This is a genomic window from Pseudomonas sp. Irchel s3a18 (genome assembly GCF_900187535.1).
In the GTDB taxonomy this organism is placed as follows: domain Bacteria; phylum Pseudomonadota; class Gammaproteobacteria; order Pseudomonadales; family Pseudomonadaceae; genus Aquipseudomonas.
Genome location: NZ_FYDV01000026.1, coordinates 1 through 57671 on the forward strand (window position 1 = coordinate 1; position 57671 = coordinate 57671).

Sequence of the window (57671 nt, forward strand, 5' to 3'; positions counted from 1 at the left end):
CTCAGCAATCGTTGGTTACATCTTTGATTTCTCGCGGAGTAACTTGTGATGCTGATAATCTTGTTGACTATCAGTCTGACTGCACAAGCACCCACACGAATTGCTTGATTCAGTTGTTAAAGAGCGGTTGGTTAAGAGCTTCGTCTCAACGGAGGCACAGATTCTACGGCAGCCTCAATTAGCACCCTTAAAAGCTCATGATTTCATCAATAAAATCAATCACTTAAGCCAAGACCAACATCAAGTTGCTCGTCAGCGGGAGGCGAATAATACAGCATTATAATACGTGGTCAACCCCCACCTAGAAATTTTTTTTCCTTATCAAAGAACCAAGGTTGCCACTATGAAAACTACCAACGTTAGTACAAAGCATCTGGGCAGCAAAGAACCCTGGCCACATCATCCCTGAATGCGCTTATGTCAAGGATGGTGACTGACCACTTTTGGCTGCTCTCTGCCAGACTCGACAGGCAGGACTCGGCCACGTTCCGGGCTTACGACAGCATGCTGAGCGCCCACCGCTACCGGCCTCGCCCTGGGCGATGCTGTAGACCAGCCCGTGAATGCCGGTGCCATTTTGCGCGAGCTGTAGAAAAGCCAGTTTGTGCAGCAGGCTTTCGAGGTCGAGGAAGGAGCTTTCGCTGACCAGCTCCAGCTCAAATTCGAACGGCGTGCTCAGGGCTTCGCGGCCCTTGAAGGCCAGGACCTGAAAGTCCGCGCCTTCGAGGGTCAACGTGAAATGGGGCTGGTTGGCCAGTGAGAACATCCCTTGTTCCTCGTGCAGTGCAACGACATCCATCGATGCCCGAGCGGGCTATCAACGAACGCAAGAATTCTTGAGTGACGCAAACAACATCGACGAGCAGAGCTGGCCGATGTTTTGAAACGGTCGGCCAGACTTAGCCAGCGACCGGGGAACGCCAGTCATCGGAACCCGATGTACCGGATACTTCGTGGGTCCAGGTAATTTTGCGGTAGGTGAACTCGACGTCTTCCAGGTGAGTGAAGTGCGAGTTCGCCGGGTCTTGGCAGTTGTGCATGTAGTCTTTGATGTCGACGATGATCGCGTCTTCAAGCTTGGTGGTGAAGTAGTGTTCCTGGGTGCCGGCAGCCGAGGTGCGGTACCACTGGATGGTGATTTCGGTCAGGCGCTCGCCGGAAGTCAGGGCCGCCAGCAGCAGTGGCGAGGACTTGTCGAACACCTTGGTGATTTTCACTGGCTTGTGAACGCGCTGGCCGGTTGGTTGGCCGGACTGCGGGTCACGCGGGATGATCACTTCGTGGCTGAATCCCTGAACCATGACCTGGTCTTCGTGACCTTCCTGGTAGGTGTTGCCAACCGAATCAGCGGTGAAAGCACCGGCAGTGATCAGGCCTTGCTTGGTGCCGGTGATGGACATATACGCTGGGGTAGCCATGGATGCTCTCCTTGCTAAAAAATAGGGACCAGCAGGCAAAATCGCCTTTCAGGTGCCGACGGAGATATCAAAAGTCGCGCCAGAAATCATATGACCATTATTTATCAAGGATTTGGGCTGACTTTCCCGTGCTTTTTTCGATAGGAAACAGCGTCAAAGTGCGCAAAAAGTTGCGCACACCCACGATTCTCTTCACTCAAGATTTAATCTGTTCTCAAGAGACTGAAATCATCACAGACGTCGCTCAATAGCTACCAAGGATGGCTGTGCAGGCTAAAGCCGGGACGAGTGGATACGTGTTGCGGGCTTGATGCTGGCCAGCCTCCTGTAACGGCCTGCGGTGAAGGTCCAATCCTCACTGGCCGCTCCGATGGTCGCCTTTCGGCGAAGCCGGTATACGGAAGTCTTCCTAGGGCTAAACTGCACCTGTAATGTTATGGAGGTCTGCAATGGTGCCCCGAAATCAGCAACACTCGAAGATCAAAGGGATATCCCTCCCCTCCAGCCCTGAAATCTCTGCGCCCAAAAATTCCCGACTAAATTCGCGTAGAACAAAGCTCAACCTTTCGTCTCTCCTAGCCGAAACGCCTGAGCACATCATCGACCACGGCTGGGAAACAATGCCGCCTGTTGGCCGTGAATTTCGATGAGCCACTAATTTACGTAGCATCCCATCACTGGCACATGCAAGTCATATATGCTAGCCGCCTCATCGGACTCGGTAAGAAGCTTCCCGAATTCGCTGGCCCATCAGTGTTCAACCACCCGAGATCCAATCTCTACCTAGTAATCTTCGGCTGTCGGCCCGGGCCGTCTTCTTGCGAAGGAATAGGAAAAACGCATGCCCCTCCCCCCCCACAAACCGCAACCCTTGGCTGCATTCCGGCAGAGCCGGCTGTGGCAAGTATCGGGTAGAAGCACAGCACTCTGGTACTGCCCCCCTCTTACCTCTTACCACCAGTCGCAATTCGAAATCAGTACATCAGTGGAGATTTCGTCGCTTCATCAGTCAGTTCACTTGCGTTCAACTACCTGAGCCTTACGTGACAGTAGTTTCTCTGCCTTTTCCCGAGTCGCTCACCACCAACATGCTGAACATGTTCGCAGCATCGGGTCGTTTGATCAGTGCGCCTGCACGCCCTGACCGGAGGTCCTACCTCCATCCATCTTGGAACATGGAGTGTCATGCCGCCGTTTTCATGTTGCCGTCATGACGCCTCCTTCGTGACACACATAGCCAGTTTTTCTCTAGGAAATTCTCATGTATCTCTTGGCTTTTTGCTTGATACACTTTTCCGGCGGCTAGCCCCAGCACGATTTCAGTAGCAGCATTACCCATGCCGTTTTCTATAAGGTCTTGTTTTAATCTTGCGAATACGGCTTTTCTATAATTTTCGCAGGTGAAAATCTTATACCGGCCTTCAGGTTTTTCATGCGATCCAGTTAGTTCTTAAATTTTTACCCCAGATGAATCGAGAAATGATTTTACTTCTATAGCGAGGATTTTATTTTGATTTGGCTTATATGCAAGGAGATCGATTTCCGGCCGTGGAATAGTGTGTTTGCCAACGTTCCGTTTTTCTTCTTTTGTTAGATTAACTTTAAAGGACTGTCTGACCCAGTAGCTTTCGCTTTCCAGTAGGGTCTTGATAATACTTTCAAAGTAATCCACGTTTTATCCTTGATACATAACGCTGGAGTTAAGCGGCGCGGTTTACCGCGTCCGCTTGAACGACTTGTTATACGTGTTCCCCGACTCAGATTAAATCTGTACGCGCTTGTTTTTGATAAGTATTCTAAAATATGGACACTTGCCATTGATCGACAAGTCCTTTCCATCATTTCCTTTTCTGAATTTAATTAGTTCAAACTGATCTGGGTTAAATTTGTGCAGAAATGTTATTGGTACACCCATAACCCCCTTATAGTCTAAAGGGATGTCTCCTGTCTTGTTAACATTAATTCCATCATAATTATCATATTTTGGATATTCATGTTCGCTTCCAAAATATTTCTTTGTAAGCAATATGTCTTCGTGTCGTTTAAATGTATCAAGGTTCGTTAGCCATAAGCAGTTGTTCGGGGAAACTATTCTATTGCCAAATTCATCAATCCGAGCCTCTGTCCCATAAAGCTCATAATGTTGAGGGACGATAAAACCAGAAACACCTCTGCCAAGGTTTATTCCAAGCCATGCCCTGTTTTCCTTAATTAGCTTGAAAATCTCTTTGTAGGTAATTGCATTAACATTTCCAATTATTAAAAACTTTTTATCGTATTTGACTAATTGTTCAACATGCTCCCTGAACAATGAGAAAGGCGGATTGGTAACAACAACATCCGATTGTTTTAGTAACTCTATGCTCTCTGGGCTGCGAAAATCCCCATCCCCTTCAAATGGCAGAGTTTCAGGTGAATTTAGTTTGTTATTCTTTTCATCTGTATTGGTGTATTCAAAGAAAAAACCACTTTCTTGATTTTTTTCACCAAATAGATCTCCAGTCTGTTCTCTGTAGCAAGATGTTAATATTTTTTTAATTCCTAGCTCTTCGAAGTTGCTAGCAAAATATTTAAAGAAATTGCTTATTCTAGGGTCGTCACAATTACAAAACACAACTTTGTCTTTGAAGTGTGTTTTGTAAAACTGCAATTCGCTTTGAATATCGCAAAGCTGAGTATAAAATTCATCGCTTTTTGATTTTTTTGCTTTTTGCAGTAATTTATTCGTTGCTTTTCTTGCCATTGGCGACCTATCTTAATTTATTCCATTGCTGGCATTTGGCTACTTATTGGATGTAAGCTGGGTAAATAAATCACTCCCCAGCGCCTTAAGGGATGTTCTAGAAACCTCCAGCATTATTTCATACATTTTTTTGGTGTCCCACCTTTCGCCATGCCCCTGCGAGTATATAGAAGCTGCCTGAAGCATAATAGTTTTGTTTTTATGCTTTATGAATTTATTTATACATAAATTTGTATCTATTGGCATTCCATAATTTGCGGCAGTCAATCTATCTAGTCTGTTTAATATTCCTGAATTGTATTCGAGATCTACAACCCTTCCATCAGGCCTCTTAATTGAGGTGGTTTTTGTTAGAAAGTTTGAACCTTCAAGAAATAAAACATAAGGAAAATGAGACTCAGACAGCATAAAATTAGCAATCTCAGATATGTTTTTATGGGACCTTTCTATTGCATTTCCAGCAGCCATCAAGTCCTGATCGTTCTTTGTGCCAACTAGTATGCCGTTTTTTATATTTTCTATGTCTTTCCCCTGATGCTTGGCCTCCGCTACCAACACAACTCTCCAGTCGTCGTTATCGTCTCTAACTTCTATTATTCCGCCATCAGGTTTGATACTGGAGTTTGAAACAAAAAGAGTCCGCCCTAATTCAGGGTCTACTTTTTTTAGTGCTTCATTTATTTCTTCTTTCTTTATACTCGCTCTGTATCGGAAAGTTAATTTAGGATATTCTTCTTCAATCCAGCTGATAACTATTTTTGAAATTTCACCAACCGTAAGGTCGTGTGATTTTGCATTATCTCCAAAAATGCCAACTACACCTTGAGACTGCTTATGCTGATTTGTTAATCTATTTGATTGATGTTTCTTAGACATATTTTGTATTTCCAATTATCAAAATTCTATTGCCTCTGAGGGTATTACACGCACAACTATTACTAGACGACATTTATGTCGGATAACATCCTGCAGGATATTGGATAACGTTCTATGTTCATGTGTAACTCCTTGATTGGCCTGAGAGTCGAGCGAGATAACGCGACACTGCCGAGAAGGAAAGCGACATGACTTTCGGGCACATTACGGAATCATGGGCATGGTGTCCACCGTCGGCTTTTGGCCGATTCTGTTGAAAAAGTAGCTCCCCTGTCTGGCCTGCGGCAAAATCTCTGCATTGGCCAGCAGGGAAGCACGCAGCATGATGGGACAGTTATCGAGTGGGCAGGAGCGGCTGTTTTACTCGTTCAACCTTGAAGATCACATTCCAGCCAATCACCTTCTGCGCAGCATTGATCGGTGTCTCGATCTGAGCGACCTGCGCCATTACCTCGCCGATTTCTATAGCCCGATTGGGCGTCCGTCGATTGATCCCGAACTGATGATTCGCATGCTGATCGTGGGCTATTGCTATGGCATCCGCTCCGAACGGCGGTTGTGCGAAGAGGCCCATTTGAACCTGGCGTATCGCTGGTTCTGCCGGTTGAGCCTTGAAGATGAAGTACCCAATCACTCGACGTTTTCCAAAAATCGACACGGCCGTTTTCGGGACAGTGATCTGTTTCGCTGGTTGTTCAATGAAGTGCTGCATCGCTGCATGGACGCAGGTCTGGTCAAGGGCGAAGGCTTTGCCGTGGACGCCAGCATTATCAAAGCGGATGCGAGTCGGCAGCGCGGCGTACCGGGAGATGAACCGGTCAACTGGAGCGATCCGTCCCTGAGTACCCGCGCCGTGCGTGAGTACCTTGAAGCCCTCGATGAAGAGGCTCTGGCCGAAACTCTACCGAAGCGCCTGTCGCTGACTGATCCTCAGGCCCGCTGGACCGCTGCTCCAGGAGGCCCAGCGTTCTTCGCCTATTCCACGAACTATCTGATCGATACCGAACACCGCGTCATCGTGGATGTGGAACCCACACCGGCTCATCGAACGGCCGAGGTTGAGAGCACCAAGACCATGATCGAGCGTGTCGAAGCGCAGTTCGACATCAAGCCGGAGCGCCTCATTGGCGATACCGCTTACGGTACAGCGCCGATGCTGGCCTGGATGGTGGAGGAAAAAGACATCGAGCCGCATGTGCCGGTGTGGGACAAAACCGAGCGCAAGAACGACAGTTTCTCGAGTACCGATTTCCACTGGAATGAAGAGGCTGATGAATACCGCTGCCCAGCCGGCAACGTATTACGCAGCGAATGGCGAGCCTTCAAGAACGAGCGTTCGCACGTCACCAAAGCCAACACCATCATCTTCCGATCCAGACAGACCGACTGCGCGACATGTCCGATGAAAGCCAAGTGCTGCCCGAACACTTCGATTCGTAAGATCGTCCGCAGCGTCCATGAAGCCGCTCGTGATGTGGCTCGACGCATCGCGGCGACGCCGGAGTACGTGCGCTCTCGCCACGAACGTAAGAAGGTCGAAATGTTGTTTGCCCACCTCAAGCGCATCCTGAAACTGGATCGCTTGCGACTACGTGGCATGAGTGGCGCGTCCGATGAGTTCACGCTGGCGGCCGCGGAACAGAACCTGCGACGTCTGGCCAAACTTGCATCTCAAGGGCCACCTTCTACGGGATAGGTGCGCCTGCACGAAGCAAAAAACCTCAAACTAACCCATTAACAGAGCAGCAAAGGTCAACGAAGGGCCGAGAAACCACTCAGTGTGGTGATTAGGTTCTCCGGTGGTGGTCGTGCCTGAGCTCAGGCGAGCTGAAAATCCAACTTTTTCAACAGAATCGGCCGCTTACTGCCCTTCACTACTGGCTACTCTGGGTGAGTCCAGTCGATCGGAACGCCACAAATTTGCCACACTCGCCCCGCTAACCGGGGCGAAAACCCGCTAACCCCAGCAGCCACAACCCTTTGAATTCCCAGCTAATCCGAGCTAACGTATTGATTCTAAACGTCGACTTTTAGGACTCCGAAGGCAGGGGTCGTGGGTTCGAATCCCGCCTGGGCACCATATACAAAACGAAAAAGCCTCAGGTCTCATGGCCTGGGGCTTTTTTGTTTCGTTTCTGGTGGTTTATACGACCGCTAGAACACACTGAACGGGACGTTGGCCACGAAGCGAAACTCGTCATAGCTGCCGTCGATCTGCCCTCCGCTGGCGCGGTGGTTGTAGACGATACCGCGCAGCACGGTGCTTTTCAGGGCTCCGGATTGCACGACATAGGCAAGCGTCAAACCGTTTTCGTAGTGCTTGGCGCCCTCCAGTCCGCGCACGTTGTAACCGGTGTTTCGGCCATCGCGATCGCCGCGGTAATGCGTGCCGTCGATACCCCAGCCCTTGGCGTGCCAAAGACTGGCGGTCAGACCCGGTACGTCGTACGGGGCAAGATCCAGGTCGTAGCGCAGTTGCCAGGATTTTTCGTTGGGACCGTTATAGTCCGAGTACAGCGAGTTGGCCATGTAGTTGCCGGTGGACTCCCAAACGTAATCGAAATATTCATTGCCGAACACTTGCTGCCAAGCCAGCGTCAGGCCATGGGCACCATGGGAAGCGGTAACCGCCAGACTGCCGGCATCATTATCGATAAACCCCAGGCGCTGCTCGCCCTGATCGCGGGTTCGGTAATAGTTGAGGCTGGTCTTGAGGGCCAGGTTCGCCCGATCGCCCACTACCTGGGTGACCCCCAGATAATATTGTTGCCACATGTCTTCGAAACGCGAGCCGTAGACGCTCAAGCCCACCCCGTGAGGTGCCTTGGCAGTCCCCCCCAGATAGCTGATGCGCGAGCCCGTGTAGGCACGATTGCCGAAGGTGGTGGTCAACAGTTCACTGCCCGTTCCGGTGCGCGGAATGGCACGCTCGAAACTGCCCGCTTGCAGTGCCAGCCAATCGAGCTCGTTGCTGTTCAGGGCCATGCCCTGGAATGACGAAGGCAAGGCACGGTTGTCCTTGTACCGCAGGATCGGATTTTCCGTGAGCATCCGGCCCGCCTTGAACTCCGTGCTGGAAACCCGCAATCGCACGTCACCCACGCCCAATCGGCTCCAGGTCGGTATGGCGTCGCCATCGCTGTCCACCAGCACTCGATCACCACCATTGGCCACCGCCCCGTGCCCACGTTCAAGATCAACCGCACTGAACAGCGCGGCATCCAACCCGACCCCCATCCATCCCTGTGTATAACCGGAGCTGTAGTTGAGCATGGCGGCCTGCACCCAAGTGATGCGCTCACGGGTCGGTTGCGCCACGCCCTGTTTTTTAATCGTCAGGTACGTACTGCGCCGGGTGTGCTGATTGGAATAGTAGTGGCGCGCATTCAACTGCAGATGGCTGCCATCGAGCCAACCCGTCGCCTGATCCTGGGGGGTTACGGGATCGGCAGCCGAACAGTGCTCAACGACGATCAGCATCACGACCGATGCTCGAAAAAAATAAACGTGCATAAAACAGTGCCTATAAAAAGGTGACTCACCACTCGAACGCCCGGCGCTTGAGCAGCACACAACCGGTATCGGTATCAATGGGCAGGCGCGGACGGCCAGTGTTCGATGGGACCGCGCCAGTTTTCGTAGGCTTTGGCGCACTGCAGCAACCATTGATCGGCGAAACGCGGGGCGATCATCTGCAGGCCGATGGGCATGCCCTCGGTGGTAAAACCGCAGTTGATCGAGAGCGCCGGCTGCTCGCCCATGTTCCACGGCAACGTGAAAACAATGTGCTCGAATGGCTGGCGCGGGTCATTGCTCGGTGAAGGCCAGTCGGCCGGGAAGCTGCTGACTTGATTGGTCGGTGACAACACCAGGTCGACATCGCGAAACAGACGGGCGCACCGACGGCGGATTTCGAAGGTCTGGTTGAATCCCTCCACCGCCTGCACCGCGCTCATCTGCGCAGCAGGTGCCGCCCAGTCGTAAAGGTAAGGCAGCACATCGCCCACCTGAGCCTTGCTCAATGCCAGTAGCTGCGACCACTGACGGGCGCGCCAGAAATCATCGAGCCCATCCAGAATCTCACGATTGATCACCGGTGCGATCAACCGCACCTGTGCGCCCCGAGCCTCGAACAGCCGGGCAGCATCGCGCACGGCCTCGCATACCTCGGCAGATGGCTGAAAACCGCAGCCGGGGTCGAGCATCAAACCAATTCTCAGTCCCTGCATTGACGGTGATTCGAGACTCCAGCATCTGCGCTGCGCCGGCAGGCTCGTGGCATCCCGGGCGTCCGGTTGCGCCAGGTAGCGCATCATTAGCGCGCAGTCATCGACGGTACGGGTCATCGGCCCGGCACAACGACCGGTGTAATAAGGGTCGATAGGGATGAGTCCGAGCGTCGGCTTGAACCCCACCAACCCGCACCACGCCGCCGGCAGCCGGACAGAACCGCCAATGTCGGTGCCCACATGCAACGGACCGTAACCCGCCGCCGCCGCGGCTGCCGCGCCGGCACTTGAACCACCAGGGTTGCAGTCGGTGTTCCACGGGTTGCGAGTGATCCCATGAAAACTCGACAGTCCTGAAGACAGCATGCCGAAATCCGGGACCGTGGTCTTGCCCAGGATAATCGCCCCCGCTTCACGCAATCGTGCCGCCGGTGGCGCGTCCTGGGTGGCCGGTACCAATGTTGTGGCGGCACAACCTTGAGGGATGCAATCGCCTCGTGTGGCGATCAGTTCCTTGAGCGTTACCGGTATGCCATCGAGCATCCCTTGGGGCATCCCTTTGCTCCAGCGCTCGCTGGATGCTCGTGCCTGATCGCGAACCCGTTGCGGGTCGAATGCGTAAAGCGCACCGATGCTCGGCTCCCAGCGCTCGATATGAGCCAGCATGTGATCGTAATACTCCAGGGGCGAAAGCTCGCGACTGGCAAACAATGCCAACAGCTGCGTCACTGGCAAATCATGTAAATCCGTCATCGAAAACCGTCCGTGGTGAGTCCACTTCGCGTACTGGCGAGGTTCTTAGTGCTCAGTGATCAGCGCCTGGCGTGTGCCGCTTGACTCGCGCCCACCAAAAAAGGCAGCACAGCCGACGCCCACCAGCCCCATGATCAGGCTGTACCCGACACACACCCAGGGACTCCACGGCATCAACCCGATCAACAGCAATGGCGTGGTGCTCGCCCAAAGGGCATAGGCAATGTTGTACGTGAAGGAAATGCCGGAAACGCGGATCTGCGCCGGAAACAGACTGACCATCACCGACGGCACTGCACCCACCACCCCGCAACTCAAACCGGCCAAGGCATAGGCCAGCCCGATCCAGGCTCCACCACTGATCAGGCAGGCATACAACAGCGCGATGCCCGCTGGCAGCAGAGCGCTATACAGCATGACCGCTCGCCAGGCACCAATACGGTCGACGACCAGTCCGGCCAACACACAACCAATGTTCAGGAAGACAATGCCCAGACTGCTCAAGGCAAACGTATGGCTGGGGCTCATGCCAAAGCTTTTCTGCATGACCGTCGGCGTGATGACCACCAACACCACCACCGCCGAGGTCAGCACACACGTCAGGATCATCGCCGGAAGCAAACGGTGCCGATGCTCACGCAAGACCGTGCGCAACGGCAGTTCTGTGTCAGCTTCGCGTCGTGCCTGCAAGGCCAGGAATACCGGTGTCTCGCTCAGCAAGCGGCGTAGCCAGACGCCGATCACACCAAACACACCACCGAGCAGGAAAGGCAGACGCCAGGCGTAATCAAGCATTTCCGCCGGGGTGAACACTTGCGCCAGCAGCGTCGCCGTCAGCGCACCCAACAGGTAACCGAACGTCAGTCCGGCCTGCAGAAACCCTAATGCATAACCACGATGACCGGCGGGCGCATGCTCGGCAACGAACACCCAGGCGCTCGGTACTTCCCCCCCTACCGCCGCCCCTTGCAGCACCCGCAACACCAACAGCAGCAACGGCGCGAAGTACCCGATCTGTTCGTAGGTGGGCATGACGCCGATCACCAGACACGGCAATGCCATCATCAAGATGCTCAGGCTGAAGACCCGCTTGCGACCACCCTGGTCGGCAAAGTGAGCCATGAGAATGCCGCCCAGTGGCCTCGCCAGGTAACCGGTGACGAAGATGCCGAAGCTTTGCAGCAACCGCAGCCACTCCGGCATTTCGGGAGGAAAGAACAGCTGGCTGAGGGTCAGCGCAAAAAACACGAAGATGATGAAATCGTAGATTTCCAGCGCCCCACCCAAGGCAGCGAGGCCAAGGGTCTTGTAATCGGAGGTGGAAAACCGATGCGCTCGCGGATTAGTAGGGACCGTCATTGGCAGACTCGGATCAGGTAATTAAAAGAACGCTGCGCGTGAACTAACGAAACGGTACAAACCTGTCAGTTAGTATGACGCCAACTCAATTTCGGCAGCGCGCAATGGTCTACGCAATTAACCGACGGAACAATATGACAATGGCTCTGTGTTGCTTTTTAGCCAAAATCTGTACATTGAGTTTTCTTTCGTTTAAACAATAATCAGGGGCTTTTCAACTCCCTGGACATTTGGCCAAAAATGGAAGAAATAGCACGTAACTTCGCCTATTTTGCTCACCCGGATACAGAGGCCATTGCTATTATTCGCGGCCGAGTCCTACAAGCATTGCAGCACTATCTGCTTGAGCGTAACTTCAAGCAGCTGATGCCAATTCTGATGTCGCCGATTACCGACCCACTCAACCACGCGGTATATCCGGCCGAAATACACTATGAAGAGCGGCGCCTGAAACTTACCGCCAGCATGATCTTTCACAAGCAGTTGGCATTGACAGCCAAAGGCCACGAAAAGATCTTTATCGTGGCGCCGAACATCCGTCTGGAAAAAGCCGAAATCAAGGACTCGGAGAACCACCTGCTGGAGTTTTCGCAGTTCGACTTCGAGATCCGCGACGGCGACATGCATCAGGTCATGGTCCTCATCGAAGGCCTGATCAAGCACGTGTTCAGCGAAGTGAACCAGCACTGCGCCGCCGAGTTGGCGCAACTGAACCGGCAACTGCCGCACTTCGCCACGGCGTTCCCGATCTACAGCTCCGACGAACTTCGCGCCGAACACGGTGATGACTTCGAGAAGATCATGTCGGCCCGTGCCCATACACCGTTCTTCGTCACCAACTACCGCCGTGAGTTTTACGACCGCGAAACGCCGGGCAAGCGCGGTACCTACAACAACTACGACCTGATCTATCCGGACGGCTACGGTGAAGCCCTGTCAGGGGCCGAGCGCGAGTTCGAATACGAGCAGATCGTCTATCGCATGAATGAGCTGTCGATGGACTTGCTGCCGTTCGCCAACTACCTGGAAGTGGCCCGTCGTGGCTTGCTGCACCCGAGCGCCGGGGGAGGCCTGGGGATTGAGCGCCTGCTCAAGTTCATTTGCGGCAAACGGCGCATCCGCGACGTTTCCCTATTCGACCGCACGGTCGCTACCAGCTTCCTGTTCTGAATTCCTGATCTGTCTTGCAACGTCTGCACCGCTGCCCGCGGCGGCAGGCGTCGCCATGGAGAAACACAATGCCTGCACTGCGTATTCACTGGTGTTCACCGCTCGACAGCGGTCAGCAAAAGGCGTCTGAAAAATACGACACCGGCGCGCTCGACTTCGCCGGTATCGTCGACTTCGCCCAAGAGGCGGACGAACTGGGCATCGACTCGCTGTTGATGGGGATCAGCTACCACATGCCTGATCCACTGCCGATGATTGGCGCTCTGGTGCGCGAGACCAAACGGGTCAAGTTCATTCTGGCCTACCGTCCCGGCCTAGTCCCCCCCACCCTGTTTACCCAGATCGTCAACACCGTGTCGTGGATGTCCGACAAACGTATCTCGCTGAACCTGGTCGCCGGTATTTCCCCGGACGAACAAGCCTTTTACGGCGACTTTGTCGCACACGACGGGCGCTACGAGCGCACCAGCGAATTCCTCGACATCCTCCATCGCTTCTGGCGTGGAGAGTCACCGCTGAGCTACCACGGCGAGCATTACCGTATTGAAAAAGCCCAACTCGGGCTGCCTTTCAAGGACGCCGAACGTCCACGCATCTACCTCAGCGGTGCCTCGCAGATCGCTCAGGAGATCGCGATGAAACACAGCGATTGCTGGCTGCGTTACGGCGACACGCCACAAGGTATCGCCGAGGCCAGCCGTACTGTGCTCGAGTCCGGGTGCTCAGTGGGTATCCGCATGCACGTACTGGCTCGCGAAACGCGCGCCGAGGCACTGGCTGCAGTCGAAGAGATGATGGAGAACCCCGACGAACAACATCGTGAGTGGGTACGGCAATTCGTCGGTCGCTGTGACTCCGAAGCCGTGAAGACCTCCTTCCGCCTGGCTGACAAGGCCGAACACGACTGGCTGTCGCCGATGCTCTGGTCCGGTGCCGTGGCGTATCGCGGCGGCCCGGCATTGTGTGTGGTGGGCAGTTATCAGGAAGTCGCCGAATACCTGTTCGAATACAAAAAAGTCGGTGTCAGCGAATTCATTTTCTCCGGCTGGCCAACCCGCGATGAAATGCGCCGCTTCTGCACCTACGTACTGCCTTATCTGCGCGAGCTCGAAACCGTCTGGGATCGCGAACATGCGTGATACGGCCATCGACACGCAACAGCGTTCGATCCGTCGATTCGGCGCAGGCTTGCTGTGCGCCTTGCTGGCGGAACAGACCGTACTGTTTGCCGTCCCCCTGATGATCTTCCAGCTCACCGGTAATGTGCGTTACTCCGGCGTCGCGTTTGCCCTTGAGTGGCTTCCGGCGCTCATCGCCTACCCGTTCGCCGGGCTGCTGGCCGACCGCTTTGGCGGGCGCCTGCTGTTTCGCAGCGCCAACACGGCCCGAGCCCTAAGCTTGGCCGTGACGATGTGGATCTGCTGGTACCAGCCTCAATGGATGATCTGGGCACTGATCGGCAACGGCATCCTGTTGTCGGTATTGATGGCACCGGTGCGCATGGCGGTTGAAAAAAGCGTGCCGCTGATTGCCGCTCCCGAACGATTGGCACACTGCCAGTCGCTGGTACAGAACATGGAGTTGCTGGCCATGGCCATGGGTCCGGCGCTGGCTGCCGTGCTGGCGATGTACGCCGACAAACGCTGGCTGTTGGGCCTCGCGGCTGCCGCTCTGTTTGGTGCATCGCTGTTCTGGAAGACATTGCCGACGGCGCCCTCTGCTGCTCGTCCGACCCGCATTCTGAAGGACCTGGCACAGGGCTGGAGCCTACTGCTCAACAACCCGCCCGTGGTGTCGCTTGCCCTTCTCAACTTCACCATCAACCTGGCTTTCGCCGTTGTGCTGAGCGCTAACGCGTTTGTCATCAGCGGTGTATTCAATGCGGCCGACGGGGTGTTTGGCCTGATGAACGCCGGTGCCGGTGCGCTTGGCCTGCTCAACTTCATTCTGGTACCGCGACTGTTGGCGCGCATGTCGATCTATCGTCTCGGTGCACTGGGCTTCGCACTGCTGTGCCTGGGCCTGCTCTGCATGGGCATGGTCAGTGGAGTGCTGCTTTACGCCTTGAGCTTTCTGCTGGCGATGGCCGGTTGCACGCTGTTCAACGTCTTCAACCGCACCCAGCGCATCAAGGCGATTGCCGCCGAACACCTGGGCAAAGTGATGGGACCGTTTTACCTGGTCAACCTGCTCTCCTACCCGCTGGGTGGTTTGCTGACCGCCAGTATAGGTCACACCTACGGCATACAGCCGCTGATCCTGACCCTGGCCGTGTTGCTGACGGTACCCGGCACCCTGCTTTTTGTCCTCACCACGCAGCGCTTCCGCCTTGCTCTGGATCGTCAGCCGTTCGCCATGGAGGCGTCTTAATGAAGAGCTTGCCGCATTGCCTGATTGCCACCGTCGAATCCGATTCGCACATGTGGAACCTGGTGTACCTGCAGCTGTGGCTGGCCGAACACGGCATGAGCGTCAAGAACCTGGGCAGTTGCACCCCCGTTGCAGTGGTGCTCAACGCACTGGAGCAGCACCGCACACAGCTGCTGGTGGTGAGCAGCGTCAATGGCCATGGTTATTCCCAGGGCCTGGAGCTGATCCGCCAGGTACGCCGACTGCACCCTCACTTGCCCTGTGTGATCGGCGGCAAGCTGACCACCTGCGAGGATGAAACCCTCGCCACGCGCCAACCCTTGATCGATGCCGGTTACACCCAAGTGTTCGTCGGCCCTGATGCCATCGATGCCTTCAGTCGCTACCTGGGCACGTTCGACACTCGACCCGAGACTGACACCGCACTCATCAACAACGCGACGTCCTGGGGCTGACCCGACCACGCACGTCTTCGCTCATTCAAAGGATTGCCACGATGCATATCGTTATTGTCAACCGCTGGCCGCGCTTTCGCGACGGGCGCCGCTGGGACAACGAACTGACCCGCTACGAGGACTTCTTCGACCATCAGCAACACCGTATCAGCTACGTGGTGGACGGCCCGGGCGCTGAAGGGGTACTCGCTCCCCAGGCCCACATCGCACATCAAGTGCAGGTGACCGACGTCAATCAATACGAGCAACTGCTCGGCGCGGTGAAGGAAGTCATCGAGCACGTCGGCCCGGTGGACCAACTGATCGCACTGTCGGAGTTCACCCTGGAAATCGCCGCCCGGGTACGCCAGGCCCTGGACATCCCCGGTGATGGTCCTGACGAAGTAGCCGTGTACCGGGACAAGGCGCGCATGAAAGAGATCCTCCAGGCCAAGGGCCTGCCGGTCCCGCCGTTTGCTCGCTGCCAATCGATCGAGCATGCCCTGCACTTTGCCCGCGAAATCGGCTTCCCGGTGATCGTCAAACCGGTGGATGGGGCAGCCAGCATCGGCGTGGAAAAGATCGAAGACGAACAAGCGCTAAGCCGATTCCTGGGTGACATCGACCTGTCACGTTATGAAATCGAAGGGTTCATTCACGGCCAGACTTATCACATCGACGGTTTCATCGACGTCGATGGCAGCGTGCCGTTTCAGGTGGTCTCGCGCTACATCAACAATTGCCTGGATTTCGCCAAGGCCCAGCCACTGGGCTCGGTGATTGTCCAGGCGTCTACGTTACGCAGCCGGATCGAAGCGTTCAGCCGACAATGCCTGAGCGCGTTGGCGCTGCGCTGCACCGCGTTCCATCTGGAGATTTTCGTCGAAAACGATGGCTCCCTGGTCTTCCTGGAAGTCGGCGCCCGCGTCGGTGGCAGCGAAGTCCCACACCTGATCAACAAGGTGTTCGGCGTCAATCTGTACGAGCACTGGTTGCGCCGCCTGACCGGAGAACAGCCGTCCTTGCCGGATGTGAGTCACGACCCGAGCGGCGGCTGGCTGGTGATTTCGAAACCGGCACGCCTGCCCTGCCGGGTCGTGCATGCCCGATCACTGCACGGCGAGATTGCGAGCCTGTGGCGCGAACTGCTGCCCTTGCCGGGCCAGCACCTCGAAGCCGGAGGCAGCTACGACGCGCTACACAGCGGACGCTTCATTTTCATCGGCGCTGACGAATCAGCCATTGAAGCGGATATCCGCCGCGCCATTCAGACGTTCCAATTCCAGGCCGAACCGCTATGACTCTTGCCACGCGCAAAGCCCCGGGCGACGCAATGTTGCTGGGACAACTCAACCACTATTTCAACGCCGGCGAACGCCGCGCCGTAGCCACCCTCGGCGAGCGGCTGACTGATGCCGCAGGCGGCCTCGACGGGTTGAGCCAATACAAATTGATGGTCGCCTACGGCGGTGGCAAGGACAGCTCCTATACCGTGGCCATGCTACGCGCCGCGCAGTTGCACCTGTCAGTCCTGCATGGCCGCACGTTTGAGCTGCGCATCGCCAACATGCGTCACGCCGGTGTCCCCGATGCGGTCATGGCAAACATCGATCGGGTCTACCGGGCCCTGCATCTGTTCAACGATCCCCGGGTAGAAATGCTGGTGGTCGACCACCAACTGATCCGGCCTTTCGAGCGTCATTTGCCGTTTCCGAACGATGTACTGGCGATGAACCGCTTTGACGTGTTGATGAATGGTCATCGCACGGCCGGTGATGGCCGACCGACCTTTTGCAACAGCTGCAACCTGGCGGTGGCGGACTTCTACGGGCGTGCCGCCTGGTGGCAAGGTGGGGTCAACGCGATCGTCACCGGCGACTCGCGCAAGGAGCAGAAACACTATTTCACCTGGATCATGCGCCTGGCCCAGCGTCTTGGCCTGAATGTCGACGAGTGCCGACGTCAAGGCTTTCGCGGCCTGCTGCAAGCGCTGGACGGCGTCGCCCAGGTCTATTTCGTCGAGCTGTTTGGCGAAGGCTTCGACCAGCAACGCAGCGAACGCAACGTCAGTTGCGGTGATGACAACGCTGATCCGGCGTTCATCAGCATCTACGACCTGGTCAGCTACAAGGTCGAGGATCACTGGGCGCTGATCACTGAGTTCCTGGACTTCCGTTTCGAAGAATTGGCGTTCAGCTTCACTGAATCGGACTGTGCCAACCCGATGCTGATGGCGCATTTTCGCGGCCTCAAAGCCGAGTACGTGCAAGGCCGAACCTACAACCAGGGCATCGCCGAATACCTGGAGCTGGCGCAGGGCCTGATGCGCAAGAAAGAAATGCCTCAGCGCCTGATCGACCTGGCCATGTCGGCCTATGCCGATGAGCAGGGTATGCTGGCTCGACGCACACTGGCTACGCGCTTCGCCGAAGAGTCTTTCGGGCTCAATGAAATGCAGTTGGTCTGCATGCAATTCGCCCCCTTCGTTGACCGTGGGCGTGAGCTCTCAAGCTTCATCAGCCTCTGCAGTCCGGCGCGCCTGGCCGATCTCGACGGACTGCACCAGGTGCTCGCCGGCCAGCATAACGATCCATCGACTGCCCAATGGCTGAGCCAGGTCAGCGGCCTGCCGCTCCCGGCCCTGCGCAGCCTGTACAGCCATGGGCGGATCGACTTCGACAGCGATGCCACGTTAATTGCCCGGGTACGCGCAGGCGACCCACACAAGGGCCGCATCAGCCGCTATGACCCGACCACCGGTCAAACCGTGGTCGAACTGGTCTCGGGACGCTGAACCATGACCTTTCCGAGCGGCGGATATTTTCAACGTTTTATCGAGTGCGCCCGGGTTCGCGGCGAACTGGTGGTGCAACCCCGCATGGGCTTTGGCGCTCTGGCACAGATGCGCGCCGGGCTGCAGAGCGTAGCCGCCCTGCCCTGCGCGACCATCGGCACCATCACGCTGGACAGCTACACCCGGGTCGGGGACTACCAGAGCGCCCTGCGCTGCCTCAACAGCGCAAGCCCAATGAACGGATTCCCGATCATCAGCCACCCGATCGAAGCTGTACGCGAGATGCTCGACGGCGTTTACGGGGTCGAGTTTCCGATTCAGATCCGCCACGGTACGGCCGAGCCACAAAATGTATTCCAGCGTCTTGCCGCGCTGGGGCTGGACGCAACGGAAGGCGGCCCGGTTTCATATTGCATGCCCTACAGCCGCTTGCCCCTGGCCACCGCCGTCAGCGCCTGGGTGCAGAGCTGCCAGCTGTTGGCCGACGCCACCTTGCATCCGCATATCGAAAGCTTTGGCGGCTGCCTGTTGGGGCAGTTGTGCCCGCCGTCGATGCTGATTGCCATGACCCTGCTCGAGGCGCTTTTTTTCCGCCAGCATGGGGTGCGCGGGGTGTCTCTGAGTTATGCCCAGGGCACCTCGATGGCGCAGGACCTGGGCGCACTGAAGGCCCTACGGGAGCTGGCGGCACATTATCTGGATGGCGATCACTGGCACGTCGTGGTGTATGCCTACATGGGCGTATTCCCGACCACGAGCCACGGCGCCCGCCGCCTGATCTGCGACAGCGCACGCCTGGCACACGCCGCTGGTTGCGAGCGACTGATCGTCAAGACCATCGCCGAATCGCGGCAGATACCTTCAGTCCAGGACAACCTCGAGGCCTTGCGCATGGCGGCCGAAGTAGGTGCTGCTGGCCTGCCAGCCCCCTGCCCTGCCAGCACTGCGTACTACCAGGAGATTTTCTTCGAAGCCCAACAGTTGATGACGACCGTTCTGGACCTGCATGCCGATATCGGCGTGGCACTGATCCAGGCCTTTGCCCGAGGCTTGCTGGACATTCCCTACTGCCTGCACCCCGATAACGCCGGCCGCGCCACCACACGCATCGACGATCAGGGCGCGCTGCGCTGGGGCAATGTCGGCGGCTTGCCCCTACCTCGTTCAAGTGGTTGGTCGCTGGATGGACCCGGTATCAGCTCATCCGAACTGTTTCAAATGTTGCATTACACGGTGAGCCGTTATGACCAACCCTTGCATTGACTCCTGCGACGCACCGTTGATTCTGGTCGACGCTTATTCCACCGGCGCCCTGCTGGCCCAGTCGCTCGCCGGCAAACGTCGCTTGCTGCATGTGCACTCGCGCGCGGACATGCCCCCCGCCTTCGCCGCCAGTTGCCCCAGGCAGCTGTTTGCCGAGGACTACAGCCTGGCGGACGAAGGTCTTGAACCGCTGCTGCTCAAACTGGCCGCGCAGCAGCCGGCAGCGGTCTTGACCGGTAGCGAATTCGGTGTGGAACTCGCCGATTTGCTGGCCGCCCGATTGGGTTTGCCGGGTAACGACCCAGGCACTTCGGCGGCTCGCCGCGACAAGTCTCTGATGGCCGAACGTGTAGCAGCGGCCGGTTTGCCGGTGGCGGCACAGCTACGCACCCGTTCGATGGCCAAGGCCCTGTGCTGGTTCACAGCCCGTGGCAGCAGGAGTGTCGTCGCCAAACCGCTGGACAGTGCCGGTTCCGATAATGTGTTCATCTGCCACGATGCACTCCAGTTGCAGAGCGCCATTGAGACAATCCTGGGTGCGACAAACCTGATGATGCTCAACAACGAAGCCGTACTGCTGCAGGAATACCTGACAGGCCCCGAGTACGTCATCAATAGCGTCAGCCACGCGGGCGAGCACTGGATTACCGACATCTGGAAGTGCTCCAAGACCCTCACAACCGATGGTAGAAAAATTTACGATCGCGAAGATCTGCTGCCAGCCGACGCCCGAGAACTGCCGCAGCTGATCGAGTACGTTGAAGGGGTGCTCGATGCGCTGGGCATCGTCCATGGTCCGGGGCACACCGAGTTGATCCTGACAGCCAACGGCCCTCGTCTGCTGGAGACCGGTGCCCGCCTGTCCGGGCTCGCGTGCCCGCCGGCACTGCAGGCGGCCACCGGCAATGATCAGGTCGCCTTGACCTGCCTGAGCTATCTGGAGCCTTCACGCCTGGCCCAATGGCCCAGGCGGTATCGCCTGCTGCAACACGCCCGCGGCCTGAACCTCATTGCACACCAGCACGGTCTGTTCGCCCAGCACCATGTCCGCCATCGCCTGGAGGCGCTGCCAAGTTTTCATAACGCCCGGTTTCGCCTCGGCGAAGGTGCGCGCGTGGTCCCCACTGTCGACTTGAACAGCTCACCGGGCGCGGTGTTCCTGCTGCACCCTCTGAAGGAGCGTATAGATGCCGATTACCGTATCTGGCGCGCCTGGGAAACAGATTGGTTGTAACCACCGACACCCCCGGCAAAGGGGCTTGAAAAGGAAGAGAACGATGAGTCTGCACACCCGCACTAAACGATTGACCGTTCCACAACTGGTCGCGATGAAGGGACAACAGAAGATCGTTTCCCTGACGGCGTACACCAGCTCGATTGCCAGGCTGATGGATCCCTTTGTCGACTTCATCCTGGTGGGTGATTCGACCGCCATGGTGGGCTACGGCCGCTCATCCACCCTGGACATGAGCCTGGAAGAAACCATCGCCCATACCCGGGCCGTGGTCAACAGCACCCGGCTGGCCTGCGTGATCGCCGATATGCCGTTCGGCAGTTATCAGGAAACGCCACAACAGGCCTACCGCAATTGCGCACAGGTCCTGGCGCGTACCGGCTGCGACGCGATCAAGCTGGAGGGTACGAAAGTCCTGGCCGACACCGTCGAATTCCTCGTGCAACGAGGTATCCCGGTGATGGCACATATTGGCCTGATGCCGCAGTACGTCCACGCCATGGGCGGATTCAAGGCCCAGGGCATGAACGAAACCACTGCGCTGGCCATCGAAGCCGATGCCCGCGCACACCTTCAGGCCGGCGCCTTCAGCCTGCTTCTCGAGGGGGTCGCCGAAGGTGTGGCGCGGCGCATTACCGAGCTTTCGCCGATGCCCACCATCGGCATCGGCGCCTCACCCGCCTGCGACGGTCAAGTGCTGGTGACGGAAGACATGCTGGGCCTTGGCGGCGAACACGTGCCGCGCTTCGTCAAGCAATATGCCGATGTCGGTGCACTGATCAGCGAGGCGTGCGAACAGTTCGCCGCGCAAGTGCGCGACGGCACTTTCCCTGAGGCCAGACACTGCTATGGCGTCAACTGAAGACGCGACTCTCAACATTCATCACTTATAGCCTGGGCGAGCAACTTCAGGGCATGGTCGATGTCCTTGCTCCAATCGATGGTGTAGCTCAGGCGCAAGTGATGCTGCCAGGCACCTTGCTGGCTGAAAATTTCACCGGGAGCAATCACGATGCGCTTGGCCAACAGGCGCTCGAACACCCGGCGCATATCCACCGGGCGCATGGCCTTCATCCAGATCGCAGCACCACCTTGGGGGACGATCATTTGCAACTGGCCTTCGGTATGTTCGTGCAGCAAGCCCTTCATGCGCTGCATACGATCGAGCAACATGCTGCGCAGCACCTGTGTGTGCTGGTCGATGCGACGCGTGGCAAACAACTTGGCAATTGCCTTTTGCCGGATAGGTGAAAGGCGAAAGGCACGCTCTAGAAACAAGCGGTGAAACTCCGCGCCCTGCAGACGACACAGGATGTAGCCATAAGGCGCCTCCGAACCGATGATCTTGTCGAACGTGGAAAACACCAACAACCGTTCCGGATCGGCGAAGTCACGGTAGCGCGAGGCGCCGGGTACAAAGCTGAATTCACCATAGCTGTCGTTCTCGAAAAGCCAGATCCGACGCTCCGCCAGCCAGCGGCACACCTGTTGTTTGTCTTCGGTGGGCATCAAGCTGCCATGGGGAATGTTCACGGTCGACGACAATACCGCCAGGCGTATCGGTTCGCGCTGTATCAACTGCTGGACCTTTTGCAGATCAAAACGGCCGTCATCACCCAAGGGCATTTCGATCACGCGGATTCTGGCAACCTGCAACTGCCGCAAAATTGCCCAGGAACAGGGAGACTCTACCAGTGCCACCGTCCCATGCAGATTCAGCGCCTCCAGGGACAACTCCAGCACGCTGCGCAAGTCCGAACCGATGTACACATGTTCGGCGCGCCAGTAGCACGTGGTCGAATGGGTGTAGCGATCGGCCAGAACGCTACGCAGCTCTGTCTCGCCGAAAGGCTGGTAAAGCGGTGCATGGGAGCGCGGGTACTGACGCGTCAGCTCACGCTCCATCATCAATAGCGGGTTCTCCAACGATAACAACATGGCCGGTGCATCACTGCTGAGCGCCAGCATCCCCGGTTGTCGGGCATTGGCGAACACGTTGTCGAGCAGGTTCGGCGACCCCTCGTTGATCAGCGCGGTGGGCATTGCCCGGGTGTAGTAGCCAAGCTTGGGCCTGGCGTAAATGCGTCCCTCATCTTCCAGCAGGGAATAGGCGTATTTGGTCGTGGAAACCGACACATTCAAGCGCTGCGCCAATTGGCGCAGCGACGGCAACTTCTGCTCGCCCTCGGGGTTGTTGGCTTCGATCAACTCGACGAGGTAGCGGTAGACAGCCTGATAGGCAAAGGTCGAATCTTTACTTGGGTTCATGCTCAATCGCTTTAAATCCTGGTGCGTTAGGTACTGCGCTTGCCCATGCGAGGTCATGCTCGCGGGGTCAATGCTTGCACTCGGCCATCCATGCCGACACTCAGGCTTGTACTGCGGCCAGTCGGTAAAAAGCACACATCAGTGGCGAAGCGCTTCGATTGCAGCACGGGTGCCAGGCAAGGTCGGCGCCCCCCCACTTGTGCCACCCGGAGGTGACCTTGCCGTCAAGCAGGGAACCCATCTTCAGCAGTCCTGCCGGCAATTTCCAGCGGTTTCAAGATGACCGAACAAGGTGACAGACATGTGCACCGATCATAGACCAAGCTTACGCGCAAGCGCGCTACCGCTCGCTACGTCATCGCTCGCCTGGAGCGCAGTGCAAAGAGCCCCGATAGTGCTCGTTTTCATGGATCGATGCCAACCGCAAGCACGCAGAGTGCAGATTGTGCGAGCAAGGAGCGCCAACGCAAGCCGGGCGGCAATCCTTCCCAGTGGTGAAAACGCGCACTACATGGCTGCTGATATGCCGCAGGGGGTAAAAGATAAGCGGCTGGGCGGTTATGATTGAGAGCTACCAACGACTCCGGACCTGTCGGCTCGATCACGGCATTGAATGGCGTAATACTGACCGGGTGGTCAGCGAGTGATTGCGCGCCACACCCGGGAACCATTCGGACTTCGTGCGTAAAGGGCGACACGCAGGTGTATCCAGCCCCCTTTTTAACCTACAAGGATTGGCCTGTCGCCAATTGAGTGATTTTTGCACCGACGGTTTTTAGCCCTACTCACCACACTGGCCCTGCTGGCCGGGTGCTCGACGACGCCGCCACGTGAGCAAAGCAATATTTGCAGCATCTACCGCCAATACCCGGACTGGTACGAAGATTCGCTGGAAATGGAAAAGGCCTGGGGCCTCCCGCCCCACGTGGCGATGGCGATCATCAAGCAAGAAAGCAGTTTCGTCGAAGACGCCCTGCCCCCTCGCGACTATTTGCTGTGGGTGATTCCCTGGGGCCGGGTCAGCTCGGCGTATGGCTATGCCCAGGCGCAGGACCCGGTGTGGGGCGAGTACAAAGACGGCACCGGCAACGGTGGTTCGCGGGACAACTTCGACGATGCGATCATGTTTGTCGGCTGGTACGCCACCGGCACCCAGCGCCAGCTGGGGATTTCCAAGTGGGACACCTACAACCAATACCTGGCCTACCACGAAGGGCGCGGCGGGTTCAGTCGCCAGAGTTATCGGCAGAAGCCCTGGCTGATGCAGGTCGCGCGCAAGGTCGAGCAACAGGCAAAGGATTACAACTGGCAGCTCAAGCAATGCCGGGCTGAACTGGAGAGCAACCGCAGCTGGTGGTAGGGTCAGGCGTGCGGCGTACCGCTCTCTTCACCGCCCGGTTCACCTTCTTCGTCCTCGTCGTCATCCTCTTGCTCGTCGTCGAGGAGAAAGTCCTTGCGGGCCTCGGTAATCGCCCGGCGCATCTCCTCGCCCTTGATCGGGCAGTTGAGCAATTGGGCAATACGGTCGATACGTTGTGTCACAGCTGGCCTCCAACTCGCCAGGAATTGGTTCGATAGTGCTCGCTTTCCACGATCGATGCCAATGCCCTGAACGCTCAGGCCGCCATTGCCCGGTAAAACAGGGCCGCTAAGCCTCGTGACGGGTCTGCGTAAGCGTCGCCTTCGGTTTCTCCAGCGATACCGGTGGGGGCAGGTGCTTTCGGGTCTGCGGATCGATGGGCAAGCAGCCGGTCACCACATGGCTGACATCCCCCGCTTCATCGTTGTGGATCACCATGGTTCCCGGGTAACGCAGTTGCGTCAGGTGCTCGGCGGACAACTTGAAACTGGCTTTGAGCCCTTTGTCGTCGACCACCGGTGCCGGCAAGCGGCGCCGGGAGAAGCTTTTGCTTTTGCGTTGCTGGTAGCGAGCCCAGGAAATCAGGATCACCGCATTGAGCAGCGCCACCCACAGGTAAATCTGCAGGGTGCCGAGGGCATCGAACACCGAGACATCGATACGCGGTCCACCCCGGGTGTCGAGCAGCGGCCAAAGGCCACGTACCAGCAAGTAGAGCAAGCCAATCCAGGCCAGCACCGTGAAAAACACGTCGACCACTACCAGGAAAGGTCGTTGGCGGGTTCTGATGATTTTCATTTCTCCAGCACCTCTTCATCGTCATCGTTCAGCGGCTTGATGCCACGGTCGGGGCTAACCCAACGCGCTCGTTTCTGATGTCGGCCGAACAGCACCTTGGGAAAGCTGACCAAGGTGGTGAGCAGGCTGATAAACCAGAACACCAGCGGGTACCAGACCACCCAGAACATGACTTTCCACAGGCCGCGCTCGTAGCGGCGGTCGATCAGAATGCTGACCGCGAACTGCAGCAGGCAGACCATCGCCAGCAGCAGCCCGGTGAAGGCCGGTGGCAGCAGGTGATGCACGGCAATGGCCTCTGGCATGTCAACGAACTTGCCCACGCCCCAGAACACCACCGACAGCAAAAAGGTGAAGGCCCAGCCAGTGGACAGGCAGTATTCGAACAGCAACGGCCAGAGGTAACGATGGCGGTACTGCCAGATGCCGCGAATGTTCTTGAACAGCACTTCGGCGCCCCCTTGGGCCCAGCGCAAGCGCTGCTTCCACAAGCCACCGAGGGTTTCCGGCATGAGGATCCAGCACAGTGCGCGCGGCTCGTAGAAGATGCTCCAGTGGTCCAGTTGCAGCTTCCAGCTGATGTCGATGTCTTCGGTGATCATGTCCGGGCTCCAGTAGCCCACCCGGTGCAGTGCCGAACGACGGAACGCAACGATCACCCCGGACACGGTAAAGATCCGGCCGAACACCCGCTGCGTGCGCTTGATCAAACCGATGATCGAGGAGAATTCACCGACCTGAACCCGTCCAACCAGTGTGGAACGGGTGCGAATGCGTGGGTTGCCGGTCACCGCGCCCAGACGGGCGTTGTCCAGCATCGGTGCCACCAGGTAGGCCGCGGTGTTCGGTGCGAGCAAGGCATCACCGTCGATGCACACCAGGTACTCGCTGCGCGCGGCAACTGCGCCCATGCGCAAGGCCACGGCCTTGCCCTGGTTTTCCGCCAGGTGCAGCACCCGCAGGCGCGGATCCTCGGCCGCCAAGGCATCCAGAACCTGGGCCGTGTTGTCCTTGGAGCCGTCGTTGATCGCAATCACTTCGATGTTCGGGTAGTGCTGGCCGAGCGCCGCGTGAATGGTGTCGGCGGCGTTGTCACCCTCGTTGTAGCAAGGGATCAAGATCGAGATCAGCGGTTCACCGGCCAGTGGCGGCGGCAACGTGTCAGCTTTCCACGGCCAGTGACGCTCCCAGTGCAACCAGAAATACAGGCCGCCGGCGATCCACAGCCCGGACATGAACAGGGGATAGAAAAACACGAAGTCCATCAGGAATTGCCCGGTAACCAGAAAGATCACGCCCAGGGGAATCCCCAGCACGATCGCCAGTACCAACAGGGCTAGCAGTCTGTCCAGCATGTCAGGGATTCCATTTGTTGGAGAGCGCGGGACGCACGGTTTTCAGGTCCGGCTGGTTCTCGAGGAAGTTGTCCGGGTAATAGCCGAAACTGGTGGCACCCTGGCGCTTGAGGCGCCCCATCCAATCCGCCAGTTGCTTACCGTCCAGCGCTGCCGCTGCGTCCTGGCGGGTCCAGTCACGGGCCTGCAACTCGAACACCGTGCGGTCCAGCGCGCCGGGACGGGACTTGACAGTGGCCACCAGCGTTTCCAGCCAGGCCCCGGACTGCTCACGGGTCTTGCCTTCCATCAGGGGCATGGCCATGGGCGCGGTCCAGTCGTAGGCACCCAGGAAGTCATCGAGGTTTTGCGCAAACCAGGCTTCGCTTGATGGATTGAGCATCGGCTCGGCAAACAGGTTGCGCGCGGTCTGCACCTGGGGCCCGCGAATGGCGCGGACCCTGGCGGTGAGTTCATGGGTGAAGTCGATCAGGTAACGGCTCTTGAAGCGGCTCCAGCGTTGCATCGTCGCCGGGTCGCCACGCAGTGCCGCCATCGAGCCAGGCAAGCCATTGGCGGCGTAGACCTGCAGTGCCTGGGGGCTGGCGTCTTCGAAGTCCGAGAGCAAGGCGTCGTCGTGGTAGAGAATGCCGTCGACCGAGGTCAGGCGCGCGACGTCTTCGTAGATCTCGCCAATGATCCGCCGCACGTTCGGGTCGAATGGCGACAAGCGCCGGTACTGGTCGGGATCTACCGAGGCCTTACCAGTGGCCGGGTCCCAGCGGGTCACCCGGGGCAAGGCCGGATCAAGGTCAAAGCTGAGCACGGGCATCCAGGCGAAGACTTTGACGTTGGCGCGCGTGCGCAGTTGCCAGGCGACGCGGTCGAAAATGTCGGCGCGCACCGGCAAATGACGGTTGGGGAAGTACAGCGAATGCACCAGCCCGTCACCCTTGGGGTCAGCGAAGGCTTGCAGGAACACCGTGTTGGCGCCCATGTCGGCCATGCGCTGGATCAGCTTGCCGAGGTTGATGTCCTGCTGCGCCGGATCCGGGTCATAGACATTGTCCAGATCGACATGCACCACGCGCATCGGCGAGTCGGATTGCACTGCCACGATGCTGTTGGCGAAGTGTTCGCCGTCCGGGTCCGAGGCCACCAGGAAGCGCGGGCTGCTCATCAGGTTATCGAGGCTGTCCAGGCCATCATCCAGGGTCAGCGCCATCTGGTAGCCCTGCTCGCCCACGACGCGCAACGCCGTACCGTCGGCGGCGCCGTAAGGCCAGACCCAGACCCGGGGGGCGTAACCGGTGGCGGCGCGAATCTTCGCCGAGATGGCGGCCACGTCACTGCGCAAGCGGCGCTCAAACTCAGCCTCGGTTTCATAACGCTTGGCGATGGCATCGTAGCGACGGGTGGCCGCCGCCGGTTGCAGGTTGCCCTGTGGGTTGGCCAGCACGCCCTTGTGGTTGGCGTCGGTGTGAGCGGCAATTTCCACCAGCCCGGAACGGGAAATCTCGCGAACCTGCGCCCAGGTCAGAAAGTCCGAACGCTGGCGCGGGGTGCCAGCAAAGTCCACCGGTTGCTTGAGCGGTGTGTCGACCCAACTGCCGACCGGTGCCAGCAACGCCGGCCAGTGGTAGGCCCGCAACACCGGCATGACACGGGTGTAGAAGCTCGAATATCCGTCGTCGAAACTCAGCAGGATCGCCTTGGGTGGCAGCTCGGGACCGCCGTTGCGCGCCGCCATGATCTGGTCGACGGTAACCGCCTGGTAGTGGTTCTCCCGCAGCCAGGCCAACTGCTCGATCAAGCGCTCGGTGCGCACGGCCACGACAGCCTGGTCCGGGTCGCGGTCTTCGACATCGTGATAGGCAATGCCCAGCACGTGGTTCTTCGGCCACGGCTTTTCATTGGCGGCCAGCGGTCGTTCCGACGGCGGCGCGAAGGCCGGGGCCTGCTGGGCGCAAGCGGTGAGCAGCAATACCCCCAGCAGCAGGATGCAGCGTGTCATTGCAGGCATGATCTAACTCTTCTAGAAGCGATAAGTGAGGTCGATGACCAGGCGCAGATCGCTTTCGCGATCACCGTCATAGGGTCGGTTGAGCCAGCTCACGGCGGCACCGGCCTCGAACACGTCGTTCCAGCTGACGCGTTGGCCGTAACTGAGCAGGCCGATGGCCCCCGTGCTGTAGTCGCGCTGGCTGTACGTCCCGGCGCCTGCCTGGAACTGCTGGCTCCACGAGGTTTCGTAGCGGTGATAAAGCACGTGGTTGGCGCTCACCGTCGGCAACACGCTGAAGTCGGACTTGGGGTTGAAATACGGTACGTCGGCATTCTTCGAGTTGTGGCTGCTGCCGACCTCCAGGCCCAGGTCGACCTGCAGGCCTGGCGCGCTGTACACACCTTCGCGGCCAGTCAGCAACGCTTCGAAGCGGTTGTTGCCATCGCTGAAATGCGACGGGCTCAGCGCCAGCTTCCACTCACGACTTTCGTTGGCGCGCCAGCGCACGAAACCGCTGCCGCCATTGGCGCTGATGTCACTGTTCAAGGCCCGTAGCGGAGTGTCAGCCGACAGGTAGTCGAGGCTGGCGCCGTACTGCCAGTGATCGCTGATGTCCCGGGCCAGTGCCACGCGCGCACCGGTTTTGTTGCCGTAGCCGTAGGCGTGATTGGAGACTTCCGCCTCCAGGGTCATGTCGCGGGTTCGCCGCTCAACACCCAGACGCTGCCAACGGTGGTGACCGGTGCCCTCCTGGAAGTCACCAGTGGCGTAGCCGGCACCGCCGAACAGACGCCAATCCTCGTCGATCGGAGGGCTGTAAAGCAGGGTCTCGATCCCGAAGTCCCGGGTGCCGCTGACGGCCCCCGCGCCGTTATCACCGCCGCCGTAGCTCTTGCCGCCATAGGTCGACACCCGCAACTCGGCCATGTCATGGACTTCACGCAAACGCTGCAGACGCTGTACCTGGCGGTTGTCCGGGAAGCGTGCCCCCACGTCATCGGTCAGGGCATCGAGTTGGCGCCACTCCTGCAAGTCCAGCGCAGTGTGCCCCTGCCCGACTTCCAGCCCGACATCCCGTGGCACCATGCTTTCGGTTTCCTTGAGCAGGCTTTCCGAACGGCGCGGCCAGTCGCGGGCGCGGTACAGATCCGCCTGGGCCAGACGCAGACCGGTGTTGCCTGGCGCCTGCTCGACCAACGTCGCCAGGCGCTGCTCGCCCGTGGGCAAATCGGCGCCATAGGTACCGGCCTGGGCGGCCAGTTGCTGGGCGTCCATCCACTTATCGTTGGGGTTGCCCACCGGCAGGCCCTTGAGCTCGACCCGCGGCTTCTGGCTCTGGGCCAGGCTCTCGGCCAGCTTGCGCGCCTCCATCGGCTGATCGCTTTCGAGCAGCGCGTAATACAACGCCGTGCTGTCTTCGAGGCGATCGCCAGCATCGGCATCCGGCGCTGCAAGCACCTGGCGATACAGGTCGACGGCCACCTCAGGTTGGCGTTGATCGAGGTAAGACGCCGCGACCCAGCGCAGCGCATAGGTCGGCATCGCCACGCCTTCACGAGTCAGTTGCTGGTAGTCACCAATCACCTCAGCGGTACGCGCGCGGGCCTTCAGCGCCCCCATGCGGTCGATGCGCCAGCGCGTCACGTCGTCGTGGGCCTGGGCGTCCGGGGTCCAGGTCTTGAGTAACTGGTCGTAGTCGGCCATGGCACGGTCAGCGATGAGGTAGCGTTCCTTCTCGCTGCGCGTGGCCAGCTCCGCCAGCCGTACTCGCTCGGCGGCCACGTCGCCTTCGATACGACGCAACAGGGTCGGATCGATCAACCCCGGGCGTTGACGGGCCAGGCGCAAGGCCGGCTCTGGCAAGCGCGCCCGTTGCAGGGCGATCACGTATTCGCGGGCCACGTCAGGGTTGTTACCGGCGCGCATGAACGCCTGGTCATACTCGAACAATGCGTCGTAGGTCGCTCCGGCACGGGTCAAGGCATACGCCAGGGCCAGGCGGCGAGTCGGGTCTTCAGGTTTGGCCGCCACCAGGGCTTTGGTGCGGTTGACAGCCTCTATAGGTTGGCCGGCATCGGCCTCGGTCAGTGCCAGCCCCAACTGCAAGTCGGCATTTTTGGGGTCACGCGCCAACGCTTTCTGGTACAGCGCCGTGGCCGAGTCCCAGCGCTTGAGGTTGCGGTAGGCACGCGCCGTGGCCGTCAGGGCCTGAACCGGCAACACCCGATGGCGAGCCTGGGTTTCATATACGTCGACCACTTCACTGTCGAGCCCGGCCCAACTGGCAATCTGCAGGTGATCGCTGACCTGGCCGGTGGTCAACTGGCTGGCAGGTACCTGACGCAGCACGCCCAGCGCGGGGGTGTAATGGCCCGCCCGGGCCTGGCGGACCAGGTCGTCGTAGGCCGTATCGGCAAACGCCAGCGACGACCAGAGCAATTGGCTGCACAGCGCCATGCCGATGATCGGGCGCAGGTAAGAGTGAGGGGTACGCAACATTCGCAAGCTTCCTGTACGAGGAAAGCTGGAGCGATGGGTTCCCCTGATCACTACATATCAGGCGGCCGGTGCCCTATGACACCGCCAAGCTATCCTGCGGTGAAGTCTTCCATGTCGGAGAAAGCCAAAAGACGAATCCGCATATTTCTTCAGAATCGTCCTACACAGCAAAACGCCCGGTCCATCCGCGAGAACGGATGGCCGGGCGTTTCGTTGAGGCCGTGTAGCGTGTTGTTTACTGGATCTCGCCGGTGTTACCCAGCTTGCTCATCACAAAGCCGACAAACTGATCGACGGTCATTTTCTGGCCGTTGAAGTCCACCTGATCATTGGCATAGTGCAGTTTGGAAACGATGTTGTTGCCGTCCAGGGTCGCCAGTTGCGTACCGACAGCCATGCCACTGACCATGTCGCTGGTCGCGGTGGCTTGCTCGGCAATCGCCTTGGCGTCGGTCTGGCCTTCCAGTTGCGCCTGCACGCTCACCAGATCGGTGATCATCGGCTTGGAAATGTGCAGGTTGAAGTCCAGCAGCGCTATCAGCTGGCGGACCAGTTGGTCTTCCGGCAGCTCCATCGATTGCGGCTTGGTCAGGTCGATCACCAGGCTGGCGCGGCTTTCGCCATTGGGGGTGGTGAACGAGAAGTTCTCCAGGGCGATTTGCGGCTGGGCAGCCAGCAGCTTTTCCAGATCGGCCTTGACCTGGACCTGTTCGGCTTCCGTCAGGTTCAACTCGGGTAGCGGTTCACCCGCGGCTTCTGCAGCAGCGGCCGCTGCTTCGTACGGTTGCAGCTTGGCCTGGTAGACCTGCACCAGCGACAAGGTCGACGGGATGTCGAGGTTCTTCATGCTCCAGGCCATTTTCGCCGAACCAATGGCCTTGTCGTTGAGCGTCACCTCGCCAATGCGGTAGTCGGCACGTCCGGCGGCGTTGGTACCCGATTCACTGGTGATGGTCTTCATCTCGGTTTTCTTGAAGTTCAGCACCGATGACTGCTCACCGAAGGTGGTGCGGGTATTGCTGATCTCGACCGTGTTATCGCCCAGGTAGTAGCCGTAGCTGCTTTTGCTGAGGTTGCTGGCCATGGTCAGGCCATTGATTTCGATTTTCACCGGGCTCTGATCTTCGGCAACGCTGGTCAGCGTCAGGTTGTCCATGTAGCCAGTGGCTTTGACCTTCTGTGCCTCGGCGCTGGCCGAGACTTCCATGTTCAAGCCAGAAAACTTCAGCGTGGACTGGTCATCCAGCGCCGCGTCGACGGGCAGCAATTCAAGCGTGCCGCTGATCGCTCGGTCGTAGCCGAGGTTGACCACCCCCTTGAGCGGAGACACGTCCTTGGTGGCGGCAAACCATTTTTCGGTGAGCGGGGTCTTTTCCAGGGAGTAATGACTGGTGGCCATCACTGGCAGCCATTTCAGCGAGACCAAGCGCGAGAATGGCAGTGGGCCATGCTCGATACGGTCGGCAAACAGCAGCTCGACGCCGTCAGCATGCTCGCCAAACATCTCGCCCTGGCCCTTGAGGCGGTAGCGGGCGGTGCTGCTGAACAGATGGCGCTCCAGCGACACCAGCTCCAGGGTCGCGGTGCCGTTGGAGCCGATCATCGCCGCTTGCAGCTCCTTGTTGGCATCAGAGAGAGAGGTTTGCAGCACCCCTTCGAGCTTGGTGCCGGTGTACCAGGCGCCACCTGCGCTGATTGCACCAAGGGCCACGACGATTCCAAGAAGTACGCCTGCTGATTTATTCATGAATGACCTGATCAATTGTCCATTGTTGAAGGTGTAGTCGTCTTCCTTGAACCCATGACAGGCCGTGGCTCGACTTCGTACAAAAGTGAAGTGCAGATTAGCACCGGGTGCGCAGCACGACGCAAAAAATAAGGGTTAATGCGTGCACCGACACTGATTTGAGATCGCTCCCACGCGCGGGCGTGGGAAGGATCGGCGCCAGCTCAGGAATACTGCGTTTCCATCTCATCCAGTTGGTGATCAAAGGTTTTCAGGCGGGCGGTCCAGGTGTACACCAGCACCTCGAAATCCCGGTTGATCACCGCGCCATTGGGCGACTCGGAACGCGGGTCGCAGAAGTCCAGCTGGTAGCGTTCGCGCGCCATCGCCGTGGCCACGTCAGAGAGTTCGCGGGCATTTTTCTGCCAGTGCCAGCCTTCGCCGCTGGCCTGCTGGTCGAGCGCCCGACATTGAACCTTGAGGGCTTCGAGGCTTTTTTCCAGCGGGGTGCCGGTGAGTTCGCCCATGACTTCCTGGAAGGTACGGCCCGGTTGCCAGTAACTGCCCCAGAAATAGCGGTCGAAAACGGTTTCAACCCGACGCAACGCCACCTTGGTGTCCCAGATCAGCACCAGGGTCTTGCCTTGTTCGAGTTGTTTTTTCTTGATCCGATGGCCTTGGAGCGCAGCCCAGGCGACGACTGCGATCGACATGACCCCGATCAGCGCGCTGGCACTGTCGAGAAACATCAACGCCTTGTCGAGCGGGTAAGCCAGCATCACGCCATAGAAATACGTTGCCGACAGCAGCACCAACGCAACAATGGCGCACCAGAAACCGAGAGCATAAGGGTTTTTCATTATTGGAATCCCCATGACCTGCGCAAGCCCTGACCACCGGATCCACGCGCGCGGATCCGACACTACAAAGCATAGCAACGGCCTCAGGGTTTCGTCGGCTGTGAACCTTGCGTTCGTCCGCTTTCCCAACCGCCACCCAATGCCAGGAACAAATCAATCTGGCTCATGGCAACCTGAGTGTTGGCCGCCGCCACTTGCGCGCGCACGTCGGTGTAGGTGCGAGTGGCCTGCAAGTCGGCCAGGAATGATGCCCGGCCCGCCTGATAGAAGCGGTGCGTCTGGTCGGCCGCCAATTGCGCCGACTGCTCGGCATCGGCCAACGCGTCGCGGCGCTGGAGCAGCGCGGAATACTGGGCGAGTCCGGTCTGGGTTTCACGAATGGCGTTGAGCACCACCCCGTCAAAATGCGCCAGCGCCCCTTGGGTTGCGGCCTCGGCCTCACGCACACGGGCGCGGGAACCGTTGGTCGGCACGCTCCAGGTCAATAACGGGCCAAAACCCCAGCGATTGGTCGAAGGCTCGCCCAGGTTTTCAAGAATACCCACGGTGCCGACGGTCGCCCCGATACTGATGTCCGGGTACAACTGCCCGGTAGCGACGCCGATACCGGCGGTCGCCGCCGCTAACCGACGCTCGGCCTGACGCACATCCGGCCGGCGCTTGAGCAAGGTGGCGCCGTCACCGACCGGCAACAATTGCGCAATCTCTGGCAGTTCATGGCAATGCGGGGTGCCGGCAGGCAATTGATCCACCGGCTTGGCCAGCAACATCGACAAACGGAACAGCCCGGCCTGACGTGCGGCTTCATAGCGCGGCAGTTCGGCGCGCAAGGATTTGAATTGGGTCTGCGAGCGTGTGACCTGGGTTTCGTCGCCACGCCCGGCATCCCGCAGGCGCTGGACCAGCGTGGTGCTTTGGCCTTGCAGGTCCAGGGAATGCCCGGCGATCTCCAGCTCCTCATTGGCCGCACACACCTGGGTGTAGGCCCGCACGACATCGGCGACCAGGGTGATCCGCGCGGTGTCCGCGGCCGCCTGGGTCGCATCGGCATTGGCCTTGGCCGCTTCGATCCCACGCTGCAAGGTGCCGAACAGGTCGAACTGATAGGAGGTGGTGATGCCAACGTCCCCGATGTTGGCCACCGGGACTTTTTCCGGCAGCAAAAACGCTTCGCCCGACTCCTGCAAACGCTGGGCACCGAGTTTCACCCCACCGCTCCAACCGCCTGCCGACTCGGCCTCTTCCACTTGCGCACGGGCGCGGGCCAGGTTGGCCGCCGCCACCCGCAAATCGGTGTTGGCGGCCATGGCCTGGTGCACCAGTTCATCCAGGCGAGGGTCCCGGTACAACCGCCACCAGTCGCCTGGTACCGGAGCCGACACCACGTTCCGGTTGTGGGCCGTCAGGTCGCCCTGGAAGTCCTCGCGATGCACCGCTGCCTCTTGCGGCAACTGGTAATCCGGGCCCACCGTCTGACAGGCGGACAGCAGTAAGCCGAGCCCGACTGTCGCGATACCGGCGAGCGCTTTCATTGCGCCGGCTCCTGCTCGGGCAAGTCAGCGATGATCGACACGGTCGCGGTACGCCCGGCGATCATGCGAAAGTCCGGCGGCACATCGTCAAAGGCAATGCGCACCGGAATCCGTTGTGCTAGACGCACCCAGCTGAATGCCGGATTCACATTGGGCAGCAGGTTCGCACCGCTGGTGCGGTCGCGGTCTTCGATACCGGCCACAATGCTCTCGACATGCCCACGCAACCGCGCACGGTCACCGACCACACGAATATCCACACTCTGGCCGACATGAATGCCGTCCAGCTTGGTCTCTTCGAAATAGCCGTCGATGTGGAAGGAGTTACTGTCCACCACCGACAGCACCGGGCGACCCGCCGTGACGAATTCCTGGGTCCGTGGCGCGCGATCGTTGAGGTAGCCGTCCACGGGGCTGCGGATCACCGAGCGGTCGAGGTTGAGCTGGGCACTGTCCACCATCACCTGGGCTTCCATCAACGCCACCTCGGCACGGGCCACCCGCGACTGGCTTTCTTCCAGTTGTTCACCCGGCACCAGGTTGCCCAGGCCACGGTTACGCTTGGCTTCACGTTGCGCCTGGGCCAAGGTTTCCTGACGGTCGGCAACCGCTGCCTTGGCCTGGCGCAGCGCCAGCCGGAAACGGTCCTGATCGATGCTGAACAGCACCTGGCCGCGCTTCACCAGCTGGTTGTCGCGCACCTCCACTTGCTGGATCAGCCCGGACACGTCCGGGGCAATCTGCACGATGTCGGCACGAATGTGCCCGTCACGGGTCCAGGGAGCGAACATGTAATACATCACCATGCGCCACACCACGACGACCGCAAGGGTCACCACCAGCAGGGTCAGCACCACACGGCCAAGGGTCAAGAACGGTTTTTTCATGTCATCAGGTATCGACTGAGTGAGTCCACGGCGCCAAGCAGCACGGCGTAAAGACCCACGTTGAACAACGCCCGGTGCCAGACCAGGCGATAAAAGTGCAAGCGTGTCAGCACCCCGTGCACCAGCAGGTACACCAGGTAGGTAATGCCCATCAGCACCAGCAACGTGGGCAGGAACACCCCGCTGATGTCCAGATCACCGATCATAAAGGCGCTCCATCGATGCCATGGGGAAGGGGTTCTTCGGCGTCGCTGGCCCCCACGAACTCCACGCCCGGCAACAGCGCCAGACGCAGGCCGCTGAGGGCATGCAGCAAATTCAGCCGGGTTTCGTCGTGATCCTGCTGGCCCTGGCCATTGAGTGCGCGACGGGTGCGGTCCAGGGTCATCAGCAGCGCGGCCGGCGCCGGCAAGCGTTCACCCGCCTTCAAGCACGCCTTGAAATATTCGCCGACCTCGGCCACCACCTGACGCAGTAACGCATTCGCCACGCCATGCACCCGTGGCGCGTACGCCAGCAAGTCCAGCAGGTTCAGCCCCACGCGGACCTCACGCAGGGCAATACCCGTGTCCTGGCCGGTCATGGCCAGGCGCGGCAGATGCTGCATCAGTCGATCGAGCAGTTGCACACCCAGGCGTCGGTGCTCGGCCAGGTTGGCCGGTTCGGTCATGCCGACAATGTCGTGCCAACTGAAGCGGGTCAGGCGCTTGGCCGCCAGTTCCGAGCCGAACGGGCGGGCCACCAGGGTCCAGACGAAGGCAAACAGCAAACCGATGGGGCCGGCGAGGTTGGCATTGGCGAAGCTCAGAAAGTCCGCGTCGTAAACGCCCTGGAGGCTGATAAACGATGAGGTGTTAACGATGGTCAGCAGCATCCCCAGGTAAAAGGCAGGCTGTACCGTGAGGGTGCCAACACAGATGTAGGGCACAGCGAACGCCAGCACCAGCATCGGGAAGTCATGCAGGTTGGGCAGGATCAGAAACAGGTAAAGGCTGGCGAACACCACCGACAACGCGGTCCAGAAAAAGAACCGGTAAATCTGTGGCGCCGGGTCGTCCATCGAGGCGAAGAAGCTGCACGCCACCGCTGCCAGAATCACCGCGCTGCCGCCGTCTGGCCAGCCCAGCAGGATCCACAACACCGAAGCAACGATGATCGCCAGCACCGTGGAAGTCGCTGAATACAGCATCAGCCCACGGTCGATAAACGGGGTGAGCCGGCCCAGTCGCCAATGGCGGTAAACCGCGCGCCAGTTGTCCTGGCTGTCATTGTGAATCGCTTGCTGGAGGCTACGCAGGTCCTGCCACAAATCGATCCACTCCCCCAGGCGATACAGCGCATTGGAAAACAGCAATTGCTTGCGGTCATCCAGCGCTTCGGCGCTCGGTTGCAGGGCTTCAAGCTGGTTGCGCAGGGCTTGCCAACGCTCGACGCTGGCGTCGCTGTGGTCGAGCCACTCCAGCGCCGCACCCAGCAGCGGCGCGAACCTGTCCACAAGCTCGGGGGTGCGCCGTTGCAAGGCGTACAACGCATCGTCCAGGGCATCCACCACCGGCAGCAGGTGAATCATCCGCCCGCGCAGTTCCTTGGTATTGCGCACGGTTTGCGGTCGCGCGCCTTCGTGGGGCAACTGGCCGATCATCAATTCGAGGGTGTTGAAGGTCGCCACCATCGATGTGCGCAGGGCGCTGACCTCATCGGGGCGCACATCGCGGCTCAGGAAGCGCTGGCTGTAGGTCACCGCTTCACCGAACCACTTGCTGACCGCACCATCCAGTACCGGCGCCAGCCGACGCGGCCAGAACACACTGCCCACCACCGCCGCACAGACTATGCCGAGAAAGATCTCTTCTGTCCGCGCTTCGGCCACATCCCACACGGCCAGCGGGTTATCCACCACCGGCAAGGCGATCAGCGGCAAGGTGTAGCCGGCCAGCATCAATGCATAGCTATTGGCGGTACGCAGGTGCATCGACAAAAACAGCAGGATGCCGGTCCACAGCGCAATGACCACCACCAGCACATAGGGGCTCTGGACGAACATCGGCACAAACAGCAAGGCCGCCGCCGCACCGGCGAAGGTGCCGATGGCGCGGTACAGCGCCTTGGAGCTGGTGGGGCCGACGAACGGGCTGGAGACGATATAAACCGTGGCCATCGCCCAGTACGGACGCGGCATTTGCATAAGCATGGCGATGTACAGCGCGATCATCGACGCGGCGAAGGTACGCACGCCGTAGAACCAGTCGCGGGCTGGCGGAATACCGGAAAAAAAACCGTTCAAGACGGTGTCACCGAGACATGCTCAGCTGTCTCGAACGCACGAATCACCCGCAACGCGGCCTCAAGGTCGGCCGGGTCGATACCGTGCAGCACTTCACGGCGCAGACGGACCAACTCGGTCTCCACCGCCTGCACCAGCTCACGGCCGGTGTCGGTCAGGCTCAGGCATTTGGCGCGACGATCAAGGGCATCTTCGGTGCGACGGACATACCCGGCGTGGCACAACTGATCGAGCAAACGCACCAGCGACGGACTCTCCATCCCCGCCGCGTGTGCCACCGTCACCTGGCGCACCCCCTCGCCCAGTCGCCCGATCATCAACAACGGGACGGCGCAGGCTTCGGTAATGCCGTAGTTGACCAGCGTGGTCTGGCAGATTTTGCGCCAATGCCGCGCGGCCACCACCATGGCACTGCTGAGGTTCATCTGAAGGGCGTCGAGGGTCTGGGGCACAAGGGAATTCGCATACAGTTAGTTCGCTAACTATCAATATCGCACTGGAGGGGAATTTCAGTCAAGTTTTGAAACAAATTGGCAGGCGCACTGATCTCGTAGCGCCCCAAAAAATACTGCGCATTTGCGAATCTCTGCCTGCAGGGTTTCGCCCATGCAACGGAGGAATCAACGATGGCCGAACGCACCGACTCAAAAGACGAGCATAGCCACACCCCAGAAAACACCACGCCGTACCGCGACTTTCTGCAAAGAAAAATCGACGCAGCCCGTTGCTCGGTGCGAAATGGAACAGGTCGGAGAAATGATGAAGTCGAAGCTGAATTCGGCGCTCGGCGGGCAGGCTGCTCTGCACCAAAGCTGATTGCATGGACTCCAGGCGCTGGTAACGCGACATGGATAAACAGAATCGCCAGGATCGTCCAATCCTGTCGCTGATGTGCGGCGACTTGGCGAATTATCAGGAGGTGTTTCGGGGTTCGTAACCGAGTAAAACCGCGACTGACATTTCCTAGCGTTTTTTAGCGCGCTCGTACACGGCACTGCGTTCACGCTTGCCGACAGCCACCACGCAGACAACAATGCGCTCGTCAATCACCTGATAAACCAATCGGTATCCCGAGGCATTCAGCTTGATCTTGTAGCAATCAGGCATCCCGTGCAGCGCATCTGACTGAATCCGAGGTAATTGGAGCCGTTCAACCAGCTTCTTTTTGAACTGATCCCGCAGGGTATGCCCCAGTTTGTCCCACTCCTTGAGTGCAGAAGGCAGAAACTCGAGCTTATAAGTCATCCAGACTGACCGGGACAGGGGTTTCATGGCTTCGAGCGCGAACCAGCTCGGCCAGCTCAAGGTCGTCCAGACGCTCCATCATGGCCTCGAACACCTGCGCCGGCACCATATACCCCATCACCCGGTTGTGATTGAGCACTGCAACAGGTCCACCGTGGGCACCGTTCAGTACCGCAGATGGATTTTTCTTCAATTCAGAGACGCTGACGGCCATGTCGGCCAGAACACTTTGCATGATAAAGACCTCAATTCAGGTCTTTATTCTGGTCTATATCTCCCTCCCGAACAAGCCCGGATAAGAAACCACACACCGACTTTATCCAGATTCATGCACCCCCTCGCCCCTTCCGGAGCAGCACATCCAGTTGATCCACCACCTCCGCCCAATCGGCGTCGTCGAGGATTTCGTCGCGCAAAAAATCTGCCTGGCTCGTGCTCCAGAAGAAGGCATCCGCCAGGTGCAGTTCGGGTTTCAACGGGGAATGGGTGGCGATGAATTGGTCGATGCTTTGCGCATCGTCGGGCAAGCCGAGCTGTTTGAACAGGTTAGGCAGGGTATGCGTCGGCGACTCCATGGATGGACTCCTGATGAAAGGGTTTGCTGGCAAGCCGGCACCGGCAGAGATCACTGTCTGCAGGCGCCGGATTGCCAGTGAAAGAAGGCGGTGCGGCAAACACCCTCAATGGTAGCTAATGACTCAACTCGCACACCTCGGCATGGGGCACCATTTTCAGGTACTGGTCCATGCTCATGTGCACCAGGTTGTTGTGGTTGCCGGCTTCCACGTAGATCTCTTTCTGGCGGGTCAGCAATGGGTCGATGACCATGTCCAGGCCATAGGATTCGCCCAGCGCCGGAACAGCGCCGCGTTCGCAGTCGTTGAACAGGTGGGCCAGGGTGCTTTCGCGAGTCACCTGCCATTCACCGCTGCCACGTACTTTGCTCAGGTCCAGATGCCGGCTGGCCGGCAGCACCGCCATCAGGTAGTGACCATGGTGGTCATCCAGGATCACCGACTTGGCCACGCGCTCCGCGGGAATGCCTGCCACCCTGGCGGTTTCCAGGCTGCTGGCCGAATGGGGGTGAGTGACCACGTCAAATTCGCAGTGCGCCTCTTCCAGGCTGCGCTGCACGGTTCTTGCCATACGCATGATGCACCTCGGTGTCCGTCGCAAGCGTTGGCGGACGATGGTTAAAGCGCGTTGTTCTCACTACAAAGTCTAGGCCCCATGCCAGAACCCGGGAATAAATCTGCCCACTGGATGCCGCCAGAATGTGATCAAAAATCAGTCGATCCAGCCTCAACTAGACTATAAGCAGGGCTACAGAAAGGCTCGTTGACGGACGGCTCTCCCGGAGGGTCAAGTGAACAGTCGCTGGTGTGTCTTCGCGCTGCTGCTGGGTTTGAGCGGGCCGGTGTCGGCGGCCGACGCGGTGATTATTTTCAATCCCAATGCCATCGGGGCATGGCTGATCATGCTGGGGATCGCCTTTTTGCTGGCCGAGGCGATGCTGCCCAGCTATGGCGTGATCGGACTGGGGGGCATCCTCACGTTCGTGGTCGGCTCAGTGATCCTGATGAACGCCGACCGCCCGGGCTTCAGTCCGCCCGCCCCGCTGCTGATCGGCCTGGCGCTGGTCAGCACCGTGCTGTTGATCGCACTACTGATCCACGCATTGAGAACCCGACCGAAACACGCCGTCAGCGGTGATGCCGGGTTGCTGGGCAGCGTAACGCCCATCACCTCGATCCAGGCCGACAACGCCTGTCGCGGCTGGGTGCACTTGCAGGGCGAACAGTGGCAGGTGCTCAGCACGACACCGTTGCAATCCGGCCAACCGGTGCGGGTGGTGGCGCGCAGAGGTCTGATGCTGGAAGTGGCCGCGGCTGACGCGGCGCCGCAAGGAGAATGATCATGGGCCTGCAGTTGGGTTTTGCCGCGCTGTTGCTGTTGGTGATTGCACTGGCATCATCGACCTTTCGCATCCTGCGCGAATACGAACGCGCGGTGGTGTTCCAGCTCGGGCGCTTCTGGCAGGTCAAGGGCCCGGGGCTGATCCTGTTGATTCCGGTGGTGCAGCAAATGGTGCGGGTCGATCTGCGCACCGTGGTGCTGGATGTGCCGCCGCAAGACGTGATCACCCGTGACAACGTCTCGGTGAAGGTCAACGCGGTGCTGTACTTCCGCGTGCTCGACCCGCAAAAGGCGATCATCCAGGTCGAGAGCTTTCTCATGGCCACCAGCCAACTGGCGCAAACCACACTGCGCGCCGTGCTGGGTAAACATGAGCTGGACGAACTGCTGGCCGAGCGCGAACGGCTGAACATCGACATTCAGCAGGTACTGGATGCACAAACCGACGCCTGGGGTATCAAGGTGGCGAACGTCGAGATCAAGCATGTCGACCTCAATGAATCGATGATCCGCGCCATCGCCCGCCAGGCCGAAGCCGAACGGGAACGGCGGGCCAAGGTGATCCACGCCGAAGGCGAATTGCAGGCCTCGGAAAAACTCATGCAGGCTGCCGAAATGCTCGGTCGCCAGCCGGGCGCCATGCAATTGCGCTACATGCAGACCCTGAGTTCGATTGCCGGGGACAAGAGCTCGACCATTGTCTTTCCGCTCCCCATCGAACTGCTCAAGGGCATGGCCGATTTATCGCCGAAGGGCTGAGGGGCTTCACTCATCGACCGCGCCATTGTTCCAATGCCTCGTAAGGCGCCCGCGCCCAACATTCCACGCGCTCTCTGAGCAGCTGCGAGGCTTCATGTTGCTTGCCTGCACCGTCGGCCACGAACCTCTCGGTCGGTTGTTTTGCGTGCTGGTTCACGTTGCTGAATACCTGGACCCGCTGCTCGGCGTTCAGCGCAAAGAACTCAGCCAAACGTCCGTCCATAGCCCCCGGTAACTCACTGTAATTCACGGCCAACCCGGCAAACTCGCGGCAGTGCTCAACCGCCCATTGCAATAACCGACCCAAGCGCCGAGCGATGAAGTCTTCTGGCCCGGCGAACGGCACGCCATCGTCCAATGCACTGGCACCGATCAGCCCCGGCACCATATGCATGCCCGGGCGACGCAGGTGGGAGACGGCGATTTCCAGCGGGTCGCGGTACACAAACAACCAGGGCGTGTCGGGAAAACATTCGCGTACCAACGCCAGTTCTGCGATGTTCCAGGCATCCAGTTTGATCACCAACCGTTGTTCCACACCCCGGCGTGGCTGGCCGTAGGCTGAAAGCAACCCGCGAATGGCCGCGCTGCGCTCTGCTGGCGGCAGTGTGCTGCGCAGCAGGGTATCCAGTGGTGGTGGTTCAGAAACGACGAGGTGATTGTCCAGTTGCGCAAGCATCTGGCTGATCAGTGTCGAGCCGCAGCGTGAGGCGTGAAAAATCAACGCACTCGGCGCCAAGCCTGGACTCATCACCTGCCAATCGCTCAGGACCCTGAGGGGTGTTTGCCGCCGGAAGGCCTGATTGAACGGCAGACGCAGCGCCTCTTCCACCGCATCGCAAAAAAACGCTTGATGCAGCGCCTGATCACCGAACCAGCACCAGTCCACCTGCCACTCCCCTGCCGGTTGCCAGATGCGAATCGGCAACCAGCCATCGAGGTTCAGGCGCTCCATTGTTCGCTCCATAGACGACGACCATGACGCATCGCGGCCTGCAGCTCTTCACGGGAAAGCGCCAGGCCACGCTCGGCGTCGGCGAACACGGCAATGCCATCGCGCTCGGCACGCACTTCACTGCGCTTGAGCAGCTCGCGAGCGTAGTTGCGTTCGGCACGTTTCTGTTCGACCCGTGCGGCGAGCAAATCAATTTTCGAGCTCGACTCGGCATCGGCAAAAACCCGCTGGGCGTTGGCCTTGAGTTCAGCTTCGGCCACGCCCAGGGCACGTTCGGCCACATCGGCCTGAGCCTTGAGGGTGGTGCCTTCGAAACGCAGCAACAGGTCGCCGGCCTTCACCGGCTGGTTGGGTTTGACCAGAAACTCGGCAATCACCCCGTCCAGCGGCGCCGTCACGACACGACCGCCCAGTGGCACGACCTCGGCGGGAGCCAGCACCGACTGGCGCACCGGTATCAGCAACCCCAATAGCAGCAACGCCACCAAGGCAGCCTGGCGCTTGCGGGTCCAGCGCAGGCGCCACGGCGTACGCGGCTGCAGCGCCAGCCAGGCATGGCTATAGGTGTCGCTCAGTTGCGACAACAGCACCTGTTCGGACGGGCTCCATGTGCTATCGCGGGCCAGCCACAAGCCACCGAACACCCGCCCCTGACGCTCGACCAGTGGCAGCCAGAACACCTGCGCGGCAGAAAGGCTCTGCCAGTCGGCCTGAACCGAGCCACTCAATGAGGTCGCCGGGACTGTCCACGCCTGCTGCAACAGATCGAGCTTGAACAACTGCTCCACCGCCTGCTCAACGAATGCCACAAACGGCGCATTCGGCTCGACGGTACTGACGCCCGTCACGGCCCGGACCTTGCCGGCGATCACCAGTGCGGCATGGCGAAAACCAAACAGGGCCTGGCCATCGTTGACCAGGCTGTACGCCAGTTGTTCGGTGTTTTGCGCCTGGCGAGTCTGACGCTCCAGCTCAAGGAACCGTGCAAAGACCTGCTCGGCGCCACCACCGGCCGGTGCGTTCACTTGAGCTCCACGAAGCGGGCCGTGCCGCTCATGCCGGCGAGCAAGCCGTTGGCATTGGGCAGTGTTGCGACCAGCAACAGCGTTTGGCTGCCCTCATCGATCCGCGCCCCCAGGCGCTTGACCGTGGCATCGAGAGGCTGACCGGTTTCATCGGGCGTGAAGTGGAAGGTCTGTCCAGGCTTGAGCCTGCCCATCCAGCGCGAGGGCACCAGCAAGTGGATTTCCAGGCTGCGGTTATCGACGATATCCAGCAATGGCGTACCAGCGGCCACGCTTTCATAGCGCTGGACCTTACGCTCGACCACCTGGCCATCAAATGGCGCAACCACGGCACAACGCTTGACCTGAATCTGATACACCTGAGATTGCGCCTGAGTCTCGCTGAGCCTGGCCTGGGTCCGCGCCACTTCGAAACGTCCGACCGAGTTCAACGCGGCCAGCTGCTTGTTGTGAGCCAACTCTTCGCCGGCACCCCGGCTGGCGGCCTGTGCGGCATTGAGCTGGGCCTGGAAGGCGGTGCAGTCGAAACGCGCCAGGGTGTCGCCCTTCTTGAAGGTTTCGCCTTCACTGAATGGCAATTCGACAATTCTGCCGGGCAACTCACTGGCCAGTACTGCTTGATCGCGGGCCCGCAATACACCACGGGCCTCACTGCCGGTCGCGGCGGGAGCGACGGACATCGGGTTATCCAACAACGAATCATCCGGTTCGGGCGTTTGCGCCTGAGCCATGCACGTCACAACAGTCAATCCGAAGACCCAACCACTCAAACGTCGCATAGCCGTAACTCCCTGGCGGATGAACGGAGTCTACGACAGCCCCGACAAGCGTCAAGCAATTAGCCATCACCGTCACAAAACACAGGCGCCCTCGATGGATTGACAATCAACCCGGCACTCAGCGCAGTGCCAGATCACCGGCCAGCGGATACACCGACTCCCAGCCGCCCCCCAGCGCCTTGTACAACCCGACCATCGCCAGCGACACATCGGTCGCGCTTTGCACCCACTGCTCCTGGGTCGCCAGCAGTTCGCCCTGCACGGTCAGGACGTTGACGAAGTCGACCACGCCTTCGACGTATTGCCGTTGTGCCGTGCGCAGGGCGATCTGGTTCTGGCGCACGGCTTCGGCGAGGCTGTCGCGGCGCAGTTGACTGGTGTTGTAGCTCGTCAACTGGTCATCGATTTCATGCCAGGCGCGCAACACGGTTTGTTGGTAACCCAGCGCCGCCTCCAACTGTTGCGCCTCACGCAACTGGAGCACGCCGCGCAAGCGTCCGCCATCGAACAGCGGCAAGCTGAGCTGCGGGCCAATACCAAACTGGCGCGACCCCCAGGAGCCCAGATCACTCAGCTGCATGGCCTGCGAGCCAAAGTTGCCGGACAGCGTGATACGCGGATAAAAATCCCCCTTGGCCACGCCGATGCTGGCGGTGGCGGCGTGCAAACGAGCCTCGGCCTGACGAATATCCGGGCGGCGCTCGGCCAGTTGCGAGGGCAAGCCGATCGCAACCTGGCGCGGCGTCTGCGGCACCGGGACGTCTTTCGACAGTTCGGCCTGCAACGCTTGCGGTCGTTCACCCATCAACAGGCTCAAGGCGTTGATCAACTGCGCCTGGCGCTGCTGCAATGCCGGCAGCCGCGCTTCGATGGCGGCAACCTGGGCGGCCGCCTCGGCGACGTCCAGATCGGTGGCCACGCCATCCGCCAGGCGCAGTTGCGACAATTTCAGGCTATGCCGGGCAACCTCGAGGTTTTGCTCGGTGACGCCGCGCGTGCTCTGGACACCACGCAGCTGAATGTAATCCTGAGCCGTTTCCGCCAATACCGAGAGCAGCACGCCACGGCGATCATTTTCCGCCACTTCCAACGTGGCATCGGCGGCTTCGGTTTCACGCCGTACGCGCCCCCATAAGTCCAGCTCCCAAGCGGCTGAAAAGCCCGCCTCCCAGAGGTTGAATGCCGAATGACCATTGTGGCCGGACGGGTCGCTCAGGCCTTCGGCACTGTTGCGCTTACGCCCGTAACCGCCCGTTGCCGCGGTGGTCGGGTACTGTGAGGCGGTGATCACCTGACGGGCCGCGCGGCTTTGTTGCAGGCGGCTGCTGGCCAGTTGCAGGTCGAGGTTGTCGGTCAATGCACGGCGGCTGAGGGCCGACAGTTGCCGGTCGTTGAAAACGTCCCACCAGCGCTCATCTATCTCGGCGGTCACTGCCTGGCTGGCAGCGACCTTTTCCGGTTTCGACCATTGACTGACTTGAGGCGCGTGCGGTCGGACGAAGTCCGGGCCGACGGTGCAGGCCGTCAGCGGGAACAGGCCCAACGCAATCAGCATTGAGTAGCCAAGGCCTTTGTGGCGAGGGCGCTTGCTCCCGCTCGAGTGCGAAGCACTCGCGAACAAGTGATCGCGATCGATCAAGGCAACCGTATTGGCAGGTTTGGGGTCCGCTTCGCGGCCCAGCGCGAGCACGCTCCCTCGCCACAGAAATGTACGTTGATCGGCGCTCATCGCTGTGTCACCTCGCGCACACTCGTCGCCGGGCTGACGGTCTCGATACTCGCTTCCACCGACATCCCCACTCGCAAGCGTTCGGCCAGGGGTTGGCCTGGATCGAGCACAATCTTCACCGGAATGCGCTGCACGACTTTGGTGAAGTTGCCGGTGGCATTGTCCGGTTTCACCGAAGCGAAGGTCACGCCGGTGGCTGGCGCAATGCTCTGCACCCGACCGGTCAGCGCTTCCCCGTCGAGGCTGTCGACGTGCACGATCACGCCTTGCCCCGGCTGCACGTCAGTCAACTGGGTTTCCTGAAAATTGCCGACCACATACGCCTGCGCCAGCGGCACCACGGCGAGGATCTTGCTGCCCGGCGTGACGTAGGCACCGACCCGCACCGCGCGCTCGCCCACCATGCCGTCGACCGGCGCCACGATACGTGTATAGGACAGCTCGAAACTGGCCATCTCCAGCGCCGCCTGGGCGCGTTTCAATCCACCTTCAGCGGCGTCACGCTGGGCGCTGAGAATCTCGACCTGCTTGCGTTCAGCCGCCAACGAGGCGGTGGCGTTGGCCAATGAGGCACTGGCCTGGTCGATGCGGGTACGCGCCTGCTGAGCATTCTGCACCGTGCCGGCCCCCACTCCGGCGAGGTGGTTGTAACGGTTCAGTTCATGTTCGGCGAACGCCATTTGCGCTTCGGCAGCCACCACCGAGGCTTGCGCCTGAGCGATCACTGACACCTGACGTTCGAGCGTCGCCCGGGCGTTTTGCAGTTGCGCCTTGGCAACCAGGGTTTCAGCATCGGCGGCTTGTGCGGCGGCGCGTAGATCCCGGTCATCGATCAACGCCAGCAACTGCCCGGCCTTGACCTGCTGATTGTCTTCAACCAGCACCTCCTTGATAAACCCGGCCACACGCGGCGCGACCAGGGTGAAGTCGGCGACGACAAACGCATCGTTGGTGCTTTGCTGCGGCTTCTTGCCAAACACACCTGGCGCCAGCAGATAAACCAGCACACCAACCGCCAGTATCGCGACCGCGGCGCCGGTGAGTTTTTTCTTGGGTGACATCGTCATAAAAACCTTCTGTTTCAGTAAGCGTTCATGTCGCCGCACGCGGTGGATACATCCGCGTCGGAAGCCAGAAAATCAGCAGGATCAGCGCCAGCGCGACCCCGGCCATGCACAGGTACAAATCCGACGAGGTCAGCACCAGCGCTTGCTGGTGCACGCGATGAGCGAGGCTCGCACTGTCGCTGCCGGCCAAGGGTGAGTTGCCGAGACTGTCGACCAGCATCGTTGAATGAAAATGCAGACGCGCCGTGGTCAGGGCCTCCAGCACGCCGGTAGCAATCACTGCCGAGAGGCCTTTGACGGTGTTGAACCAGGCCGAGGCGAAGGGGCCTTCCAGCGGGCTGATGCTGCCGGTTGCCAGCATCAGCAGCGGCAGCACCGACATCGGCTGGCCGAAAATCTGCAGCAGTTGCAGCACATAGAAGTCATCGCGAATCCACACCGAGGTCAGCTGTGAACCACCGATGCAGGACAGCGCCAGCATGCTCAAGCCAATGCCCAGCACCCAGCGACAATCGACCCAGCGCAGGTTGCACAGCGCCGCCACCAGCGGCAGGGCAATCAGTTGCGGGGCGGCCATCAGCAACATCACCGGGGCGGTCTGGATGGGGCGATAGCCCTGGACCTGCGCCAGGTAGCTCGACGGAATGATGATCACCGCCAACAACACCACCAGCACCCCGGCCAGGGTCAGCAAGGCGAATGTCAGGTTGCGGATACCGAGCATCTGCAATTTGAAAAACGGCACCGGCTGCGACCATTCATTGATCAAGAACAGCACCAGCAACGCCAGGCCACCGCCGAGCAGCCAACAGATCAAGGTCGATTCGAACCAATCCAGTCGATTGCCCTGCAAAACACCGATCACCAGCATGCAGATCGCCGGAAACCCCAGCAGCAGGCCGCGCCAGTTGAACTGCTTTAGGCGCTCCAGACGCAGCGGGTCCTGGGGCAAACCGTAGGCTACCGCCGCCATGGCCAGCAGGCTGGGCACGATGATCTGCCAGAAGGTCCAGTGCCAGCTCACGTACTCGGTCCACAAGCCGGCCAAGGGGGTGCCCAGCCCCGGACCGAAGGTGGCGGTCAGGGCGTACCCGGCCAGGCCGTAGAGTTTCACGTTGGCCGGCAAGAACCGCAGGGCCACGGTCATCAGCATCGGCGGCAACGCACCGCCGGCCAGGCCTTGCAGCGTGCGCATCAACAGCAGGCTTTCATAGGTCGGCGCGAACGGAATCAACACACCCAACAGGGTGAACAGGCCAATGGCACACAGGGTGAAACGACGCAGGGAAAAGGTGACTGAACACCAGGGCGCAAACGCCATGGCCGCGACGGAGGTGGCGGTGTAACTGGCGACCAGCCAGGTGCCTTCGTCGTAACCAATGGCCATGGCGCCCCGGATATCGGCCAGGGCGACCTTGGTCACCATCTCGTTCAAACCCGACACCAGCACGGCCAGCAGCACCCCCAGCAGACCGATGATAATGCGTGGACCGAAGGCCGGCGGGGCGGCAACCACAGGTTTGCTGGCCGCCTCGAGCGTCGCGGGGACAGCGAGGGAAGTCATGTGCAGTGAAACTCCGGTTTGCAGAAATACCGGAGCAGTTTATGAAGGCGTACAGCTGACGAAAACTGACTTATTGGCAGGTTATAAGTGCGCTAGACGCACGATTTTAAATACCCCTCGCCACAAAAACAGTCTGTTGCCCTCAGGTCGGCTGCGCCGCGCGCCAGGTTTCATCACAACTGGCCTTCAGGGTTTCGCGCAACCAGCGGTGCGCCGGATCCTTGTCGTAACGCGGGTGCCAGGCCTGGGTCAGCATCAGGGTGGGCAGCGGAATCGGCAAGGTAAAGGAACACAGGCGCAACCCCAGGCGCGCGACGCTGTGCAGGGCTTCCTTGGGCACGGGCAGAATCAGGTCGGAGTCCGGCAGCACGAACATCGCCGCATGAAAGCTGGGGGCAATCAACGCCACCCGCCGCTCCAGTCCCAGGGCATTGAGGGCCGTGTCGATCGGCCCCCGGGCGATGCCACGACGGGACATCGCAATGTGGGAAAAGCCGGCATAGCGCTCAGCGGTGATTTCACCTTCAAGCAGGGGATGCCCTTCGCGCACCAGCCCGACAAAATGCGTGGTGAATAGGTTCTGGATCTTCACTTCCGGGGTGCGCGGACGTGTGTTGCTGATCATCAGGTCGATCCGCCCTTCGCGCAGCGCCTCATCGTCGCCATCGCCCTCGGGCACAAAACGCAACTCGCAGTTTGGCGCCTGGCGATTGAGGGTATCGATCAGACGACCGCCGTATACGCCGACGAAAAAGTCATTGGCACGCACGTTGAAACGGCGCCGCAAGGTGCGTAGATCGACTTCGTCCGCCGAACGGAACAGCAGCGCCGCTTGCTCCACCAGTTCGCGTACCTGGGCGCGCAATTCCAGCGCCTTGGGGGTTGGCACCAGTCCACGACCGGCACGCACCAGTATCGGATCACCCAGTGCCTCGCGCACTCGGGTCAGGGTCCGACTCATGGCCGCCGGGCTCAGGTTCATCCGTCGCGCAGCACCCACCACACTGCCCTCGTCGAGCAGGGCGTCGAGGGCGACCAACAGGTTCATGTCCGGTAATTGCATACTGCGCACTCGTGGCTAATCAGAATTGAGTCAGACGCAATGCTAGCAGTGTTTTTTACTCCGGCAGCCAGAGCGCGTGTTTCACGCTTTTTGGCAGCAGTACGCCGTACATCTCCGTTGGCGCGCCTTTACAGCGTCTAACGACTTCCGGCAGTGCACTGATCAGTTCATGGTTCAGTTGTGCGCCGTCCTCGGAATTACGCTCACCGGTAAACACCTGCATCAGCAGCGCCGCACTGGTCATGGCGAACGTCGACAGGCTGCTCAAGGGTCTGTCGGGATACTGGCTGCGGTACTTCACAACCTCATCATTCAATGCGCTGCAACGCTGGGAGAGCATGGCCTCAATGGCACTTACAGCCGCCGTGTACGCCGTGCTGCGGTCCGGTGTAAAGACCATGGTGTTCTGGGCATCGACCACCGCCGGCGAATCCGCTGTCACCGTCCAGGGCTGGAAACGCCATTGCTCGGCAGCCACCTTCGCCGCCACACCGAACGCTTCGCGACTGGCTCTCAGCACTTTCACATCACTGACCGAGCCGTCGTTATGAATATTCAGGCTGACCCGCACCTTGCCCGCCTCATTGACCAGTTCCGGTGGGTACTTGGGCTTGGGCATGTGCGCCCCAACGGCGGCGGGTGGGAATGCCGCAAACACATTGAAAGAGCACAGCAACGCGGTGCTCAGCAGTAGAAGACGCATGGGAAAGTCCTTTTATAAGCGCCAGTAATGGCCTTGTAGAGCTCACTTCCTGTGTCCCTATCAAGGGTGTCATCGCGGACAAGCCTCGCCCCTCTTGGTGCTCTGCGTCGCTCACACTAGGGCGATTGCGCGCAGACCTTCTGCAGGTGCGAGACTTGCCCGAGATGGGGTGATCAGCCCCACCGTCGACTACCGCTCGTGCAACGCCTCCGCCCGCGCCTTGATGATCGGCTTGAGCAGGTAGCTGAGGATGGTTTTCTTGCCGGTGATGATGTCCACCGAGGCCACCATGCCGGGGATGATCAGCAGGGGCTTTTCATCGGTGCCCAGGTGGCTGCGGTCGGTGCGCAGGGTGATCATGTAGTAGGTGGTTTTCTTGTCTTCGTCGGTGATGGTGTCGGCGCCGATCTGTTCCAGCTTGGCTTTCAGCCCGCCATAGACGGTGTAGTCATAGGCGGTGAACTTGACGATGGCTTCCTGGCCAGGGTGCAGGAAGGCGATGTCTTGCGGACGGATCTTCGCCTCCACCAGCAGGGTATCGTCCAGCGGGACGATCTCGACCATGTCGCTGCCCGGCTGGATCACGCCACCGATGGTATTGACCAGCAACTGCTTGACGATACCCCGCACCGGCGAGGTCACCAGGGTACGGCTGACCCGGTCTTCCAGTGCCTTGCCGGTCGCCTGGGCCTTGTTCAGGTCGGTGCGTGCTTCATTAAGCTGGGTCAACGCTTCACTGCGGAACTTGCCGCGAGTCTCATCGATCTTGCGCTGCACTTCCTTGATCGCCGACTCGGCACGAGGGATGGCCAGGGTCGTGGCGTCCAGTTGGCCACGGGTTTCGACTTCCGCGCGCTTGAGTCGCAACACCTCCACGGGAGACACCGCCCCCTGAGCCACCAGCGGCTCGGACATGTTGATTTCCTGGCGCTGCAAGCCCAAGGCCTGGCGGTACTGCGCCTGCTTGGAGGTGAACTCGCGCAGTTCTTGCTGGCGCTGGATCAGTTGTTCCTGCAACCCGCCGATTTCGTCATGCAATTGCTGGCGACGGCTGATGTACAAGGACTCTTCGCTGGCCGCCTGGACAGGCACGGCTTTCATCACGTCATCCGGGAACGCCAACGGGCGGTCGTCGACTTCCGCGCTCAAACGCTCCACGCGCAGCAGCATGGACAGGCGGTCGGCTTCGGTTTCGCCGACGTTGGATACAAATCGCGTGTCGTCCAGGCGAATCAACGGCGCGCCGGCCTCGACGATCTGCCCTTCGCGCACGAAGAGTTCGGCGACGATGCCCCCTTCAAGATTCTGTATTTTTTGCAGCTTGGACGATGGGATCGCCTTGCCGTCGCCTTTGGTGACCTCATCGATCACCGCAAAGTTGGCCCACAGCAGCAGGAACAGGAAAAAACCGATAATGGCCCAGATGGTCAGTCGCACCACCCGTGGGGCGTCTTCGATCAACGCTTTGTTGACCTCGGGCAGGGGCTGGCCGTGCAGCGAATCGGTACCCTTGAAGTAACGACGGATCGAGTCTTTCATCCCGGACTTAAGCAACACTGATCTGCCCCTTCTTCAACGCTTCCATCACCACGGCTTTTGGCCCATCGGCCAGAATTTGCCCTCTGTCGATCACCAGCAACCGATCGACCAGCGACAGCAACGATGCCCGGTGCGTGACCAGCACCACGGTCTTGTTCTCGACCACGGCTTGCAGGCGTTGCTTCAAGCGCTCTTCACCGGTGTTGTCCATGGCGCTGGTCGGCTCATCGAGCAGCAGGATGGGAGGATTGAGCAGCAGTGCACGGGCCAGGGCGACGTTCTGCCGCTGACCGCCCGAGAGGTTTTGCCCGCGCTCGCCGACTTGCAGCTCGTAACCCTGGGGGTGCAACCGGGCAAATTCGTGCACGCCCGCCAGTTCAGCCGCCTGCAGCACGAGCTCGTCTTCCATGTAGCGCGCACCGGACACTAGGTTGTCGCGCAACGTACCGGCGAGCAATTGAATGTCCTGAGGCACATAACCGATGTTGTGGCGCAACTCGCTGACATCGATCTGGCGGATGTCGACACCGTCTACCAGCAACGCGCCGTCATCGGGCTGATAGAGCCCGACCAGCAGCTTGGCCAACGAGCTCTTGCCCGAGCCACTGCGGCCGATGATGCCGATCTTCTCGCCCGGCTTGATCACCAGGTTGATGTTCTTGAGTGCCGGGTTCTGTTGGTCCGGGTAGGTGAAGTTCAGCTGACGGCACTCGATGCCGCCTTGCAGCACCCGGCGACTGAGCGGGCGCTCTTCGAAATTGCGCTCTTGCGGCAGCTCCATCATCTGGTCGACCGACGTCATGGTGACCCGCGCCTGCTGGTAACGGGTCAGCAGACCGGACAGCGACGCCAGCGGGCTCAGTGCCCGGCCGCTGAGCATGTAGCACGCGATCAGGCCACCCATACTGAGGTTGCCGGCAATGATCTGGTACACACCGAAGACGATCATGATCACCCCCGCCAGTTGCTGGATCAGCAGGGTGATGTTCATCGACAGGCCAGAGAGCATTTTGACCCGCAGCTCGAGGCGGCTGAGGGTGCCAATGGTCTGTTCCCACTGGTATTGCCGTTCGCTCTCGGCGTTGTTGACCTTGACCGCATCCAGCCCGGCAAGGGTTTCGATCAGGCTCGACTGGCGCTCGGCCCCCAGCGCCATGGTGCGCTCCATGGTCGCCACCAAGGGTTTTTGCAGGTAATAGCCGATCAGTAAAGCAAGCGGGAACGCCAGCATCGGGATCCACACCAGATGCCCGCCCAGCAGGGCGATCACCAGGAAAATCAGCAAGGTGAACGGCAGGTCGATCAGGCTGGTGAGCGTCAGCGACGCCAGGAAATCGCGCAGGCTCTGGAACTCGTGGATGTTCTGGGCAAAGCTGCCGACCCGCGCGGGGCGGTACTTCATGGCCATGCCGACAATCCGCTCGAACAGCGTGGCGGAGATGATCAGGTCGGTCTTTTTACCGGCCAGGTCCAGGCACAGGCTGCGCAGGCTCTTGAGAATCAGGTCGAACAGGTAGGCGCCGGTGATACCGATGGCCAGCACCCACAGGGTAGCCTCAGCCTGGTTGGGTACGACGCGGTCGTAGACGTTCATCACGAACAGCGGCGCGGCCATGGCGATGATGTTGATCAGGAAACTGGCAGCGATGGCGTCGGCATACAGCCAACGCGAGCGCTTGAGGGTGTCACGGAACCAGGAACGCGCACGCGGGATCAGCGTGCCGTGGTTCACGTCGAATTTATGTTGAGGCTGGGCGAAGAAGGCTTGCCCGATGTAGTCGTCTTCCAGCAGCTCACGGCTGACCTGGACTTCACCGCCATCGCTTTCGCTGAGCAGCAGGCGCGCCTGGTCACCTTGCCACCCCAGCAGCACGGCACTGCGGTCGTCCTTGAGCAGTAACAGCGCCGGCAGAGCAATCGTCGGGATCTTGTCCAGCTTGCGTTGCAGCACCCGCCCCTGCAGACCGGCGCGAGCCGCCGCCCGTGGCAGCAACTCGACGCTCAGGCGCTGCTTGGGCAATGGCAGACCGGTGGTCAGCATGGCCGCGCTGGCAGGTTTCTGGTGCAACATGCAGAGCGCCAATAATCCGTCTAGCAACGGATCGTCGTGCACCGCGCGTGGATCATGATTGAGATGAACTCGACTGGCTTCTGATTCCACGCTCGATACTCTTGGCTATCAATTGAACATTAAATAAAGCTCAATTCATGCCAGGTAGCTGGACCTGGGGCTTCACGTCGTTCTGCACGACGGACGCCATCGGTGCGACCACTCCCTGGCTCTTGAGCAACTCGCCCATGGTCGCCTTGATTCGATACTGAGTAAATAACTGAATGTTTTTGATTTCGGCCAAACGGCGCGAAGCGTTGAACAATTCGTTCTCACTGTCGAGCAAGTCGAGCAAGGTCCGCTCGCCGAGGCTGAACTGTTGCTGGTAGGCCGAACGCACGCTGGTGCTGTAGTCCACGTACTTCTGGGCGATCGGCACTTGGGCGTTGGCGTTGTTCTGGGCGTTCCAGGCCAGGCCCAATTCTTCGTTCAGCACCCGCAGGGCATTGTTGCGGATATCCAGTGCCTGGTTGGACTGGTAGGCCTTGGACTCCAGGTCCGCCTTGTTGCTGCCACCGGCATACAGGTTGAAACGCATGCGCAGCATCGCCTGCCACTCGTTACTGTGGCCATTCTGGCCGTCAATGTCGTTGTCGGCGGAGCGCCCCAGTTCCGCATCGAAACGTGGGTAGAAGGTCGATTTAGCCGTGTCGTACTGCTTCTCGGCCGCCACGATGTCCGACTCGGCAGAGCGCAGGATCGGGCTGTTTTCCAGCATCTGCTGACGGGCTTCATTCAAGTCGGCTGGCAGCATCGCCATAAACGGCGCGGGACGCTCCAACTGGTCCGGCATCTGGCCCACGGCGCTCAGGTAGTTGACCTGGGCATCGGCCAGGTTGGTCTGTTCGGTGATCAGGTTGTTGCGCGCCTGGGCCAGACGGGCTTCTGCCTGGTCGCGGTCGGCGGTACGGCCTACACCGCGCTCGGTGCGCAGTCGGATCTGATCGAAGATGCGCTCGTGGTTACGCAGATTGTCCTCGGCCAGTTGCACGAACTCACGGCGGGTCAGTACGTCGAGGTACACCTGGGCCACGGTCAGCGCGGTGCGCTCGGAGGTCCCCAGCAGCGAGTAGGCGCGGGAGTTGACGGTGGCTTGTTGACGCCCGACTTCGCTGGACGTCGCAAAACCGTCAAAAACCATTTGTTGCAGGCGCAGACTCGACTCACCACGGTTCAACGTTTCCCAGTCATTGCTACCGGAGCCGGCACGCGTGGTGGTGTTGTCAGTCCCTTCACGACCATAACCACCGAGCAGATCGACCTTGGGCAGGTACCCACCCTGAGCCGCCTTGAGCTGGTAGTCGGCCGCCAGGCGGTTATTCACCCCTGCCTGGATTTCCGGGTGGACATCCAGTGCCTGTTGCATGGCTTGGGGCAGGGTTTGGGCTTGTGCAAAACTGGCGGCGAGGGCGAAAGGTAGAGCCTTGAACAGGTGCGAACGCATAAAAGAATTTCCCAGGACTTCTTGTCTCAGATCACAGCAGGTCGGGTGCTGTAACGGAAAATGGCAACCGGAATGTCCGTATGTCGGAAAGTTCAAAATCGGAACTGGATCACACGCTGGAGTACAGGTCGCCGCATAAATATCAATGTGACATTACTGGGACGATTGTTTAGGATGGCACCCAGAAGGTCAATAGTTTGGCATAAAGTTAATCGCGAAAAAACATAGCCAAATTATTGACGATTAAACGCGTCATTTGTACGTCTATTATTTTCAAAGTACGTCCAGACTGAAGTGGCATAAGCCCTTCAGGCCTATGGAAGCCTACTGAACGGAACACCGGAGAGTCCTCAATGAGCAGTGTTGTTGCCATCGTCAAAAGCATTGTCGGTCAAGTTTTTGCGGTGTCCCCTGAGGGCATCAGACGTGTATTGATCGAGGGCGATCGACTGTTCGTGGGCGATCAGCTGGATACCGGCCTGGCCGGTGCGGTGACCCTGGAGTTGGCTGACGGCCGCCTGCTGGACCTGGGCCGTGACACCCAATGGAGTGGCAGCGCACCGGATTCCAGCGCTGACCTGGCGCAAGCCACCGCGCAGGCCGCGCCGTCGGTGGAAGAACTGCAACAAGCGATCGTCGCGGGTGCCGACCCGACCACCGAACTCGAAGCCACCGCCGCCGGTCCGTCCGCTGCAGGCTCAGGTGGCGCGGCCGGTGGCGGCCACAGCTTCGTGATGCTCGACGAGACCGCAGGCCGCGTTGACCCGACCATCGGCTTCCCGACCGCGGGCATCGGCTCTGATGCCGCCGTTGTCGAGAACACCACCGGTGCCGAGAACAATAACGGCAACAACGCCCTGCGCGGCTCGACCCTGACGCTGAGCGCCACGCCGACCATCACCGAAGCCGGCGGCGTACTGGTCTACACCGCGAACGTGACCCAGGCGCCACTGAGCGACCTGACCATCACCCTGTCCAATGGCTCGATCATTGTCATTCCTGCCGGGCAGGTGAGCGGCAGCGTCAACGTGCCACTGGCACCGAACGACAGCGTCTACACCGACCCTTCGCAAATTACCGTGACCGTCACCGGCACCACGGGCGGTGGCGGCCTGGTGCTGACCGTCGACCCGACGCCTGCCGTCACCCAGGTCACCGACACCATTGATACCACCACGGTCACCCTGACCGCGTCGCCGACCATCACCGAAGGCGGCCAGATTACCTATACCGCGACCCTGACCAACCCGGCGCAAACCCCGGTCACCGTGACCCTGAGCAACGGCTCGGTCATCACCATCGAAGCCGGTAAAACCACGGGCACCGTGAACGTCGACACACCGATCAATGACGTCTACAACAACGGCAGCACGGTCACGACCACCATCACCGACGCTACCGGCGGCAACTTCGAAAACCTGGTGCCAAGCACCGCGCCTGCGGTTACCACCATCACCGATTCGGTGGATAACACCGGCCTGACCCTGACCGCCACCGACAGCATCACCGAAGGCGGCCAGATCACCTACACCGCGACCCTGACCAACCCGGCCGGCACGCCGATGACCGTGACCTT

Annotated in this window: 50 protein-coding genes and 1 pseudogene (1 of these 51 running past the window's edge); 15 read left to right on the forward strand and 36 right to left on the reverse strand. The window is 59.7% G+C overall.

What is annotated here, in order from left to right:
- Positions 1-523: 523 nt before the first annotated feature.
- The 5 genes and pseudogenes from CKW29_RS24095 to CKW29_RS24115 form a co-directional block, all read right to left on the reverse strand.
- A pseudogene (locus tag CKW29_RS24095) lies at positions 524-766 on the reverse strand (type VI secretion system tip protein VgrG); the annotation flags it as partial.
- A gap of 133 nt (positions 767-899) precedes the next feature.
- Positions 900-1418, reverse strand: a complete 519-nt coding sequence (locus CKW29_RS24100) for an Hcp family type VI secretion system effector (protein ID WP_058414387.1) — start codon at positions 1416-1418, stop codon at positions 900-902.
- Between the two features lie 1450 nt (positions 1419-2868).
- Positions 2869-3090, reverse strand: a complete 222-nt coding sequence (locus CKW29_RS25830) for a hypothetical protein (protein WP_176465369.1) — start codon at positions 3088-3090, stop codon at positions 2869-2871.
- Between the two features lie 90 nt (positions 3091-3180).
- On the reverse strand, positions 3181-4161 hold the full coding sequence (locus tag CKW29_RS24110) for an adenine-specific methyltransferase EcoRI family protein (protein ID WP_095147309.1): 981 nt from the start codon (positions 4159-4161) through the stop codon (positions 3181-3183).
- A 39-nt stretch (positions 4162-4200) separates the two neighbouring features.
- Positions 4201-5037, reverse strand: coding sequence for an EcoRI family type II restriction endonuclease (locus tag CKW29_RS24115; protein WP_095149253.1), 837 nt, complete (start codon positions 5035-5037; stop codon positions 4201-4203).
- Positions 5038-5359: 322 nt separating this feature from the next.
- Between CKW29_RS24115 and CKW29_RS24120 the strand changes: the two genes are divergently transcribed.
- A complete protein-coding gene (locus CKW29_RS24120; RefSeq protein ID WP_095149254.1) occupies positions 5360-6733 on the forward strand; it encodes a transposase in 1374 nt (457 codons plus the stop codon).
- Positions 6734-7191: 458 nt separating this feature from the next.
- On the opposite strand, the gene CKW29_RS24125 is transcribed toward CKW29_RS24120, so the two are convergent.
- The 3 genes from CKW29_RS24125 to CKW29_RS24135 form a co-directional block, all read right to left on the reverse strand.
- A complete protein-coding gene (locus CKW29_RS24125; protein ID WP_256584940.1) occupies positions 7192-8517 on the reverse strand; it encodes an OprD family outer membrane porin in 1326 nt (441 codons plus the stop codon).
- Positions 8518-8624: 107 nt separating this feature from the next.
- Complete coding sequence (locus tag CKW29_RS24130) at positions 8625-10019, reverse strand: amidase (RefSeq protein ID WP_095149256.1); 1395 nt, start codon at positions 10017-10019, stop codon at positions 8625-8627.
- 45 nt (positions 10020-10064) lie between these two features.
- Positions 10065-11378 carry an MFS transporter gene (locus CKW29_RS24135; RefSeq protein WP_095147313.1) on the reverse strand — a complete coding sequence of 438 codons (1314 nt, stop codon included), beginning with the start codon at positions 11376-11378 and terminating at the stop codon, positions 10065-10067.
- Between the two features lie 240 nt (positions 11379-11618).
- On the opposite strand from CKW29_RS24135, the gene CKW29_RS24140 reads away from it, so the two are divergent.
- The 9 genes from CKW29_RS24140 to panB all read left to right on the forward strand — a co-directional run bounded on the left by CKW29_RS24140 (position 11619) and on the right by panB (position 21505).
- A complete protein-coding gene (locus CKW29_RS24140) occupies positions 11619-12548 on the forward strand; it encodes an asparagine synthetase A (RefSeq protein WP_095147314.1) in 930 nt (309 codons plus the stop codon).
- 68 nt (positions 12549-12616) lie between these two features.
- Positions 12617-13687: an LLM class flavin-dependent oxidoreductase gene (locus tag CKW29_RS24145; protein WP_095149257.1), complete on the forward strand. Its 1071-nt coding sequence runs from the start codon at positions 12617-12619 to the stop codon at positions 13685-13687.
- A complete protein-coding gene (locus CKW29_RS24150; RefSeq protein ID WP_095147316.1) occupies positions 13680-14918 on the forward strand; it encodes an MFS transporter in 1239 nt (412 codons plus the stop codon). Before CKW29_RS24145 ends, CKW29_RS24150 begins: the two co-directional genes overlap by 8 nt.
- Positions 14918-15373, forward strand: a complete 456-nt coding sequence (locus CKW29_RS24155; RefSeq protein WP_095147317.1) for a cobalamin B12-binding domain-containing protein — start codon at positions 14918-14920, stop codon at positions 15371-15373. The genes CKW29_RS24150 and CKW29_RS24155 overlap by 1 nt, the downstream gene beginning before the upstream one ends.
- A gap of 41 nt (positions 15374-15414) precedes the next feature.
- Entirely contained in the window at positions 15415-16653 is a 1239-nt protein-coding gene (locus CKW29_RS24160) for an acetyl-CoA carboxylase biotin carboxylase subunit family protein (RefSeq protein WP_095147318.1), read from the forward strand.
- Entirely contained in the window at positions 16650-18146 is a 1497-nt protein-coding gene (locus CKW29_RS24165) for a hypothetical protein (protein ID WP_095147319.1), read from the forward strand. The genes CKW29_RS24160 and CKW29_RS24165 overlap by 4 nt, the downstream gene beginning before the upstream one ends.
- Before the next feature lie 3 nt (positions 18147-18149).
- Positions 18150-19409 carry a methylaspartate mutase gene (locus CKW29_RS24170; RefSeq protein WP_095149258.1) on the forward strand — a complete coding sequence of 420 codons (1260 nt, stop codon included), beginning with the start codon at positions 18150-18152 and terminating at the stop codon, positions 19407-19409.
- Positions 19390-20643: an ATP-grasp domain-containing protein gene (locus tag CKW29_RS24175; protein WP_095149259.1), complete on the forward strand. Its 1254-nt coding sequence runs from the start codon at positions 19390-19392 to the stop codon at positions 20641-20643. Before CKW29_RS24170 ends, CKW29_RS24175 begins: the two co-directional genes overlap by 20 nt.
- A gap of 43 nt (positions 20644-20686) precedes the next feature.
- The gene (gene panB, locus CKW29_RS24180; protein ID WP_095082061.1) at positions 20687-21505 is read left to right on the forward strand and encodes a 3-methyl-2-oxobutanoate hydroxymethyltransferase; all 819 of its coding nucleotides are present in this window, start codon (positions 20687-20689) and stop codon (positions 21503-21505) included.
- Between the two features lie 11 nt (positions 21506-21516).
- Here the strand turns inward: panB and CKW29_RS24185 are convergent, their stop codons facing one another.
- Positions 21517-22911 carry a PLP-dependent aminotransferase family protein gene (locus CKW29_RS24185; protein ID WP_095147322.1) on the reverse strand — a complete coding sequence of 465 codons (1395 nt, stop codon included), beginning with the start codon at positions 22909-22911 and terminating at the stop codon, positions 21517-21519.
- A gap of 760 nt (positions 22912-23671) precedes the next feature.
- On the opposite strand from CKW29_RS24185, the gene CKW29_RS24190 reads away from it, so the two are divergent.
- Positions 23672-24271: a hypothetical protein gene (locus tag CKW29_RS24190; protein ID WP_256577106.1), complete on the forward strand. Its 600-nt coding sequence runs from the start codon at positions 23672-23674 to the stop codon at positions 24269-24271.
- 2 nt (positions 24272-24273) lie between these two features.
- Here CKW29_RS24190 and CKW29_RS24195 read toward each other — a convergent pair whose 3' ends face one another.
- From CKW29_RS24195 to CKW29_RS24250, 12 genes are all read right to left on the reverse strand, one after another.
- The gene (locus tag CKW29_RS24195) at positions 24274-24453 is read right to left on the reverse strand and encodes a hypothetical protein (protein ID WP_095147323.1); all 180 of its coding nucleotides are present in this window, start codon (positions 24451-24453) and stop codon (positions 24274-24276) included.
- A 106-nt stretch (positions 24454-24559) separates the two neighbouring features.
- On the reverse strand, positions 24560-25069 hold the full coding sequence (gene pgaD / locus CKW29_RS24200) for a poly-beta-1,6-N-acetyl-D-glucosamine biosynthesis protein PgaD (protein WP_095147324.1): 510 nt from the start codon (positions 25067-25069) through the stop codon (positions 24560-24562).
- Complete coding sequence (gene pgaC, locus CKW29_RS24205; RefSeq protein ID WP_095147325.1) at positions 25066-26424, reverse strand: poly-beta-1,6-N-acetyl-D-glucosamine synthase; 1359 nt, start codon at positions 26422-26424, stop codon at positions 25066-25068. The genes pgaD and pgaC overlap by 4 nt, the downstream gene beginning before the upstream one ends.
- Position 26425: 1 nt before the next feature.
- Entirely contained in the window at positions 26426-28426 is a 2001-nt protein-coding gene (pgaB, locus tag CKW29_RS24210; RefSeq protein WP_095149260.1) for a poly-beta-1,6-N-acetyl-D-glucosamine N-deacetylase PgaB, read from the reverse strand.
- 12 nt (positions 28427-28438) lie between these two features.
- Positions 28439-30907: a poly-beta-1,6 N-acetyl-D-glucosamine export porin PgaA gene (gene pgaA, locus CKW29_RS24215; protein WP_095147327.1), complete on the reverse strand. Its 2469-nt coding sequence runs from the start codon at positions 30905-30907 to the stop codon at positions 28439-28441.
- 235 nt (positions 30908-31142) lie between these two features.
- Positions 31143-32654, reverse strand: coding sequence for a YdgA family protein (locus tag CKW29_RS24220; protein WP_095147328.1), 1512 nt, complete (start codon positions 32652-32654; stop codon positions 31143-31145).
- Between the two features lie 203 nt (positions 32655-32857).
- Positions 32858-33493, reverse strand: a complete 636-nt coding sequence (locus CKW29_RS24225) for an NADH:ubiquinone oxidoreductase subunit N (protein ID WP_095147329.1) — start codon at positions 33491-33493, stop codon at positions 32858-32860.
- 83 nt (positions 33494-33576) lie between these two features.
- A complete protein-coding gene (locus CKW29_RS24230; RefSeq protein WP_095147330.1) occupies positions 33577-35025 on the reverse strand; it encodes an efflux transporter outer membrane subunit in 1449 nt (482 codons plus the stop codon).
- Positions 35022-35912 (reverse strand): HlyD family secretion protein, encoded by an 891-nt coding sequence (locus tag CKW29_RS24235; protein WP_095147331.1) that lies wholly within the window; start codon positions 35910-35912, stop codon positions 35022-35024. Before CKW29_RS24235 ends, CKW29_RS24230 begins: the two co-directional genes overlap by 4 nt.
- Positions 35909-36118: a DUF1656 domain-containing protein gene (locus CKW29_RS24240; protein WP_095147332.1), complete on the reverse strand. Its 210-nt coding sequence runs from the start codon at positions 36116-36118 to the stop codon at positions 35909-35911. The genes CKW29_RS24235 and CKW29_RS24240 overlap by 4 nt, the downstream gene beginning before the upstream one ends.
- Complete coding sequence (locus CKW29_RS24245) at positions 36115-38196, reverse strand: FUSC family protein (protein WP_095147333.1); 2082 nt, start codon at positions 38194-38196, stop codon at positions 36115-36117. The genes CKW29_RS24240 and CKW29_RS24245 overlap by 4 nt, the downstream gene beginning before the upstream one ends.
- The gene (locus CKW29_RS24250) at positions 38193-38621 is read right to left on the reverse strand and encodes a MarR family winged helix-turn-helix transcriptional regulator (RefSeq protein ID WP_095147334.1); all 429 of its coding nucleotides are present in this window, start codon (positions 38619-38621) and stop codon (positions 38193-38195) included. The genes CKW29_RS24245 and CKW29_RS24250 overlap by 4 nt, the downstream gene beginning before the upstream one ends.
- Before the next feature lie 201 nt (positions 38622-38822).
- On the opposite strand from CKW29_RS24250, the gene CKW29_RS24255 reads away from it, so the two are divergent.
- Entirely contained in the window at positions 38823-39086 is a 264-nt protein-coding gene (locus tag CKW29_RS24255; RefSeq protein ID WP_095147335.1) for a hypothetical protein, read from the forward strand.
- A 73-nt stretch (positions 39087-39159) separates the two neighbouring features.
- On the opposite strand, the gene CKW29_RS24260 is transcribed toward CKW29_RS24255, so the two are convergent.
- From CKW29_RS24260 to CKW29_RS24275, 4 genes are all read right to left on the reverse strand, one after another.
- A complete protein-coding gene (locus CKW29_RS24260; protein WP_095147336.1) occupies positions 39160-39441 on the reverse strand; it encodes a type II toxin-antitoxin system RelE/ParE family toxin in 282 nt (93 codons plus the stop codon).
- Complete coding sequence (locus CKW29_RS24265) at positions 39431-39676, reverse strand: type II toxin-antitoxin system Phd/YefM family antitoxin (RefSeq protein WP_095147337.1); 246 nt, start codon at positions 39674-39676, stop codon at positions 39431-39433. Before CKW29_RS24265 ends, CKW29_RS24260 begins: the two co-directional genes overlap by 11 nt.
- A 91-nt stretch (positions 39677-39767) precedes the next feature.
- Complete coding sequence (locus tag CKW29_RS24270; protein ID WP_095147338.1) at positions 39768-40016, reverse strand: DUF2789 domain-containing protein; 249 nt, start codon at positions 40014-40016, stop codon at positions 39768-39770.
- 115 nt (positions 40017-40131) lie between these two features.
- Positions 40132-40593, reverse strand: a complete 462-nt coding sequence (locus CKW29_RS24275; protein ID WP_095082027.1) for an aminoacyl-tRNA deacylase — start codon at positions 40591-40593, stop codon at positions 40132-40134.
- 214 nt (positions 40594-40807) lie between these two features.
- Between CKW29_RS24275 and CKW29_RS24280 the strand changes: the two genes are divergently transcribed.
- Both CKW29_RS24280 and CKW29_RS24285 read left to right on the forward strand, forming a co-directional pair.
- Complete coding sequence (locus CKW29_RS24280; RefSeq protein WP_095082025.1) at positions 40808-41356, forward strand: NfeD family protein; 549 nt, start codon at positions 40808-40810, stop codon at positions 41354-41356.
- Between the two features lie 2 nt (positions 41357-41358).
- Positions 41359-42117: a slipin family protein gene (locus CKW29_RS24285; RefSeq protein ID WP_095147339.1), complete on the forward strand. Its 759-nt coding sequence runs from the start codon at positions 41359-41361 to the stop codon at positions 42115-42117.
- A gap of 10 nt (positions 42118-42127) precedes the next feature.
- On the opposite strand, the gene CKW29_RS24290 is transcribed toward CKW29_RS24285, so the two are convergent.
- The 11 genes from CKW29_RS24290 to CKW29_RS24340 all read right to left on the reverse strand — a co-directional run bounded on the left by CKW29_RS24290 (position 42128) and on the right by CKW29_RS24340 (position 56095).
- Entirely contained in the window at positions 42128-43072 is a 945-nt protein-coding gene (locus CKW29_RS24290) for a sulfotransferase family protein (RefSeq protein WP_095147340.1), read from the reverse strand.
- The gene (locus CKW29_RS24295; protein WP_371850674.1) at positions 43060-44097 is read right to left on the reverse strand and encodes a biotin/lipoyl-binding protein; all 1038 of its coding nucleotides are present in this window, start codon (positions 44095-44097) and stop codon (positions 43060-43062) included. Before CKW29_RS24295 ends, CKW29_RS24290 begins: the two co-directional genes overlap by 13 nt.
- Positions 44094-44876, reverse strand: a complete 783-nt coding sequence (locus CKW29_RS24300; RefSeq protein ID WP_095149261.1) for an efflux RND transporter periplasmic adaptor subunit — start codon at positions 44874-44876, stop codon at positions 44094-44096. The genes CKW29_RS24295 and CKW29_RS24300 overlap by 4 nt, the downstream gene beginning before the upstream one ends.
- 118 nt (positions 44877-44994) lie before the next feature.
- Positions 44995-46431 (reverse strand): efflux transporter outer membrane subunit, encoded by a 1437-nt coding sequence (locus CKW29_RS24305; protein WP_095149265.1) that lies wholly within the window; start codon positions 46429-46431, stop codon positions 44995-44997.
- 170 nt (positions 46432-46601) lie between these two features.
- Entirely contained in the window at positions 46602-47672 is a 1071-nt protein-coding gene (locus CKW29_RS24310; RefSeq protein WP_095149262.1) for an HlyD family secretion protein, read from the reverse strand.
- 25 nt (positions 47673-47697) lie between these two features.
- The gene (locus CKW29_RS24315; protein ID WP_095147343.1) at positions 47698-49236 is read right to left on the reverse strand and encodes an MFS transporter; all 1539 of its coding nucleotides are present in this window, start codon (positions 49234-49236) and stop codon (positions 47698-47700) included.
- A 142-nt stretch (positions 49237-49378) separates the two neighbouring features.
- A complete protein-coding gene (locus tag CKW29_RS24320; protein WP_095147344.1) occupies positions 49379-50299 on the reverse strand; it encodes a LysR family transcriptional regulator in 921 nt (306 codons plus the stop codon).
- Between the two features lie 55 nt (positions 50300-50354).
- Positions 50355-51002: a TonB family protein gene (locus CKW29_RS24325; protein ID WP_095149263.1), complete on the reverse strand. Its 648-nt coding sequence runs from the start codon at positions 51000-51002 to the stop codon at positions 50355-50357.
- A gap of 189 nt (positions 51003-51191) precedes the next feature.
- A complete protein-coding gene (locus CKW29_RS24330) occupies positions 51192-52559 on the reverse strand; it encodes an HlyD family type I secretion periplasmic adaptor subunit (RefSeq protein WP_095147346.1) in 1368 nt (455 codons plus the stop codon).
- Positions 52549-54702: a type I secretion system permease/ATPase gene (locus tag CKW29_RS24335; RefSeq protein ID WP_095149264.1), complete on the reverse strand. Its 2154-nt coding sequence runs from the start codon at positions 54700-54702 to the stop codon at positions 52549-52551. Before CKW29_RS24335 ends, CKW29_RS24330 begins: the two co-directional genes overlap by 11 nt.
- A gap of 40 nt (positions 54703-54742) precedes the next feature.
- Positions 54743-56095: a TolC family outer membrane protein gene (locus tag CKW29_RS24340; protein ID WP_095147347.1), complete on the reverse strand. Its 1353-nt coding sequence runs from the start codon at positions 56093-56095 to the stop codon at positions 54743-54745.
- 353 nt (positions 56096-56448) lie between these two features.
- On the opposite strand from CKW29_RS24340, the gene CKW29_RS24345 reads away from it, so the two are divergent.
- Positions 56449-57671: part of a retention module-containing protein coding region (locus CKW29_RS24345; protein WP_143496923.1), annotated on the forward strand (this coding region is incomplete at its 3' end). Its footprint extends 545 nt past the window's final position; the window shows 1223 of its 1768 annotated nt.

What these genes read in the sequence shown, in the direction of transcription:
- CKW29_RS24155 (WP_095147317.1), top strand. Translation starts at nt 14,918, where the DNA reads ATGAAGAGCTTGCCGCATTGCCTGATTGCCACCGTCGAATCCGATTCG.
- CKW29_RS24275 (WP_095082027.1), bottom strand. Translation starts at nt 40,593, where the DNA reads ATGCGTATGGCAAGAACCGTGCAGCGCAGCCTGGAAGAGGCGCACTGC.
- CKW29_RS24315 (WP_095147343.1), bottom strand. Translation starts at nt 49,236, where the DNA reads ATGACTTCCCTCGCTGTCCCCGCGACGCTCGAGGCGGCCAGCAAACCT.
- CKW29_RS24150 (WP_095147316.1), top strand. Translation starts at nt 13,680, where the DNA reads ATGCGTGATACGGCCATCGACACGCAACAGCGTTCGATCCGTCGATTC.
- CKW29_RS24240 (WP_095147332.1), bottom strand. Translation starts at nt 36,118, where the DNA reads ATGATCGGTGATCTGGACATCAGCGGGGTGTTCCTGCCCACGTTGCTG.
- CKW29_RS24130 (WP_095149256.1), bottom strand. Translation starts at nt 10,019, where the DNA reads ATGACGGATTTACATGATTTGCCAGTGACGCAGCTGTTGGCATTGTTT.
- panB (WP_095082061.1), top strand. Translation starts at nt 20,687, where the DNA reads ATGAGTCTGCACACCCGCACTAAACGATTGACCGTTCCACAACTGGTC.
- CKW29_RS24185 (WP_095147322.1), bottom strand. Translation starts at nt 22,911, where the DNA reads ATGAACCCAAGTAAAGATTCGACCTTTGCCTATCAGGCTGTCTACCGC.
- CKW29_RS24310 (WP_095149262.1), bottom strand. Translation starts at nt 47,672, where the DNA reads ATGACGATGTCACCCAAGAAAAAACTCACCGGCGCCGCGGTCGCGATA.
- CKW29_RS24135 (WP_095147313.1), bottom strand. Translation starts at nt 11,378, where the DNA reads ATGACGGTCCCTACTAATCCGCGAGCGCATCGGTTTTCCACCTCCGAT.
- CKW29_RS24100 (WP_058414387.1), bottom strand. Translation starts at nt 1,418, where the DNA reads ATGGCTACCCCAGCGTATATGTCCATCACCGGCACCAAGCAAGGCCTG.
- CKW29_RS24225 (WP_095147329.1), bottom strand. Translation starts at nt 33,493, where the DNA reads ATGAAAAACCCTTATGCTCTCGGTTTCTGGTGCGCCATTGTTGCGTTG.
- CKW29_RS24230 (WP_095147330.1), bottom strand. Translation starts at nt 35,025, where the DNA reads ATGAAAGCGCTCGCCGGTATCGCGACAGTCGGGCTCGGCTTACTGCTG.
- CKW29_RS24120 (WP_095149254.1), top strand. Translation starts at nt 5,360, where the DNA reads ATGATGGGACAGTTATCGAGTGGGCAGGAGCGGCTGTTTTACTCGTTC.
- CKW29_RS24290 (WP_095147340.1), bottom strand. Translation starts at nt 43,072, where the DNA reads ATGGAGCGCCTGAACCTCGATGGCTGGTTGCCGATTCGCATCTGGCAA.
- CKW29_RS24300 (WP_095149261.1), bottom strand. Translation starts at nt 44,876, where the DNA reads ATGCGACGTTTGAGTGGTTGGGTCTTCGGATTGACTGTTGTGACGTGC.
- CKW29_RS24110 (WP_095147309.1), bottom strand. Translation starts at nt 4,161, where the DNA reads ATGGCAAGAAAAGCAACGAATAAATTACTGCAAAAAGCAAAAAAATCA.
- CKW29_RS24140 (WP_095147314.1), top strand. Translation starts at nt 11,619, where the DNA reads ATGGAAGAAATAGCACGTAACTTCGCCTATTTTGCTCACCCGGATACA.
- CKW29_RS24270 (WP_095147338.1), bottom strand. Translation starts at nt 40,016, where the DNA reads ATGGAGTCGCCGACGCATACCCTGCCTAACCTGTTCAAACAGCTCGGC.
- CKW29_RS24325 (WP_095149263.1), bottom strand. Translation starts at nt 51,002, where the DNA reads ATGCGTCTTCTACTGCTGAGCACCGCGTTGCTGTGCTCTTTCAATGTG.
- CKW29_RS24220 (WP_095147328.1), bottom strand. Translation starts at nt 32,654, where the DNA reads ATGAATAAATCAGCAGGCGTACTTCTTGGAATCGTCGTGGCCCTTGGT.
- CKW29_RS24175 (WP_095149259.1), top strand. Translation starts at nt 19,390, where the DNA reads ATGACCAACCCTTGCATTGACTCCTGCGACGCACCGTTGATTCTGGTC.
- CKW29_RS24255 (WP_095147335.1), top strand. Translation starts at nt 38,823, where the DNA reads ATGGCCGAACGCACCGACTCAAAAGACGAGCATAGCCACACCCCAGAA.
- pgaB (WP_095149260.1), bottom strand. Translation starts at nt 28,426, where the DNA reads ATGCCTGCAATGACACGCTGCATCCTGCTGCTGGGGGTATTGCTGCTC.
- CKW29_RS24285 (WP_095147339.1), top strand. Translation starts at nt 41,359, where the DNA reads ATGGGCCTGCAGTTGGGTTTTGCCGCGCTGTTGCTGTTGGTGATTGCA.
- CKW29_RS24340 (WP_095147347.1), bottom strand. Translation starts at nt 56,095, where the DNA reads ATGCGTTCGCACCTGTTCAAGGCTCTACCTTTCGCCCTCGCCGCCAGT.
- pgaD (WP_095147324.1), bottom strand. Translation starts at nt 25,069, where the DNA reads ATGAAAATCATCAGAACCCGCCAACGACCTTTCCTGGTAGTGGTCGAC.
- CKW29_RS24125 (WP_256584940.1), bottom strand. Translation starts at nt 8,517, where the DNA reads ATGCTGATCGTCGTTGAGCACTGTTCGGCTGCCGATCCCGTAACCCCC.
- CKW29_RS24305 (WP_095149265.1), bottom strand. Translation starts at nt 46,431, where the DNA reads ATGCTGATTGCGTTGGGCCTGTTCCCGCTGACGGCCTGCACCGTCGGC.
- CKW29_RS24260 (WP_095147336.1), bottom strand. Translation starts at nt 39,441, where the DNA reads ATGACTTATAAGCTCGAGTTTCTGCCTTCTGCACTCAAGGAGTGGGAC.
- CKW29_RS24250 (WP_095147334.1), bottom strand. Translation starts at nt 38,621, where the DNA reads ATGAACCTCAGCAGTGCCATGGTGGTGGCCGCGCGGCATTGGCGCAAA.
- CKW29_RS24165 (WP_095147319.1), top strand. Translation starts at nt 16,650, where the DNA reads ATGACTCTTGCCACGCGCAAAGCCCCGGGCGACGCAATGTTGCTGGGA.
- CKW29_RS24115 (WP_095149253.1), bottom strand. Translation starts at nt 5,037, where the DNA reads ATGTCTAAGAAACATCAATCAAATAGATTAACAAATCAGCATAAGCAG.
- CKW29_RS24265 (WP_095147337.1), bottom strand. Translation starts at nt 39,676, where the DNA reads ATGCAAAGTGTTCTGGCCGACATGGCCGTCAGCGTCTCTGAATTGAAG.
- CKW29_RS24170 (WP_095149258.1), top strand. Translation starts at nt 18,150, where the DNA reads ATGACCTTTCCGAGCGGCGGATATTTTCAACGTTTTATCGAGTGCGCC.
- pgaC (WP_095147325.1), bottom strand. Translation starts at nt 26,424, where the DNA reads ATGCTGGACAGACTGCTAGCCCTGTTGGTACTGGCGATCGTGCTGGGG.
- pgaA (WP_095147327.1), bottom strand. Translation starts at nt 30,907, where the DNA reads ATGTTGCGTACCCCTCACTCTTACCTGCGCCCGATCATCGGCATGGCG.
- CKW29_RS24160 (WP_095147318.1), top strand. Translation starts at nt 15,415, where the DNA reads ATGCATATCGTTATTGTCAACCGCTGGCCGCGCTTTCGCGACGGGCGC.
- CKW29_RS24320 (WP_095147344.1), bottom strand. Translation starts at nt 50,299, where the DNA reads ATGCAATTACCGGACATGAACCTGTTGGTCGCCCTCGACGCCCTGCTC.
- CKW29_RS24235 (WP_095147331.1), bottom strand. Translation starts at nt 35,912, where the DNA reads ATGAAAAAACCGTTCTTGACCCTTGGCCGTGTGGTGCTGACCCTGCTG.
- CKW29_RS24145 (WP_095149257.1), top strand. Translation starts at nt 12,617, where the DNA reads ATGCCTGCACTGCGTATTCACTGGTGTTCACCGCTCGACAGCGGTCAG.